At 33.2% G+C, this 57671-nt stretch carries 58 protein-coding genes and 1 pseudogene (2 of these 59 cut by a window edge); 6 read left to right on the top strand and 53 right to left on the bottom strand.

Annotated elements, in window-relative coordinates:
* On the bottom strand, positions 1 to 100 hold the 5' end (the start) of the coding sequence (locus ACY2U7_RS03000) for a histidine phosphatase family protein (RefSeq protein WP_461815827.1). Its footprint begins 533 nt before the window's first position; 100 of the gene's 633 nt are visible here — the first part of the coding sequence; its start codon is at positions 98 to 100; its stop codon lies off the left edge, out of view.
* A gap of 122 nt (positions 101 to 222) precedes the next feature.
* Here ACY2U7_RS03000 and ACY2U7_RS02995 point away from each other — a divergent pair, with 122 nt between their 5' ends.
* Positions 223 to 702 carry an S-ribosylhomocysteine lyase gene (locus ACY2U7_RS02995; RefSeq protein WP_461812082.1) on the top strand — a complete coding sequence of 160 codons (480 nt, stop codon included), beginning with the start codon at positions 223 to 225 and terminating at the stop codon, positions 700 to 702.
* Positions 703 to 756: 54 nt separating this feature from the next.
* Here the strand turns inward: ACY2U7_RS02995 and ACY2U7_RS02990 are convergent, their stop codons facing one another.
* The 4 genes from ACY2U7_RS02990 to ACY2U7_RS02975 are packed head-to-tail and all read right to left on the bottom strand — an operon-like array spanning position 757 to position 4659.
* On the bottom strand, positions 757 to 1299 hold the full coding sequence (locus tag ACY2U7_RS02990) for a DUF5662 family protein (RefSeq protein WP_461812081.1): 543 nt from the start codon (positions 1297 to 1299) through the stop codon (positions 757 to 759).
* A gap of 13 nt (positions 1300 to 1312) precedes the next feature.
* Positions 1313 to 1957: a TraX family protein gene (locus tag ACY2U7_RS02985; RefSeq protein WP_461812080.1), complete on the bottom strand. Its 645-nt coding sequence runs from the start codon at positions 1955 to 1957 to the stop codon at positions 1313 to 1315.
* A gap of 3 nt (positions 1958 to 1960) precedes the next feature.
* Positions 1961 to 3652 (bottom strand): alpha-amylase family glycosyl hydrolase, encoded by a 1692-nt coding sequence (locus ACY2U7_RS02980; RefSeq protein ID WP_461812079.1) that lies wholly within the window; start codon positions 3650 to 3652, stop codon positions 1961 to 1963.
* A gap of 17 nt (positions 3653 to 3669) precedes the next feature.
* Positions 3670 to 4659 carry a sugar ABC transporter substrate-binding protein gene (locus tag ACY2U7_RS02975; protein WP_461812078.1) on the bottom strand — a complete coding sequence of 330 codons (990 nt, stop codon included), beginning with the start codon at positions 4657 to 4659 and terminating at the stop codon, positions 3670 to 3672.
* A 147-nt stretch (positions 4660 to 4806) separates the two neighbouring features.
* Between ACY2U7_RS02975 and ACY2U7_RS02970 the strand changes: the two genes are divergently transcribed.
* Positions 4807 to 5139, top strand: coding sequence for a DUF1292 domain-containing protein (locus ACY2U7_RS02970; RefSeq protein WP_461812077.1), 333 nt, complete (start codon positions 4807 to 4809; stop codon positions 5137 to 5139).
* Positions 5140 to 5243: 104 nt separating this feature from the next.
* Here the strand turns inward: ACY2U7_RS02970 and ACY2U7_RS02965 are convergent, their stop codons facing one another.
* From ACY2U7_RS02965 to ACY2U7_RS02920, 10 genes are all read right to left on the bottom strand, one after another.
* The gene (locus ACY2U7_RS02965) at positions 5244 to 7073 is read right to left on the bottom strand and encodes an ATP-dependent helicase (protein WP_461812076.1); all 1830 of its coding nucleotides are present in this window, start codon (positions 7071 to 7073) and stop codon (positions 5244 to 5246) included.
* A 9-nt stretch (positions 7074 to 7082) separates the two neighbouring features.
* The gene (gltX, locus tag ACY2U7_RS02960; RefSeq protein ID WP_461812075.1) at positions 7083 to 8540 is read right to left on the bottom strand and encodes a glutamate--tRNA ligase; all 1458 of its coding nucleotides are present in this window, start codon (positions 8538 to 8540) and stop codon (positions 7083 to 7085) included.
* Positions 8541 to 8684: 144 nt separating this feature from the next.
* The gene (locus tag ACY2U7_RS02955) at positions 8685 to 9974 is read right to left on the bottom strand and encodes an aspartate aminotransferase type Ic (RefSeq protein WP_461812074.1); all 1290 of its coding nucleotides are present in this window, start codon (positions 9972 to 9974) and stop codon (positions 8685 to 8687) included.
* Between the two features lie 115 nt (positions 9975 to 10089).
* Positions 10090 to 10563, bottom strand: coding sequence for a threonine/serine exporter family protein (locus ACY2U7_RS02950; protein WP_461812073.1), 474 nt, complete (start codon positions 10561 to 10563; stop codon positions 10090 to 10092).
* Positions 10560 to 11348 carry a threonine/serine exporter family protein gene (locus tag ACY2U7_RS02945; protein ID WP_461815826.1) on the bottom strand — a complete coding sequence of 263 codons (789 nt, stop codon included), beginning with the start codon at positions 11346 to 11348 and terminating at the stop codon, positions 10560 to 10562. Before ACY2U7_RS02945 ends, ACY2U7_RS02950 begins: the two co-directional genes overlap by 4 nt.
* Positions 11349 to 11431: 83 nt before the next feature.
* Positions 11432 to 12865, bottom strand: a complete 1434-nt coding sequence (purB, locus tag ACY2U7_RS02940) for an adenylosuccinate lyase (RefSeq protein ID WP_461815825.1) — start codon at positions 12863 to 12865, stop codon at positions 11432 to 11434.
* A gap of 19 nt (positions 12866 to 12884) precedes the next feature.
* The gene (purC, locus tag ACY2U7_RS02935) at positions 12885 to 13592 is read right to left on the bottom strand and encodes a phosphoribosylaminoimidazolesuccinocarboxamide synthase (protein ID WP_461812070.1); all 708 of its coding nucleotides are present in this window, start codon (positions 13590 to 13592) and stop codon (positions 12885 to 12887) included.
* Positions 13593 to 13724: 132 nt separating this feature from the next.
* A complete protein-coding gene (locus tag ACY2U7_RS02930) occupies positions 13725 to 14483 on the bottom strand; it encodes a hypothetical protein (protein WP_461812069.1) in 759 nt (252 codons plus the stop codon).
* Complete coding sequence (locus ACY2U7_RS02925) at positions 14458 to 15699, bottom strand: DUF5716 family protein (protein WP_461815824.1); 1242 nt, start codon at positions 15697 to 15699, stop codon at positions 14458 to 14460. The genes ACY2U7_RS02930 and ACY2U7_RS02925 overlap by 26 nt, the downstream gene beginning before the upstream one ends.
* Before the next feature lie 17 nt (positions 15700 to 15716).
* Positions 15717 to 18980, bottom strand: coding sequence for a DUF5717 family protein (locus ACY2U7_RS02920; RefSeq protein ID WP_461815823.1), 3264 nt, complete (start codon positions 18978 to 18980; stop codon positions 15717 to 15719).
* Between the two features lie 127 nt (positions 18981 to 19107).
* Here ACY2U7_RS02920 and ACY2U7_RS02915 point away from each other — a divergent pair, with 127 nt between their 5' ends.
* On the top strand, positions 19108 to 20202 hold the full coding sequence (locus tag ACY2U7_RS02915) for a pyridoxal phosphate-dependent aminotransferase (RefSeq protein ID WP_461815822.1): 1095 nt from the start codon (positions 19108 to 19110) through the stop codon (positions 20200 to 20202).
* Positions 20203 to 20238: 36 nt separating this feature from the next.
* Here the strand turns inward: ACY2U7_RS02915 and ACY2U7_RS02910 are convergent, their stop codons facing one another.
* The 5 genes and pseudogenes from ACY2U7_RS02910 to ACY2U7_RS02890 form a co-directional block, all read right to left on the bottom strand.
* A complete protein-coding gene (locus tag ACY2U7_RS02910) occupies positions 20239 to 21204 on the bottom strand; it encodes a calcium/sodium antiporter (RefSeq protein ID WP_461812065.1) in 966 nt (321 codons plus the stop codon).
* Between the two features lie 297 nt (positions 21205 to 21501).
* Positions 21502 to 21693 (bottom strand): annotated as a pseudogene (locus tag ACY2U7_RS02905) (alpha/beta-type small acid-soluble spore protein); the annotation flags it as partial.
* A 153-nt stretch (positions 21694 to 21846) separates the two neighbouring features.
* The gene (gene recG / locus ACY2U7_RS02900; protein ID WP_461815821.1) at positions 21847 to 23907 is read right to left on the bottom strand and encodes an ATP-dependent DNA helicase RecG; all 2061 of its coding nucleotides are present in this window, start codon (positions 23905 to 23907) and stop codon (positions 21847 to 21849) included.
* Positions 23908 to 23973: 66 nt separating this feature from the next.
* On the bottom strand, positions 23974 to 25635 hold the full coding sequence (locus ACY2U7_RS02895) for a DAK2 domain-containing protein (protein WP_461812063.1): 1662 nt from the start codon (positions 25633 to 25635) through the stop codon (positions 23974 to 23976).
* Between the two features lie 18 nt (positions 25636 to 25653).
* A complete protein-coding gene (locus ACY2U7_RS02890) occupies positions 25654 to 26013 on the bottom strand; it encodes an Asp23/Gls24 family envelope stress response protein (protein WP_461812062.1) in 360 nt (119 codons plus the stop codon).
* A 194-nt stretch (positions 26014 to 26207) separates the two neighbouring features.
* Here ACY2U7_RS02890 and rpmB point away from each other — a divergent pair, with 194 nt between their 5' ends.
* Positions 26208 to 26393 (top strand): 50S ribosomal protein L28, encoded by a 186-nt coding sequence (gene rpmB, locus ACY2U7_RS02885; RefSeq protein ID WP_009320597.1) that lies wholly within the window; start codon positions 26208 to 26210, stop codon positions 26391 to 26393.
* A gap of 60 nt (positions 26394 to 26453) precedes the next feature.
* Here the strand turns inward: rpmB and ACY2U7_RS02880 are convergent, their stop codons facing one another.
* The 12 genes from ACY2U7_RS02880 to ACY2U7_RS02825 form a co-directional block, all read right to left on the bottom strand.
* A complete protein-coding gene (locus ACY2U7_RS02880) occupies positions 26454 to 26600 on the bottom strand; it encodes a hypothetical protein (RefSeq protein WP_461812061.1) in 147 nt (48 codons plus the stop codon).
* Positions 26601 to 26651: 51 nt separating this feature from the next.
* The gene (locus tag ACY2U7_RS02875) at positions 26652 to 27047 is read right to left on the bottom strand and encodes a GerW family sporulation protein (RefSeq protein ID WP_461812060.1); all 396 of its coding nucleotides are present in this window, start codon (positions 27045 to 27047) and stop codon (positions 26652 to 26654) included.
* 23 nt (positions 27048 to 27070) lie between these two features.
* Positions 27071 to 27961 carry a DUF2953 domain-containing protein gene (locus tag ACY2U7_RS02870; RefSeq protein WP_461812059.1) on the bottom strand — a complete coding sequence of 297 codons (891 nt, stop codon included), beginning with the start codon at positions 27959 to 27961 and terminating at the stop codon, positions 27071 to 27073.
* Between the two features lie 23 nt (positions 27962 to 27984).
* Positions 27985 to 28308 (bottom strand): hypothetical protein, encoded by a 324-nt coding sequence (locus ACY2U7_RS02865; protein ID WP_461815820.1) that lies wholly within the window; start codon positions 28306 to 28308, stop codon positions 27985 to 27987.
* 25 nt (positions 28309 to 28333) lie between these two features.
* A complete protein-coding gene (locus ACY2U7_RS02860) occupies positions 28334 to 29665 on the bottom strand; it encodes a peptidoglycan D,D-transpeptidase FtsI family protein (protein ID WP_461815839.1) in 1332 nt (443 codons plus the stop codon).
* A gap of 94 nt (positions 29666 to 29759) precedes the next feature.
* Positions 29760 to 31220 (bottom strand): FtsW/RodA/SpoVE family cell cycle protein, encoded by a 1461-nt coding sequence (locus ACY2U7_RS02855; RefSeq protein ID WP_461812057.1) that lies wholly within the window; start codon positions 31218 to 31220, stop codon positions 29760 to 29762.
* An 8-nt stretch (positions 31221 to 31228) separates the two neighbouring features.
* Positions 31229 to 33586: a U32 family peptidase gene (locus ACY2U7_RS02850; RefSeq protein WP_461815819.1), complete on the bottom strand. Its 2358-nt coding sequence runs from the start codon at positions 33584 to 33586 to the stop codon at positions 31229 to 31231.
* Between the two features lie 39 nt (positions 33587 to 33625).
* Positions 33626 to 34036 (bottom strand): cell division protein ZapA, encoded by a 411-nt coding sequence (locus tag ACY2U7_RS02845; protein WP_461812055.1) that lies wholly within the window; start codon positions 34034 to 34036, stop codon positions 33626 to 33628.
* Between the two features lie 72 nt (positions 34037 to 34108).
* The gene (gene ruvB, locus ACY2U7_RS02840; RefSeq protein WP_461812054.1) at positions 34109 to 35110 is read right to left on the bottom strand and encodes a Holliday junction branch migration DNA helicase RuvB; all 1002 of its coding nucleotides are present in this window, start codon (positions 35108 to 35110) and stop codon (positions 34109 to 34111) included.
* 16 nt (positions 35111 to 35126) lie between these two features.
* Positions 35127 to 35732 carry a Holliday junction branch migration protein RuvA gene (gene ruvA, locus ACY2U7_RS02835; protein ID WP_461812053.1) on the bottom strand — a complete coding sequence of 202 codons (606 nt, stop codon included), beginning with the start codon at positions 35730 to 35732 and terminating at the stop codon, positions 35127 to 35129.
* A 21-nt stretch (positions 35733 to 35753) separates the two neighbouring features.
* A complete protein-coding gene (locus tag ACY2U7_RS02830; protein ID WP_461812052.1) occupies positions 35754 to 36245 on the bottom strand; it encodes a Gx transporter family protein in 492 nt (163 codons plus the stop codon).
* Positions 36246 to 36254: 9 nt separating this feature from the next.
* On the bottom strand, positions 36255 to 36611 hold the full coding sequence (locus ACY2U7_RS02825) for a NusG domain II-containing protein (protein WP_461812051.1): 357 nt from the start codon (positions 36609 to 36611) through the stop codon (positions 36255 to 36257).
* 122 nt (positions 36612 to 36733) lie between these two features.
* Here ACY2U7_RS02825 and ACY2U7_RS02820 point away from each other — a divergent pair, with 122 nt between their 5' ends.
* A complete protein-coding gene (locus ACY2U7_RS02820; RefSeq protein ID WP_461812050.1) occupies positions 36734 to 37726 on the top strand; it encodes an FAD:protein FMN transferase in 993 nt (330 codons plus the stop codon).
* Between the two features lie 23 nt (positions 37727 to 37749).
* Here ACY2U7_RS02820 and ACY2U7_RS02815 read toward each other — a convergent pair whose 3' ends face one another.
* The 18 genes from ACY2U7_RS02815 to ACY2U7_RS02730 form a co-directional block, all read right to left on the bottom strand.
* On the bottom strand, positions 37750 to 38118 hold the full coding sequence (locus ACY2U7_RS02815) for a hypothetical protein (protein WP_461812049.1): 369 nt from the start codon (positions 38116 to 38118) through the stop codon (positions 37750 to 37752).
* 36 nt (positions 38119 to 38154) lie between these two features.
* Positions 38155 to 38571 (bottom strand): DUF2752 domain-containing protein, encoded by a 417-nt coding sequence (locus ACY2U7_RS02810; RefSeq protein ID WP_461815818.1) that lies wholly within the window; start codon positions 38569 to 38571, stop codon positions 38155 to 38157.
* A 28-nt stretch (positions 38572 to 38599) separates the two neighbouring features.
* Positions 38600 to 39391 carry an RnfABCDGE type electron transport complex subunit B gene (locus ACY2U7_RS02805; RefSeq protein ID WP_461812047.1) on the bottom strand — a complete coding sequence of 264 codons (792 nt, stop codon included), beginning with the start codon at positions 39389 to 39391 and terminating at the stop codon, positions 38600 to 38602.
* 11 nt (positions 39392 to 39402) lie between these two features.
* Positions 39403 to 39978, bottom strand: coding sequence for an electron transport complex subunit RsxA (rsxA, locus tag ACY2U7_RS02800; protein WP_461812046.1), 576 nt, complete (start codon positions 39976 to 39978; stop codon positions 39403 to 39405).
* An 11-nt stretch (positions 39979 to 39989) separates the two neighbouring features.
* Positions 39990 to 40688 carry an electron transport complex subunit RsxE gene (gene rsxE, locus ACY2U7_RS02795; protein ID WP_461815817.1) on the bottom strand — a complete coding sequence of 233 codons (699 nt, stop codon included), beginning with the start codon at positions 40686 to 40688 and terminating at the stop codon, positions 39990 to 39992.
* Entirely contained in the window at positions 40681 to 41289 is a 609-nt protein-coding gene (locus ACY2U7_RS02790) for an RnfABCDGE type electron transport complex subunit G (protein ID WP_461815816.1), read from the bottom strand. The genes rsxE and ACY2U7_RS02790 overlap by 8 nt, the downstream gene beginning before the upstream one ends.
* On the bottom strand, positions 41289 to 42221 hold the full coding sequence (locus ACY2U7_RS02785; protein WP_461815815.1) for an RnfABCDGE type electron transport complex subunit D: 933 nt from the start codon (positions 42219 to 42221) through the stop codon (positions 41289 to 41291). The genes ACY2U7_RS02790 and ACY2U7_RS02785 overlap by 1 nt, the downstream gene beginning before the upstream one ends.
* Before the next feature lie 18 nt (positions 42222 to 42239).
* Positions 42240 to 43556 carry an electron transport complex subunit RsxC gene (gene rsxC / locus ACY2U7_RS02780; RefSeq protein WP_461812042.1) on the bottom strand — a complete coding sequence of 439 codons (1317 nt, stop codon included), beginning with the start codon at positions 43554 to 43556 and terminating at the stop codon, positions 42240 to 42242.
* 191 nt (positions 43557 to 43747) lie between these two features.
* A complete protein-coding gene (gene rpsA / locus ACY2U7_RS02775; RefSeq protein ID WP_461812041.1) occupies positions 43748 to 44839 on the bottom strand; it encodes a 30S ribosomal protein S1 in 1092 nt (363 codons plus the stop codon).
* Positions 44820 to 45674 (bottom strand): 4-hydroxy-3-methylbut-2-enyl diphosphate reductase, encoded by an 855-nt coding sequence (gene ispH, locus ACY2U7_RS02770; protein ID WP_461812040.1) that lies wholly within the window; start codon positions 45672 to 45674, stop codon positions 44820 to 44822. The genes rpsA and ispH overlap by 20 nt, the downstream gene beginning before the upstream one ends.
* A gap of 10 nt (positions 45675 to 45684) precedes the next feature.
* Entirely contained in the window at positions 45685 to 46341 is a 657-nt protein-coding gene (cmk, locus tag ACY2U7_RS02765; protein WP_461815814.1) for a (d)CMP kinase, read from the bottom strand.
* Between the two features lie 15 nt (positions 46342 to 46356).
* The gene (locus ACY2U7_RS02760) at positions 46357 to 47586 is read right to left on the bottom strand and encodes a BaiN/RdsA family NAD(P)/FAD-dependent oxidoreductase (protein WP_461812038.1); all 1230 of its coding nucleotides are present in this window, start codon (positions 47584 to 47586) and stop codon (positions 46357 to 46359) included.
* The gene (locus ACY2U7_RS02755; RefSeq protein ID WP_461812037.1) at positions 47587 to 48516 is read right to left on the bottom strand and encodes a MurR/RpiR family transcriptional regulator; all 930 of its coding nucleotides are present in this window, start codon (positions 48514 to 48516) and stop codon (positions 47587 to 47589) included.
* 135 nt (positions 48517 to 48651) lie between these two features.
* On the bottom strand, positions 48652 to 50061 hold the full coding sequence (locus tag ACY2U7_RS02750; protein WP_461812036.1) for an oxaloacetate decarboxylase subunit alpha: 1410 nt from the start codon (positions 50059 to 50061) through the stop codon (positions 48652 to 48654).
* A 17-nt stretch (positions 50062 to 50078) separates the two neighbouring features.
* The gene (locus ACY2U7_RS02745; protein WP_459638707.1) at positions 50079 to 51230 is read right to left on the bottom strand and encodes a sodium ion-translocating decarboxylase subunit beta; all 1152 of its coding nucleotides are present in this window, start codon (positions 51228 to 51230) and stop codon (positions 50079 to 50081) included.
* A 62-nt stretch (positions 51231 to 51292) separates the two neighbouring features.
* Positions 51293 to 51652, bottom strand: coding sequence for a biotin/lipoyl-containing protein (locus tag ACY2U7_RS02740; RefSeq protein WP_461815813.1), 360 nt, complete (start codon positions 51650 to 51652; stop codon positions 51293 to 51295).
* 23 nt (positions 51653 to 51675) lie between these two features.
* Complete coding sequence (locus tag ACY2U7_RS02735) at positions 51676 to 52440, bottom strand: OadG family transporter subunit (protein WP_461812034.1); 765 nt, start codon at positions 52438 to 52440, stop codon at positions 51676 to 51678.
* Between the two features lie 14 nt (positions 52441 to 52454).
* Entirely contained in the window at positions 52455 to 53891 is a 1437-nt protein-coding gene (locus ACY2U7_RS02730; protein WP_461812033.1) for an acyl-CoA carboxylase subunit beta, read from the bottom strand.
* A gap of 504 nt (positions 53892 to 54395) precedes the next feature.
* On the opposite strand from ACY2U7_RS02730, the gene ACY2U7_RS02725 reads away from it, so the two are divergent.
* Entirely contained in the window at positions 54396 to 55766 is a 1371-nt protein-coding gene (locus ACY2U7_RS02725) for a peptide MFS transporter (RefSeq protein ID WP_461812032.1), read from the top strand.
* Between the two features lie 65 nt (positions 55767 to 55831).
* Here the strand turns inward: ACY2U7_RS02725 and ACY2U7_RS02720 are convergent, their stop codons facing one another.
* From ACY2U7_RS02720 to ACY2U7_RS02710, 3 genes are all read right to left on the bottom strand, one after another.
* Complete coding sequence (locus ACY2U7_RS02720) at positions 55832 to 57007, bottom strand: D-alanyl-D-alanine carboxypeptidase family protein (RefSeq protein WP_461812031.1); 1176 nt, start codon at positions 57005 to 57007, stop codon at positions 55832 to 55834.
* 62 nt (positions 57008 to 57069) lie between these two features.
* Positions 57070 to 57639, bottom strand: a complete 570-nt coding sequence (scpB, locus tag ACY2U7_RS02715) for an SMC-Scp complex subunit ScpB (RefSeq protein WP_461815812.1) — start codon at positions 57637 to 57639, stop codon at positions 57070 to 57072.
* Between the two features lie 14 nt (positions 57640 to 57653).
* Positions 57654 to 57671, bottom strand: partial view of a segregation and condensation protein A gene (locus ACY2U7_RS02710; protein ID WP_461812029.1) — the end only. 732 nt of this gene lie beyond the right edge of the window; 18 of the gene's 750 nt are visible here — the last part of the coding sequence; its start codon lies off the right edge, out of view; its stop codon occupies positions 57654 to 57656.

Raw genomic sequence — 57671 nt, 5'->3', positions numbered from 1 at the left:
ATTTTCTTCCGAATTCATTCAGGTCAATATCCGATTGTCCCTGCAAACGTTTTTCTTTATTCCAGTCCGTTTCGCCATGCCTCATAATGTACAATTTCATTTTTCTCCCTCCAAACTGTCCATGTGAAAATCGCATTGAATAAATCCATTATATCATATTTTATAGAAAGATTGCATTTTATTTTTTTAATCGCTATAATAAAACTGATTGGAGGAAAAAAAATGGAAAAAATCACAAGTTTTACAATTGATCATTTAAAATTAAAACCTGGAGTTTATGTGTCTCGAAAAGATACTGTAGGCACAGAAATCATTACTACATTCGATTTAAGATTAACAAGCCCAAACGATGAACCTGTAATGAATACTGCAGAAATCCATACAATCGAGCATCTTGCAGCAACATTTTTAAGAAATCATGAAATATTTGGTGAAAAAGTAATTTACTTTGGTCCTATGGGGTGTCGAACAGGATTTTACCTTCTCCTCGCCGGAGATTATCATTCTTCTGACATTCTCCCTCTTCTAAGAGAACTGTTTCAATTTATTGAGAATTTTACTGGAGAAGTACCTGGTGCAAGTGCAAAAGATTGTGGTAACTATTTAGATATGAATCTGCCAATGGCAAATTACTTGGCAAAAAGATACTTAGATAATGTATTGACAAATCCTAAATCCGAACAACTTATTTATCCAAATTAAGTAAAGAAGAGTAAGCAAAATTATCATATGAGGGGTTCCCTCATCATTAATTGTTTACTCTTTTTTATTTAATACTTCTTTTCGAATATAGTCAAATGTAATTTTTTCTCCCTGTTCCGCTAGCATATTCAGAAGAGTTTCGAGTAATTCCTGCGTGTCTTTATGCAACATTTTTCTCACATATTTTGCCCCTTGTTCATAATATTCCAGTGGTTTTCTATCCGTATATTTTTCTCTCATATATGTTTTTGATGCTGCTATTCTATCCATAAACATTTCTACAACATATTTTTTAGGCATAGGCATTCCTACCAATCCTTTTTCTTTTCCAATACCATAGTCAATCCAATATTCGTAATGGTGTTTGTTTCTTCCTTTGTGATGTAACCATGCACTTGAATATCCAATTGCTTCTCGTTCTGCATTATTTGGGCTTCTCGTTCCTTGATAATACTTACAGCCTACCCAAAATTCCGAAAAACTGTATTTGGATAAATCATGCAACAATCCTTGTCTATACAATCCCACTTGAAAACAGTACTTCATAACTAAAACTTTATGGTGTGTAATTGTACAAAAATGTTTCCATGCTTTCATTCCGTCTTCGCTCCTATATTATTATTTTTATCGCCCATATAATCCATAAATGCACTGGATATATAAAATAAAAGAAATATTTATACCCTTTTCCTTTTTTACCATTATATAAGCAAATCGGCAAAAGTGCTAATGCACCAAACATTTGAATATTTCCAAATACAAATACATTAATCACTAAAATACTAACAATTTTTTCTAACAACCGTTCTCTAAAAATAAAAAAGCAAAAAATCATCAAAACGCCCCACGCGCCATAATCTGTTCTAAAGATATCTCCCGCAAGCATAATAAGAAAAACTGTACTAACTTTAGAAAATTTAGAATACTGTTTCTCATAAAAATATAAGAGAATCACTCCTATAAGCAAAGTAAAGAATACATTCTGATGACGTAAATCTAAAACTCTTCCTGTCGTCAACAAATCAAAGGGAATTTCAGAAAAAATTGCAAATACACCTAATCGAAGCATATACTTCAAAATATTACTTGTATGGTAAAAGCCTTCCACAACCAAAAAAGCAAATATAGGAAATGAAATTCTCCCAATAATTCTAAAAATTGTATATTGCGGGAAGAAAAACAATCCCACATGATCAATTATCATGGTAATAACTGCAATTATTTTTAGTTGAAATGAATTTAATCCAATCTTCATCTATTATACCTTCCCTACAAATATCTCTATTGTTCTATCTCCTATCATGACTTTTCTTTGATCATCTAATAATTCCATGCTTTCCAACACTCCCATATCTGTCGAAACAGCCCGATACCACTTTTTCCCATTTTTCAGTGCTGGTAAAGCAAATGAATGTTTCAACCAATGCATATTATAAGCTATGAAACAACTATTTTCACCCATTCCCTCTCCACAATAATAAATTCCTAACTGTCTACTAGAAATTTGAGAAGGAATTTGCCACGCAGCTTCTCCATGATAAGATACATCTGGGATTCCACACGAAACGCTATCTATTCCCTGCAATTCTACTGGTAAATGCAATACTTTGTGTTCTTTTCTAAAACAAATCAATTCTCGCACAAAACACAATAATTCTCGATCCTTTTCTGAATTCCCCCAATTTATCCAACCAATCTCATTATCTTGACAATATACGTTATTATTACCATTCTGTGAATTTCGAAATTCATCTCCTGCCAAAATACAAGGCATACCTTGAGAAGTAAGCAATAAAAGAAAAGCATTTCTAATCTGCTTTTTTCTCAATGCGATAACTGTTTTCTTTCTGCTTGGTCCTTCTGCTCCACAATTCCAACTATAATTATAATCTGGTCCATCTTGATTTTTTTCACCATTTTTTTCATTATGTTTTCCATCATAAGAAACTAAATCTGCAAGCGTAAATCCTGTGTGTGTAGTAATATAATTAAAAATGCCTTCTTCTTTAGAGATATGTCTTGTCCACCACATCACACTTTTAATCATCCCCTCATCACCTTTTAAAAATCGACGCATAGTATTTTGAAAATCATCTTGTTTTTTTAATATTTTCGTATTTTTTAATAGTGGATCTTCTTGTAATTCTTTAAAAGGTGCATGAAACGGATTTACGATAAATCCATCTATATGATATTCTATTTTATAATACCGAATACAATCTATCATCATTTGCTTAGGTACGCTTGGGGTAAACGGTAAATCAAGTATCATCTCTATACCATTTTTATGACATGCTTTTACTAAATCTTTCAATTCGCATACAGCATCTTTCGTAGCTGCATACGAAGATTTTGGAGCAAAATAAAATGCCGGACCATAGCCCCAATAATTCGTATATCTACCTTTTTCTTCAAATTCATATATTGGCATACAATGTATCTGATTGATGCCCATTTTTTTTAAATATGAAAGTTTCTCCTTCACGCCCAAAAACGTTCCACCATGTTTAACTTTCGATGATTTATGTTTTGTAAACCCTCTTACATGAAGGCTATATGCAACCACCTCGTTTTCAGGAATAAGGAGAGGCTCATCCCTCTCCCAATCATATGAATCCATTAGAATTTTCCCTTTTACTAAAGTCGAAGTTTCTCCTAACCACTCTTCTTTTCCTGTAATCGCTTTTGCATATATATCCGTCACAATATTTCCATCTATTTTATAATTGTATTCCCACTGAGCCCAATCCATACCTTTTATTATAATGCTTCTAATCTCTCCAAAAGCACGATTTTCCTGCATCTCAATCTCAAATGTAGGAGTAATCTCGCCTTTTTTATACAATAAAAGGAAACATTCCTTTGCATTTTGTACTGTTGTGGAAAAATTAGCACAATCTTCTTTTACAGTAACACCTAAAGGAAACGGGATCCCTTTACATTGTTTCATATACTTTCCTCTCTTTTCTATTGCCAACCATCCGTTCCATACATTTCAATATTTTCTTTCGTAATCAAATATGTATCCAAAAATGTTTCTTCCTCATACTCTTCACCATTCAACATATTTAAAGCAACTTTTACTGCTGTTTTGCCTAAATTAATAGGTGATTGTGCTGCTGTTCCGGCAATGAGTGTGTTTGGCTTTTCTAATTCTTTTTTCAATTCTGGTGAACCATCCACTCCATAAATCTTAATATCTTTTATTCCAAGTTCATTTGCAGCAATATAAGCTCCTATTGCTGAAGGATCATTTCCACACATTATCGCAGTAATATCGTTGTTCTTTTCTAAAATTTTTTTTGTTTCTTCTCTCGCAAGTGTCAAATCACCTTTAACATTTTTTCTTGCTACAACCTCAAAAGGACTCCCTACTATAGCTTCTTCAAATCCAGTAATTCTTTCATTAATCGAATTCATTGTAGGACATTCTAAAATAACAATTTTACCGCCATTCTTGCATTGTTCAACTAAATCTTTTCCACAAACTGTTCCTGCATTCTTATTATCAGATCCAATATAAGCATCCACATAATCTAGTTTTTCCACTTTTGTGTCTATATTAATAATCTTTACATTAGCCTTCTTCAAAGCTTCCAATGCTGGCGTAATCTCTTTCCAATCCACAGGTGCAAGAAAAATAGCATCTATTCCTTGTTGTATCATTTCATTAATCTGTTCTATCTGTTCAGCAGAACTTAAGTGGGTATCCTTATTCATTCCTATTACTGTATGTCCGCCTTCCTGAAGACTTTCCCAGATAGCATTTGCTAATGTAATATAATACGGATTATCTTTGGCCACACACGAAAAACCAAACTTATATGTAACTTGCGTTTCTTCTTTTTCCGACTTAACTGGGTTATCTTCCTCTGCTCCTACATTTTTCTTACATCCTGCAAGCGCAAAAACACACATAACTACCAATAAAATTAACTTAATTTTTTTTATATTCATAACTGTTATCCCTTTCTTTTACAGTTTTCTTCCATTTCTATTATTTTATTTTATCTCTTTTTGATGTGTTGTCAATAGTTTTTATCCTTGCAATTCTTTGCTCATTCTGTTAGAGTGATTATATCAAATTATAAAGGAGATAAAAATATGAGCGAACATAATTGTAACTGTGGACAAAATGATTGTAATTGCCACGATGAAGAAGTAACTGTAACATTAACATTAGACAACGACGAAGAAGTAGAATGTGTCGTATTAACAATTTACGAGGCAGGCGGAAAGGAATACATTGCTCTTCTTCCTATTGATGAAGATGGAGAAAATGAAGAAGGCGACGTATATCTTTACCGTTATGCAGAAGTAGATGGAGAACCTACATTAGATAACATCGAGGATGATGATGAATATGAAATCGCTGCCGATGCATTTGATGAATGGTTAGATGCTCAAGAATTCGAAGAATTGTCTGACGAAGAGTAATTGTTTTTAGAGGTTTTAAAAAGCCAGGGAGAAGTGATTAATTTTTAACACTTCTCCCTATCTTTTTAGCAAAAAACAAACTTAATTTTCAAAACTTAATAAAATCACTCAAAGAGTAAATCATTCACAAAACGTGATGGCAACATTGCTTTCCCGTTCCGTTCCCTAACATATGAAATATATAATTTTTTCTTTGCTCGCGTCATAGCAACATAAAACATACGTCTCTCCTCTTCCATATCTTCCACAATTTCAGCCTTTTTATAAGGACATATATCTTCATTGGCTTCAATAATAAACACCGTATGAAACTCAAGCCCTTTTGCACTATGCATAGTTAAAAATGTAACTGCATCCTTATTTTTTTCTGTTTGTTTTGATCTGTTTTTTAGTTCTTCTGTATATTTTTCAATATGAGCAAACCAGTCTTCTATTGTTTTATATTCTTTTGCTTTTGTTTGAATATCGTTAGCAATTTCATATAAATCTTCTACTTTTATTTTTCTTGTATATGCATAATCTTTCAAAAAATCATCATATCCTATTTTTTTACGAATATATTGAATAGCAGCATATGGTGTCATATTTTTCATTATACGTAAATCTACATCTAATTGATCTATTCTATCTAACATCCATTCTTTATCACAGTAAAATTTTCTCAAACTTTCAAAAGAAACCTCTGCCTTTTCAACACTACTTCGACTGATATATCGAATAGGACGATTCATTACCTCCAAAAAATCTTTTCTCTCTTTTTTACCAACTGCCATTCTTAAATATGCACAAAAATTTTTTCCAATAAAATGTTCATATAGATTCGGAAGATGTTCTTTCATTTGAAAGGGGAGATTATATTCCATAAATGTTTCTGCCAACATACGCGGTTCCATATTGGTACGAAATAGTACTGCTATTTCTGTAGCTGGAACTCCTCTCTTCATTTCTTCGCGAATTTCATTTAACACATATTGACTTTCTTCTAAAAGATTCCTCACTTCTTGTATATGAATATCTGCTCCTTGTTCATTTGAAGTAATAAGATTCTTCACATACCTATTTCTATTCTTTTGAATAATTTTTTTTGCACCATTTACAATTGCTTTTGTGCAACGATAATTTACATCTAATAACACTTTTTTTGCATTGGGGTAATCTTTTTCAAAACCGAGCATAATTTCTGGTCTTGCCCCTCTAAATTTATAAATCGATTGATCGTCATCTCCAACAATAAATAAATTGTTTTGCGGAAGAGATAGCATACGAATCACATCATATTGCACTTTATTTATATCTTGAAATTCATCAATCAATATATAGCTATATTTCTCTTGCCACTTTTTTAATATATCTGGCCTTTTTACAAATAAGTCATAACACAAAACAAGCATATCGTCAAAATCTAATTTTTTTCTTCGATTTCGCTCTCTTTCATATGTATAATAAATTTCTCTAAATATATTTGGTCTACAGTATGCTGATTGAAATCGAGATATATCTAATTGATTATTCTTGATACAACTTATTTCTCCTTTAATTCCTTCCAAAAAATCATTTTCATCATCTATTTCCACCTCTACATGTTCTAATATTTCTTTTAAAAGACGAGTTTTCTCTTCTTCCGAGAAAATATTATCTGCTGACAGTTTATATGCCCACTTTAATATACCATAATAAATACCATGAAAAGTTCCAAAAGTAACAGGAAAATATCTTCCTTGCATTAATTTTTTAAATCTTTCACGCATTTCATTTGTTGCTGCCTTAGTAAAAGTAATGACCAGAATTTCTTCTGGTCTTACTTTTCGTTTCTGAATTAAATATTCTATTCTTTTCGTAATAACAAGTGTTTTTCCTGATCCAGGACCAGCCAAAACTAACATGGGACCATTATGATGTGTAATCGCGTCTATTTGTGCTTTATTAAATCCCATACTTTCTCCTTACTTACTTAGCAACTCAATACCTTTTCGAATACGTCTTAATGATTCTTCTTTTCCTAAAATTTCCATGATTTCTGTCGCACCACCTGGAGTGTTTTGCTTTCCTGATACAGCTGTTCTTACAGGCCACATCGCATATCCATTTTTGCAACCTTTTTCTTCTACATACTTCTTTAAAACCGCATATAAGGCATCATTACTATAATCTTCCTGTGCTTCAAACAATGGAAGAATTTCTTTCAATACTTCCAAAGAAGTTTCCTCATTCGTTTTCATCTTTTTATGCGTATACATTGCTATATCATATTCTGGTAATTCTTCAAAGAAATCAATATGTTCTTTAATATCTGGGAAAATTTCAATTCTTGTCTTCACAAGAGTTGCAATTTTCTTTAAATCATAATCTTTCGTCACCGTCTCTTGAATATATGGTTTTGCCAATTCAAAGAATTTTTCAAAATCCATTGCTTTCAAATACTCTCCATTCATCCATTTTAATTTTACAGTATCAAATACTGCTGGAGATTTACTCATATGATGGTAATCAAATGCTTTTACCAATTCTTCTAATGAAAAAATTTCTCGATTATCTGTAGGACTCCATCCTAATAACGCAACATAATTTACAATGGCCTCTGTTAAATATCCTTGTTCCACTAAATCTTCATACGAAGAATGTCCACAGCGTTTACTTAATTTTTTATGGCTTTCGTCTGTAATAAGTGGACAGTGTACATATGTTGGTACTTCCCACCCGAACGCTTCATATAAACGATTATATTTAGGTGCTGAAGATAAATATTCATTTCCACGTACAACATGTGTAATTCCTTGCAAATGATCATCTACCACATTTGCAAAATTATATGTTGGAAATCCATCGGATTTAATTAAAATCATATCATCTAATTCTTCATTCGGAACTGTAATATCCCCATAAATATCATCATGAAATGTTGTTGTTCCTTCCGTTGGCATATTGATACGGATAACATAAGGTTTTCCATCTGCAAGATTCTTTTCTACTTCTTCTTTACTCAAATGCAAGCAATGTTTGTCATAAACAACAATTTCCGTCCCACTTTCTGCGACTGTACTCTTTAATGATTCCAATCTTTCTTTATCACAAAAACAATAATATGCATCTCCTTGCTCTACTAACTGTTTTGCATATTTCAAATACAATCCTGATGCATTACGTTCGCTTTGTACATATGGTCCATATCCGCCGTCTTTATCTGGACCTTCATCATGAATAAGTCCTGTTTTTTCCAATGTTCTATATATAATATCAATTGCACCCTCTACATAACGTTCTTGATCTGTATCCTCTATACGAAGAAGAAAATCTCCATCTTCATGTTTTGCAATTAAATACGCATACAATGCTGTTCTCAAATTTCCAACATGCATCCTTCCTGTAGGACTTGGTGCAAATCTCGTTCTTACTTTACTCATTTTCAACTCTCCTATTCTATGTACTCTGTTTTCTATTATATATAGGAAGCAGAGAATTGACAAGGTTATTTAACAATCTTCTTTTTCAACTATAAAAAGATAGCTATAAGTATCCATCTTATTGCTATCTTTTTATATACATATTTATTTCTTTTCTTTTAACAATTTATCAATACTTACAAGTTTTACACTTAAAACAAATATTTCCGCTGCTATTTTCAATTCATCTGGAGTCGGATAAGATGGGGCAATACGAATATTGCTGTCTTTTGGATCTTTCCCATATGGAAAGGTAGCTCCTGCTGGAGTCATAATCACTCCCGCTTCTTTTGCTTTACTCACAATTGCTTTTGCACACCCTTCCATAGCATCAAAAGAAATAAAATATCCTCCTCTAGGTGCGAGCCATGATCCAATTTCAAGGCCCCCTAATTCTTTTTCAAGAACACTTAAAACTGTTTCAAATTTAGGTCTTAAAATATCTGCATGTAATTTCATATGTTCAACCATACCATGAATATCTTTATAAAATCTTGCATGACGCAATTGATTTAATTTATCATGTCCAATTGTTTGAATAGTCATCTGCTTACGAATTGCAACAAGATTAGCATCCGATGCTGCAATCGCTGATACACCCGACCCTGGAAAACTCACTTTTGATGTAGAACAAAATTTATATACCATATCTGGATTACCTTCTTTTTTGCACTCCATTAAAATTTCAATTAAATAATCCTGCTTGTCTTCATATAAATGATGAATTCCATATGCATTATCCCAATAAATTCGAAAATCTTTTGCTGCTGGTTTTAATTTTGCAAAACGATGCACTGTCTCATCAGAATAAGTAATTCCTTGTGGATTAGAGTATTTCGGAACACACCAAATCCCTTTAATTGCCTCATCTTCACTGACAAGTTTTTCAACCAAATCCATATCTGGTCCATTTTCAGTCATTGGAATATTAATCATTTCAATTCCAAAATGCTCTGTAATTGCAAAATGTCTATCATACCCTGGAACAGGACATAAAAATTTCACTTTGTCTAACTTACACCAAGGTGTACTTCCCATCACTCCATGTGTCATAGATCGTGCAATTGTATCATACATCACATTCAAACTAGAGTTGCCAAAAATGACAATATTATCTTTTGGTACTTCCATCATATCAGCAAGTAACTGTTTTGCTTCCTGAATACCGTCTAAAACCCCATAATTTCTACAATCTACACCTTCCTGGCATTTTAAGTCAGACTTACTATTTAATACATCCATCATTCCCATTGCCAAGTCAAGTTGTGCAGCTGAAGGTTTCCCACGAGACATATCTAATTTTAGACCCTTTGCCTTCACTTCAGAAAATTGTTCCTCTAATTGAATTTTCAAATTCAAAAGTTCTTCTTTACTTAATTCGCTATACGATACCATCACAGACCTCCTATTTTGTTATTACTAGTATTTTATATTCTTTTTGACTTTTAGTCAATCATTTCTTTCATTTTTCTTTTGTTTTTTGTTCTGTATAGGTATTTTATGCAATTTTTTATTTTCTTTTATTCATTTTTCTTTTTGTATAGGACAACGAATTTTGCTTAATTCCATTTTTCATAAAAAATTTAAAAATAGTATCCATAATAAAAATCGCCAGTGCAATGACTCCCGCAATTTTTAAGGTTTCCGTAAAATAATGTGAATACATCTCACTATTTCCCATAATCATATAGTATGCTATGCGATACATTCCCGCCCCTGGTACAGTAGGAATGATTCCTGCAATTAAAAAAATGGTAACAGGAGTTTTCATCATTCTGGCAAACAAATGCGAAATCAACGTAACTGTTAATGCTGAAAAGAAAGACGCGAACACTATTCCTGTTCCCATTTTATCGCTAAACAAATATATTGACCATCCGATTGCTGCAACGATTCCTGCGAGTACTAAATATTTTTTTGGAATTTCAAGTAAAATGGAAAATCCAAAAATAGCAATAAATGCTCCTATAATTTGCAATATCATAAAACTGTCCTCCCAATAAATTTACTGCCAAATAGCATCATTCCAATCCCTACTCCTAACGCTATTGATGCTGCCTTAATGAATGCTTCTAGCATCCTTGATCCTCCGGTAATATAGTCACCTTGCAAAGTATCTCTTACCGCATTTGTTATTGCCACTCCAGGAACAAGTGGCATAATAGCACTAATAATAATTGTATCCATATTTATGGGAACAGGAAGATATGCTTTAAGAAGCACAGAAAACACGGTGATCACCATTGATGATATAGCATCCATTACAAAATCATGCACTTCTAACTTTCTACCAACTTCCATTGAAATTCCAAGTATAGCACCAACTATAGCTGAAGCCCAAATATCATTCACCTTTCCTCCAAACATCATCGTAAATCCGATTACCGCTATAACTGTAGCAAAAAAATGATATAAAGGCGACGTAAACTCTTTATATCTCCCTGATGCAATATGCTTTAATTCTTTATATGCTTCTTCAGCTGTGACCTCTCCACTACAGAGTTTTCTAGAAACTTCATTCACTCGCATAACTCTATTTAGATTTGTTCCCCTATCTGTCACTCTCTTTATAAGCGTAGATGGTTTTTGTCCTTCCTTTTTTAAAGATGCCATAATCCCTGTCATCATCACTAGCACTTCTTTCTGTTCTGCATCAGCGTTCTTTAAAATATGGCTCATCGTATCTTCCACCCGATACGTTTCCGCTCCACTACATAACATAATTTCGCCTGCTAGCATTGCTGTTTCCATTAGTTGTTCATCTTTCATCTTCTGTCTACTCCTTATTCATGAAAACTTTTTATGTATTTAAAAATAGAATGTGCATAGCACATTCTATTTTTACTTTACTATTATACATTAATCTCAGCTTTCATGCCAAGTATATTTTTATTTTCTTCTAACATAGGATTTACTACATTTTTTAAGAAAGCCTCTACCTGTTCTTTTGAACGTCCTACATATTTAGAAGGATCCATCGTTTTTTGTAAATCTTCTAAAGTTAAATTAAATGCTGCATCTGCTGCAATTAATTCCAACAAATTATTATCTAATCCTTTTTCTTTTACATTTCTTCCAGCTTCCATTGAAAGCTCACGAATTCTTTCATGAAGTTCTTGTCTATCTCCACCCGCTTTTACAGCATCCATCATAATATTTTCTGTGGCCATAAATGGAAGTTCTGACATTAAACGTTTTTCAATAACTTTCGGATACACAACAAGACCATCTACAACATTTAAGCAAAGATCTAAAATTCCATCTATTGCCAAAAATCCTTCTGGTACACTTAAGCGTTTATTAGCAGAATCATCTAAAGTTCTTTCAAACCACTGCGTTGCCGATGTAATGGCCGGATTCATTGCATCTACCATAACATAACGTGCCAATGAAGCAATACGCTCACTTCTCATTGGATTTCTCTTATATGCCATTGCCGATGAGCCAATTTGTGTTTTCTCAAAAGGCTCTTCTACTTCTTTCAAATGTTGTAAAAGTCGAATATCATTTGACATTTTATGAGCACTCGCTGCAATTCCAGCAAGAATATTGACAACTCTTGTATCAACTTTTCTTGAATATGTCTGTCCGGAAACTGCATAGCATTGTTCAAATCCCATTTTTTTTGCAATCATCGGATCAATCTTATCAATAATTTCTTGATCACCATCAAATAGTTCAAGGAAACTTGCTTGAGTTCCTGTAGTTCCTTTCGAACCTAACAATTTAAGATTAGCTAGTACATAATCTAAATCTTCCAAATCAAGCATAAATTCTTGCAACCAAAGTGTTGCCCTTTTCCCAACTGTTGTAGGTTGTGCTGGTTGAAAATGCGTAAAAGCCAATGTAGGAAGTTCTTTATATTGTTCTGCAAACTTAGCAAGTTCCGCAATAACATTAACTAATTTTTTCTTCACTAATTTCAATGCTTCTGCCATGATAATAATATCCGTATTATCACCTACATAACACGAAGTTGCACCAAGATGTATAATACCTTTAGCTTTTGGACACTGTTGTCCATAAGCATATACATGTGACATTACATCATGTCGAACAAGTTTTTCTCTTTCTTTTGCAACATCATAGTTAATGTTATCCACATTTGCTTTTAATTCTTCGATCTGTTCTTCAGTAATATTTAATCCAAGTTCACGTTCTGTTTCGGCGAGTGCAATCCACAATTTTCTCCATGTTTTAAATTTCATATCTGGAGAAAAAATATATTGCATTTCTTTACTCGCATAACGTTCTGATAATGGGCTCTGATATCTATGTGTACTCATTCTGTAATCTCCTTCAAAATTAGATTCCTAAACGTTTAAATACTTCATTATATGCTTCTTCTACATTTCCCATATCACGACGGAAACGATCTTTATCTAATTTTTCATTTGTATGTACATCCCATAATCTACAAGTATCTGGTGAGATTTCATCTGCAAGAATAATTGTACCATCTTTCAAACGACCAAATTCAATCTTAAAATCGATTAATTTCATATCTGCTTGAAGGAAATATGCTTTCAATACTTCATTTACTTTTCTTGTATATGTTTTAATAGTATCAATCTCTTCTTGTGTTGCAAGTCCAAGTGCCAAAGCATAATCATCATTAATAAATGGATCACCTAAATCATCATTTTTATAACTAAATTCAAGGATTGGACAAAGAAGTTCTTTTCCTTCTTCTACACCCATTCTCTTAGAAAAACTTCCTGCTGCTACATTACGAACAATAACTTCAAGCGGAACAATATCTACTTTCTTAACTGCCGTTTCACGATCACTTAATTCTTCAACTAAATGTGTAGGAACCCCTTCTTTTTCCATTAACTTAAACACATGGTTTGTCATACGGTTATTTACAACACCTTTTCCCACAATAGTTCCCTTTTTCTCTCCGTTAAAAGCAGTTGCATCATCCTTGTAGTCTACAATAACAACATCTGGATCATCTGTCATAAATACTTTCTTCGCTTTTCCTTCATATAACTGCTCTAATTTCTTCATACGTTTACACCAATCCTTTTCTTGATTTTTAACTTGTTTACACGAAAAGTATAATACAAGGCAAATAGAAATGCAACCTTTCCACCTGCCTTATATGCCCTGACTATCATTATTTATTATAAATCAAATTCATTAGTTAAACTTATATACCTGTTTATATGAATCAAGTATATTCTTTGGATTTTCAATACAAATTTGCGCTTTTTTCGCCTCTTCTTTCTCTACGAGAAATCTATCTGCATCTTTAAACATCTTATTATCCGCTAAAAGTTTTTCATATTCTTCATTATCCATATAGCAATGACAACAATATAAATATGCATATAACATAGATTTTTCTTCGCATATTTGAAATGCTGACAAAAATCTATCACTTGCTTCTTGGTATAAAAAAATTCTTCCATAGGCAGTTCCGAGACATCCGTATACTTTCCCGTAAAACTGAGAAGATACCGATTCATCATTTTCTTGCAAAAGAGAAAGATAAATTCTAATTGCCTCTTCTATTTCTCCAATTTTCAAAAGACTATCCGCTTTGTATTTTTTCTTTTCGATTTCTTTCTGATTTTTAAATCGATTCAATCTTCCCTCAATAGTACTAATTTCTTTTGCTGTATATATATTACTATCTCGTAAAATATATAATACAAATTGTTCCATAGAACTATTTGACTTCAAACAATCATTCAATTGTTTCGCAAGATTTTCTTTCTCCAATTCTTCCTCAATCCATTTACACAAGTTTTTATTAATCAATGTCTCATCTACTAAATATAGAAAATTACAAATATAGTAACAAAGTTCCTCTAATGTATAGATCTTTTTATGTACTCGCGTAATTTCATATGGTTGTTTTGCTTTTTTTCTATGACAAAGAATTAAACTTCCCATTTCGTCCTCCTAACTTTATCACTGTTTGCGTATGAAATCCTGATGAAGCAAAAAAATTACCAAATCCAATATCTTTCCATGTAATCACACATGTTTGTTCATCTCGGAAAATAATATTTACTTGCAAACGAAATGTATATTTTTCTCTGTTTGAAAGATTTCCAAGCGGTACATTCACAAATCTAATTGAATTTTCTAGTAAAGATTCAATGCGAAGTTCTATATCATCTGTGTTTTCCAAAAGTATTTCAAATTGTCTATCATTTTCATACCATTTTGTTCCCCATTGTACAATTGGATACCACATGTCTCTTCCATTTATTCTAAATTTCAAACAAATCTGTTCCATTAATTTTGTTTGATCTAAATAAATAAGGTTACTTCTTTTCCCGTTCGTCTTATATTGTACACTATAATACGCACCCTTACTATATAAATTGTCCCCTTGAAATACTCTTCTTCCATTACAAAGCGTTCTTAAAGAATTCGGATACCATTTTTTTTCAAATTCATCCCCTATTAGAAAGACAGAAGAAATTAATCTTCTATGAAAAATATTTTTAATAAAACGGTTAAAATATTCATCTGCTTTCTTTTGTTCCTCTTCATTGTTCGGTGGATATATTATAGAAAGTTCTTCCCAATCTACATTTGCAACCTCATCTACAACTATAAATGTATCTTGTTTATTTTCACACTTCATATGTAACTTCTTTAACATATACGTTTGCACACCATTTCCATCACACTGAAAAAGCGCTGATTCATATTGCCATAATTCTTTCTGTTGATAAAACATATAATAGCAAAAACTTTCTTTATTATCTTGTACATACACGTTTTCTTTAGACACACCTAATTTCTGTCCAACACTTTTTAAAAGATGTACAATGTCCTCATCTATATACGGAAGAGTAAATGCGATGGCATCTATATTTTGAAATCGTTTCAAAACAAGTTGAATATATAAAGATAGTAACCAAACCCCCTCATATGTCTTTTCCGCTACCTGAATTAATTCATGTTTCATCGCAAGAGACAACAAGTCATAAATTCCCTCTTCCTCTTCTTCTCCAAATATCCATTCTTGTTCCTTTTTTCTAATAACAAGCGGAATTCGCTCTATTGTCTTCGGTTCTTGTTGTTCTGCATCACCATAACTTATTTGGCAAGTATGATGATTTAACTCCACTCCAATCACATATCCCCTTTGCATCTTTCTCCCTCTTTCTTCTAATATATTTCGAATAATTCTTCTGCCATCTTTTCTTCCAAACAGTATTGAAAAAGTTCTTTTTCCAGCTTCTCCCTCTCCATTTTATTCATAGCATTTAAACGTCCGTATTTTCCAATCGGTTCCACTTTTTTTCGCTGTCTGCATTCTCCCTTTTCTTCGTAGATTATAGTTTCTCCCTTTTCTTCTTGAAAACTATATGATAAACTTTCTCCTTCAAAAAGAACAAATTCTTTTACATAAATATTCGCATAGGTAGGTTGAAGTTCTTCTACAATAGTATCTCTTCCTATTTTATATAATAATTTCACTTTTCCAGCTTTTTTCGCTTTATATTGAATCATAATTTTATCGTGAAGCAGAACTTCCTGTAACCATTTTTCTTTATACTCCAAATAAAACGGAAAAATAAGTTGTTGTTCACAAAGTTCCTGTAAAAATAGTTTTAATCTATCTTCCCATTCTTTTGGATAAGAATGTCTTGCATAAAATTTTATTACCGCAATTTTACATACTATTGGAAGTTCATTTCCTTTTTCATATTCATTTAAAATCACTTCTATAATTTCTTTTTTAATTTCTCTTGATTTTACAATATATTCATTCGAAATATACGATAAATATGCTTGTTTTAAATGAGAACATTTGCTTTCCTTACAATAATCCATGAAAAATTTTTCTTCATTAAACATCGTTTCCGTATATAACATCTGTGTAATAATTCTTTCTGCAAGTGTATCACTTTTAACTCCATATTCTTTTGCAATATTCCAAACTTTTTTCATGTCTTTTGTCGCACCACAATAATATTTTGCCAAATAAAGAAGTGTCATATTGTCGTATACTCCTCTATTTAAAAGAGAAAAACAGAGATAAGTAAGGTAATCATTTTCCTTGTTTTCTTCCCGAATACATTTACTACATAAACGGAAAACTTTTTCTTCCCCAAAATAATCAACACCGTATTTTTTTACATTTTCAAACGTCAATTTTTCTTTACTTTCTTCCACGCCTGTTTCAAGTAAATCTTCTTTATCCTTATACATTTCTACAAACTGTGTCTCAAAACAAAGCCTTGTAAGTTCATATTGAATAGAATCTGCATAAAATTTTCCATCATCTGCTTCCCATACAATTCGTGACGTTTTATGATATAATAAAATTTTCGCTCCTTCTTTTCCATAAGCAACACGCTGACTGATTGTGCCATTTTTCTCAAGAACGAGCACATATTTCATATGGGATGCATTTGTCTTCACTAGATATATATGAGAAATATCATAAATAGCTTTCATTCTCTCCATATTTAAATTTGGTTCATTACAGAAATACTTATATAATAATCTGAGATTTTCGTTAATTCTTCTTTTTTCAAGTTGCTTCCACGAAAACCTTTCCATTTGTTCAAAATAGTTTAAAAATAATCTGCTTTTCTTATCCTCATATGTTAATATATTCGCATATAAAAATGCTGTATTTTTATAATCCAAAGAACTTCCATGCACAAAATATAGCCATACAGTTCTTGGGAATGCTTTGTTCATCCTATCTTTATCAGCAGACATTACATAATATTCATACAATTTTGCAATTCTAAGACCTGCTGTCACCGCTCTATCATACCAAACAAAATACTTATTTTCTTTCTTATCTCCTTTGATAAGTAATGTACAGATCGCATTTAAAATCATTTTTTCAGGATACAAACAATAAGAACGGGATAATATCTGATATAAATTTTCTTTATAAGTTTTTTCCTGGCTGGCAAGATTCGCTGTATACAGCGCCAATTCTTTTGTAATCATGCGGTATTTTGTGGCAAAATCTAATACTTTCATCTCGAATTGCCCTATTTTTTTCAACAAACTACTTTTTTCTTGAAAACAAAGATACGCCTCAATGTATAAAGGAATTTGATTCGCCCCTTCTGAAAACTGCTTTTGTAATACACGAATTTTCTCACTATAATTACGATACTTCAAATCTACATTCAACAACATGCATAACAATTGCCAAGATGTAGGATGTTTTTCATAAGCTTTATTTAATTCTTCTGTAACCTTTTTAATATAACTCTCATCTTTTGCTAGAAGTCCTGTTAGAAACAAATAATACGAACCCAGTTCTGTCTTTTTTCCAATAGCAAAACGATTGTAATTATAATTTTCTAAAAGCCATTTCCCTTCTTCTTTACATCCACCTCTTAAATATACATGTGCCATAAGCAATTCATAAAATTCGTTATCCGGTGCTATTTCCTGTAATTTTTTTACAAGTTCTACTGCTTGTTTTGTCCACTGTTTTATTTCCAAGTTACCCGAAACACACGCCATGTAACTTTTTAAAAGACAGCCAAACATTAACTTTTCTTCTCCATGTTTTTCAGTATGAATTGATTGTTGGCGTACTGTTACTGGATATTCCATTGTTTCAAAAGGAGTTTCTACTATAATTTTCCCATAATTATATCCTGCATGCAATTTTTCTACATTAACTATATACTCCAAATAATAATCATTACCAATAAAATCTTCTGTTGTAATCTGATTTTTTTCAACACTTAAAAACTCTCCAACCACAAAAATTTTCACTGGCAAATATCCCCAAGTGTTTTTTGTCAAAACGATTGTTTCCTTAGTTGTTTCTGAATAATAAGAGAGTATCGCCTCTTCTTCCTGAAAAAGCAAATAAATCCTTTCTTTTTGTTTACTTGAAACTAAAAATTCTTCTAAAGCCTGTTTATCTAGAGACCATTTTCTCATATTACTATAAAGGGCTACTATTCTTTCTTCTTCATATTTCAATAATTCAGAAAATTTTTTTGAACGAAATAAATTCCAAGCTTCAACATAATCTATTTCAGCAAGTTCTTTAAATTCTCTAAGTGTTTGCACCTTTCCATATTCCGTTATGACAAATGGTTTTTCTACCACTGCAGTGTATGCTATATCATACTCTCCTCCATCGCAAACCACGGTGAATTTTCCTTTTTCCACATCTCCAGGTTTCATTCCACTTCCATCAAAGGTATAATTCACTTCCACTGGATTCCCTTGAAATCCTTGATTTTTTAATTGTATACGAAAAGAAGACGGATAAATTAATCCTCGAATCTCCTCGTCTTTTCTATTTTTCAACGTAAAACTTCCTTGATAAATTTCCCCTTCACTAATTTGCATTATAATGTGGGTTTCCGAAAATTGTACGTCTGGCTGTATTACTTCAAAATCTCCTTTTGAAATTCTCTTAATTTTATTCTTCATGCTATCCACCTGCTACTCATTTGTTTCTTGCATTGCATTTCATCAATTTCACGCTATAATAAATTATTATAGCATTATTATTTCATTTATGGCAAGTTTTTATATGAATCAGAAAGGTGGTCTTTATATGAATAAAATACCTCAATTCCATGGAAGTGATTTAGAGGCGGTCGCTGAATATTTTCATCTTCCACAAGAAGAAATTATTTGTTTTGGAGCAAATGTAAATCCTCTTGGCTTATCTTCCAATGTCAAAAATAAATTGGCTCAGAATCTTGATATTATTTCTTCTTATCCTGATAGAGATTATGCTTCCTTGAAAAAGAAAATTGCTTCCTACTGTCATGTTTCTTCACAAGACATTGTTGTCGGAAATGGGTGTACAGAATTAATTTCTCTTTTTATCCAAGTTTTAAACCCCAAAAAAGTCTTACTTCCTATTCCTAGTTATTCTGAATACGAAAAAGAAATTTCACTTATTGGAGGTAAAATAGAATATTTTCCTCTTCCTGCGGAAAATAATTTTTCTTTTTCTTTATCTAATTTATATACATCATTGGAGAAAGATATTGATTTATTTATTTTGTGCAACCCAAACAATCCAACTTCTACTACTTTGTATGTGGAACAACTAAAGAATATTTTGTCCTTTTGTAAAAAAAGAAATATTTTTGTTATTATTGACGAAACATATATAGAATTTGTAGACAATATTACGGAAACCACTGCCACGCCATTAATAAGTCTTTTCGACAATCTAATTGTACTCCGTGGTGTTTCTAAATTTTTTGCAGCACCGGGTTTACGGTTTGGGTATGGAATTACTGGAAATTCCACTCTTCTTGAAAAATTAAATAAAATTAAAAACCCTTGGAGTTTAAATAGTATAGGCGCTTATGCGGGAGAACTTCTTCTTTCCGATACTGATTACATACAAAAAACGCATTCTCTGATTTCTTCTGAAAGAAAACGTATTTGTAAAAGGCTCCACACTTTTCCTTTTATACGTGTGTATGAACCTACAGCAAACTTTATTTTGCTAAAACTCTGTAAAAATAATCTTACTTCAAATGATGTATTTGTCCATGCAATTAAAAATGGACTAATGATTCGTGACTGTTCTACATTTACCGGATTAGATGGGGAATTTATTCGCTTTTGCATTATGAATCCAGCGGACAATGACCGACTCCTCAACTGTCTAGAAGAAATATGTAATTGAACACAAAAAACCAGCCACTAATGTGACTGGTTTCCTTTATCTAACAAACAAATATACCATATACGCCATATAAGTTGCTACCATTGTTCCTCCCATCGCTCTAGACACCTTTTGTTTTTTGCAAATTGGAATGAAAAATATAATTGAAACTACAATTAAAATGGCAATATCATATAGATATGTATTTGCAACAGCCATTGGAAGAATCGTTCCTGAAACACCTAAAATAAAAAAGATATTAAAAATATTCGAACCTATAACATTTCCAAGCGAAATATCGCTTTCTCCTTTTCTTGCAGCCACAATAGACGTAACAAGTTCAGGAAGAGATGTTCCGAAAGCAACTATTGTTAAACCAATGAAAGCTTCACTTAATCCAAATGCTCTAGCAATTTCTTTTGCTCCATCTACAACCATATTCCCACCAATAATAATTCCTGCCAAACCAATAATGCATATGAAAATACTTTTTCCGAGAGTATATTGAACTTCTATTTTTTCTTCGTTCTCTTTATGTTCAGCTCTTCCTTTCAATCCCTCTCGTATAGCAAGATACATAAAAATAGTAAAACCAATCAATAGAATAACTCCATCTGCTCTACTAAGTTCCATACTTGTCTTTCCAAACAATGTATCCATAGCAAGAACTCCAAGCAATACTGCTCCAATAAGTGCAATTGGGTAATCTTTCTTAATCATGCTCTTCTTTACATGCAATGGATAAATAAATGCACTCACCCCTACCACAATCAACAAATTAAAAAGATTTGAACCAACAACATTTCCAACAGCAATATCGTTACTTCCTTTCATAGCTGCTGATATACTAACCGCAAGTTCCGGAGCACTTGTTCCAAAAGCAACAATCGTAAGTCCAATAACTATAGCTGGTATATGTAACTGTTTTGCGATGGCTGAGGCTCCATCAACAAAAAAATCTGCCCCTTTTACTAATAAAACGAATCCAACTATTAAGCAGATCAACGCAACAAACATATTCATTTTTTCTTCTCCTTTTCTTCATAAAAAGTTGCCTAAAAAATATAATATCACTCTCACTATTTTTTTACAACAAGAAAAAGTACATAAAACAATATGCACCTCCCTCAAAAAGTTATACTAAAAATCTAACGATTGAGAGGTCGGTATTTTTATGGAAAAATATATTCAAAAGAACGGGGTACAGAATATATGTATACTTCTTTTGGTAACGCATATAGCCTAAATTCAAAATGTTATCCTATAATCATATTCAATTATCCTTGCGTGATTTGCAACTGATCTTAAATTTCGTTTGAACTCTTTGTGTCCTTCAGCGACTATTACATTAACCATATACCCACCAACAGAACCATTCTGTCTTGATGTGAGATCTCCATTGTAACCATCAGTCAATGGAACTCCAAGTTCACTCGCTACCTCATATTTAAATTTGTCTAATGCTGTTTTTGCTTCAGGTACAGCAGCCTTGTTTGATGAACGACTTGTCATGATAATTTCCTCCTTTAAATAATATAATATATTTTGTAACATCTTGTTGTTTGTTACAAAGATAGTATGTGGAATATTATTTAAATTACACTAGAAATTATTTCTTATTTTGATAAAATTTGTTATGAGTATTTTCTATATATAATCGTTTATTTAAAGCGTTGTTTCCAACAATATATTTTGCATATATTTCTGTAAATATTGTCTTAAATTTTCATTTTCTTTCGCCTCTAAATCGGGATCATTTTCAAGCAATTGCGTTGCCGCTTCATTTGCCTTTTGTAATGTTTTTGTGTCTTGAAATACATCTGCAAGTTTAAAATCCAAAATCCCACTTTGCCTTATACCAAACAAATCTCCTGGTCCTCTCAATTTCAAATCTTCTCCTGCTATATAAAATCCATCATTAGATTTATTTAAAATTTCTAATCGTTTTTTTGTTTCTTTCGATTTTGTTGCCGTCATAAAAATGCAATATGATTGGTAATCCCCTCTACCAACACGTCCTCTTAACTGATGCAATTGAGCCAATCCAAATCTTTCTGCATTTTCAATCATCATTATAGTCGCATTTGGTACATTAATTCCCACTTCAATCACTGTTGTAGAAACTAATACTTGTATTTCATTTCTTGCAAATTTTTCCATGATCTCATCTTTTTGTCTTTGCTTCATCTTTCCATGTAAATATTGTACATGTATTTGATTTCCCAACTCTTCTTGAAGTGTTTTTGCATAATCTGTCACATTTTCTACTTCTAGCGTTTCGCTCTCTTCCACCATGGGGCAAATTACATAACATTGTCTTCCCTGTCCTATTTGTTTTTTCATAAAATTATAAGCCGTTTTTCTATACGATGTATCTACTACGCAATTTTTTATCGGCAATCGGTTCGCCGGAAGTTCATCAATAACAGAAATATCAAGATCACCATACAAAATAATCGCCAAAGTTCTTGGAATAGGAGTTGCACTCATAACAAGAATATGTGGAGTTTCCCCTTTTTCTGCTAATTTTTCTCTCTGCTTCACCCCAAATCTATGTTGCTCATCAGTAATCACAAGTGCAAGTTTCTTATATTTTACTTTTTCTTGAATTAAAGCATGCGTTCCTATAATCAGATTTACTTCCCCTTGCTCAATTTTTTCATATACCAATCTCTTTTCCTTTAAAGTCATTGAGCCTGTCAATAATTCTGTTTGTAACGGAATTTCATACTTATCAAACATTTCACATATAGATTGATAATGTTGTTTTGCTAATACTTCTGTCGGAGCCATCAACGCTCCTTGATATCCATTCAAACCTACAAACATTAATCCAAGTAAAGCAATTATTGTTTTTCCAGAACCCACGTCCCCTTGCACAAGTCTTGCCATCGCAGTTTTCCCAACGAGATCTCCTTTAATTTCTTCCCACACTTTCTTCTGTGCAGTTGTTAATTCATATGGAAGCTGATTCAAAAATTTTTCAATTTCTTTTGGAGTTGTAAAAGAAAAAACATTTTCTGTTCTTTCCTTATTTTCTTTCAGTCGTCTTAGTGATAAAAGAAATAGCAAAAACTCTTCAAAAACAAGTCTTTCCCTTGCATGATAATATTCCTCTTTATTTGAAGGAAAATGTATTCCTCTTACAGCATAATTGTATTCTGCCAACTGATACTTCATCCTCATATAGTCAGGCAAAATTTCCTGTTTTAAATCTAGATTTTCTAAAATCTGTCGCACCAACTTTGTAATAGTATTGTTCGTTATACCTGCTGTCAAAGGATATACTGGCTGAAGCGTATTTTCTTTCTCTTGATATTTTATGCTTGGATAAAATATTTCCGGTTGTTCCATTGTCAGTATTCCTTTTCTATTGGACACTTTTCCTCTCAAAGTAATAACGCTTCCTGAGCGAAGCGTATTTTTTAAAAAAGGCATTCGAAACCATACTACTTTTAACTGTCCTGTACAATCCTTCAAAGTCAAAGTAGTAATCTGCAATGTACGTGTTCCCGAAAATTGAACCGGTCCCCAAATTGTTCCTGTAACTGTAATAATTTTTCCTTCTTCTATCTCAGATATTTCTTTTGATTTTTCGTATACGTCATATGTCCTTGGAAAATACCGAATCAAATCTCCAACAGTAAAAACACCCAATTTATAAAATAATTTTTCTGTTTTCTCACCAACACCTTTTAACTCTGAAATATTTGCTAACTCATTCATACTCTTTTCCTGTTCCTTTAATAGAAAAAGCGACTCCAAAGAATCGCTTTTCTAATGTCATATTTTTTATTCTACTGCTAGTACATAATAATAAATCGGTTGACCACCAAAATGTGTATCTACATCTGTATCCGGATATAATTCTTCAATCTCTGCTGAAAGTTTCTCTGCTTCTTCTTCTGAGATTTCTTGACCAAAATATAAACTAATCAATTCAGACTCTTCATCCACCAATTGTGATAGCATATCTTTTGTAGTTTCTTCTATAGAAGTTCCAACAGAAAGAATACCTGAATCTCCAATTCCCATAATATCTCCTTCATGGATTTCTTTATCATCAATATGGGTGTCTCTAACTGCATAAGTTACTTGACCTGTTTTTACTTTTTTAATTTCTTCAAGCATTGTTTCTTCATTAGTTTTTGCATCCATTTCAGGCATATAATTGATAATAGCTGTAATTCCTTGTGGAACTGTCTTTGTAGGAATCACAATAATATCTTTGTCTTCTGTTAAAGACTGTGCTTGATTTGCTGCCATAACAATATTTTTATTATTTGGCAAAATAAAGATATGTTCAGCATTCACGGCATCAATTGCCGCAAGCATATCTTCCGTACTTGGATTCATTGTCTGACCACCTTCAATAATATAATCAGCACCTAATTCTCTAAAAATTTCATTTAAGCCTTCCCCTATAGAAACAGCAATAAATCCCATTTCTTTTCTAGGTTCTTCTTCCTTTTGTTTAGCTTGTTCTTGAGCGAGTTTTTCTGCATCGCGAATTAATTTTTCTTGGTGTTCTTCACGCATATTATCAATTTTCATTCTAGACAATTGGCCAAAGGTCAATGCTTTCTGAATAGCAAGCCCTGGATCATTTGTATGCACATGAATTTTTACAATTTCATCATCAGCAACACATACTATCGAATCTCCTATCGATTCCAAATACGCTTTAAATTCTTTTTCGTCTTTTTCTGTAAATTCTTTTTCAGTCATGATAATGAATTCTGTACAATAACCAAACTTAATATCTGCTGGTACATCATTACTCAATTTCAAGTTACCCTTACTTGTATTTGGAGTAATCTTACTATAATCAATTTCTTTTCCTAAAAAAGCATCATATGCACCTTTTAATACTTCCAACAATCCTTGTCCACCTGAATCTACAACACCTGCTTCTTTCAAAACCGGAAGCATATCTGGTGTTTGAGAAAGGACATTCTCTGCATGCTCAATTACTTGTGGAATAAAGATTTCTAGATCATCTGTAGTTTCTGCTAATTCAATTGCTTTTTCAGCAATTCCTCTTGCTACAGTTAAAATTGTACCTTCTTTTGGCTTCATAACAGCCTTATAAGCAGTTTCCTTAGCTTTCATACAAGCTTTCGCTAAAATCACAGTATCTATTTCTTTATGTTCTTTAATTTCTTTTGTAAATCCTCTAAACAACTGCGAAAGAATAACTCCTGAATTTCCTCTTGCTCCACGAAGAGAACCAGACGAAATTGCTTTTGCTAGCGATACCATATCAAATTCTGCAATTCCTGCCACTTCTTTTGCCGCCGCCATAATAGTCAAAGACATATTGGTTCCAGTATCACCATCCGGAACCGGAAATACGTTCAATTCATTGATAAATTCTTTTTTGGCCTCTATATTACCTGCACCAGACAAAAACATCTTGGCAAGCATTTCTGCATTTATTGTTTTTGTTGCCACAACAAAATCCTCCTTAAACTAATCGATTACTCTTACGCCCTCGATGTAGATGTTTATTTTATCTACTGACATACCTGTAAACTCTTCTACTTTATATTTTACATTACTAATTAAATTTTCTGTAACAGCGGAAATACTAACACCATAAGAAACGATTACATGAAAATCTAAAGTAATTTTATTATCTTCTGAAATATATACCTGAATTCCATGTGTTAGACTTTCTTTCTTTAATAATCTCACAAGACCATCTTTCATATTTACTGCTGCCATTCCAACTATTCCAAAGCATTCTACAGCAACAGAACCTGCATATTTTGCAATAACTTCTGGATCAATTGTAATAATTCCCAAGTCTGTACTCATACTACCTTTCATATCTATACCTCCAATTCTTTCTGGATTTAAACATACTTAACATTTGTATTATACTCTGTTTCAACATTTTTTACAACATTTTCCGAAAAGTTAAATAAGAGGAAAATAAACCCTTGCATATTTTATATTTTTCTGCTAAAATACTTATTGTTGTGAGTCTATTATGGCTATTAATATCGTTAGGAGGTGCAATCATGGCTAAATGTGCTATTTGTGAAAAGGGTGCTCATTTCGGAAACAACGTAAGTCACTCTCATAGAAAAACACCAAAAATGTGGAAATCTAATGTAAAATCAGTAAGAGTTAAAACTGAAGGTGGTTCTAAAAAAATGTACGTATGTACTTCTTGCTTAAAATCAGGAAGAGTTGAACGTGCTTAATTTTACACAATGATAAAACGAGATGATTTAAAATCACCTCGTTTTTTTGTGCCATATTTTTTATTTTCCACCACAACAAAACAATATATATCCCAACAAAAAGCAAATAATAATAATCGCTATCTCTAAAAATATACTAGAAAGACACATGGAAATTAGCAAACCAATTCCTATCCAAAATAGCGAAAATCCAATTAACCTCTTCATTTTACACTTCTAACTACACTTTTATTTTATTGTATGAACACACTTATCTTTCTATGAATCAATTTTTTCATCTAAAATTTCTGCCAAATCTTCTTCTGTCATTTTCTTCTCTTCTTTTTGACTACTAAAGCGCTCCACTACATCAGGAACCATATCTAAAATTTTTGTAATGGTATCTTGATTTCTTATATTCACAAGTCTTGTCTTTCCATCTTGGATAACAAGAACTGCACTAGGCGTCATTTTCCCTCCTAGTCCGCCAGCTCCTCTATTCTTCTTTTCTTGTTCAAAAGCTCCTGCCCCAACTGCAAAAGACACATCGACTAAAGGCAAAATAATTGTTTCTCCAATATGAATTGCTTCTCCCACCACTGTCTTTGATGAAATAACACTATTCATCCCTTTAAAAAGAGAATCTACCGTATTTCTAAAATTGTTTTCTGCCATTCTGATTCCTCCATTCATTATAATTATAGTTTAAATAACTGCATATTTTTATAAGTTTGCCTTATTTCTTTACTACGAAAAATATTAAAAACAACAACCAAAAAACATATCCCTCTTACATGACCTTTTATATTAACTTCTCCTTCCAAAACATCGTTCTCAAAATCAGGTTCAACATAAATCTCATTTCCATAAAATGGATAACACATACTAATTATCGCTAATACTTTTCCCGTAAGATATGGATCCGAAAAACCAAACCGTATTTTCCCCTTTATCTTCTTTGGTCTCAAATGTTTCAGGGTTCTTATAATCTCCTTTTTCAGAATTTTCCACGCTTTCTGATGTGTTTCATTCTTCAAAAACTCTACCACTTTATCTTTTTTCTCTCGAAGTAATTTTATCTTATCAAAAAAATCACTTATTATACATTTTATTTTTTGAAATAATTTTTTAAATTTATTTGCAAATGAATCCTTTTCCTTTTTACTCCGCTGTTTTTCTTCTTTGTCTACTGCAGGTTTGGATTGTTGTATTTTTGTCTCTTCGATTATCTTCTCTTGTTTCTTTTCTTTTTTTTGATTTTGAAATTCTTCAGATTCTTTTAAATTCTGAGGTTGTATTTCCACTTTCGATATTTTCTCTACTTCAGGTACATTCCATTTTTTCCATACCGTTCTCACTTGCCACTCAATCTTTTTCTCCCTATAACACACATATCCTGATAACAAATGTAACAGCCATGAAAATCTCATTTTCATTTCCAAAGACTGTACTGTACCCTTACCTTTTGCCTCTATGTGATAGCGAACTGGTACAAACAATATAATCCCTGTCAAAAGAAAAAACAATCCAAGGAGAACTAAAATCAATATTCCTATTATTTTTAGTAGTATACATAAAATATGTAGCATGCAAACACCTATACTTTACTTTCCTAAAATTCCTGTTGCGTTTCTAAAATATATTTTCGTAAATTTGCTTCACCATATCGAAGATAAGTATCTTCGGCAATCCTCTTTATGAGTTCTAATGCCTCTACATAACTAGATGCTATGCCAACAACAAGTAACGGTTCTGGCATCCACTTTTTCTGTAAAAGCAAAATAGAATCATAACATTCCAATTGCTCGACCGGGTTATCGCAAAGTACAATCAAATAACAGCTAAACTGCACTTCACCATTCTTTAATTTGTCTATAACCTTTTCTTTCCTTGTTTTTAAACTATCTCCAACATATATATTTTTATAAAATTTCATCTAATTCCTTCTTTATAACTTTTAACTAATAATAACTGTTAAAAACTTTTTTTGCAACATTTACCGCTTTTGTTCCTGTGGAATCTGATCCTTCTACCACAACACTAATAACTAACTCTGGATTATCTATATTCGTAAAACCTACAAACCAAGAATGTACTTTTTCCTTGTCCACACTATACTCTGCCGTTCCTGTTTTTCCTGCAACAGAATATCCTTGTTCCTTTAAAGTTTTTGCAGTTCCTTCTTCAACTACAGCTTTCATATACTCTGTTAATTGCGCCGCTTCTTCTCTCGTCATTAATGTCCCATATTCCTCTGGCATATTCTTTGTTACTGTTGTTCCAGAATAATTTACAACTTTATCAACCAAGTATGGTTTCATTAATTTCCCACCATTCGCAATAGCCGAAGTAATTAGTGCCATGTGATATGGACTTACCTGTGTTTTTCCTTGTCCCATGGCAGTCATCATCACCTCCGAGGTAGGATCATTTGGAGATAGCATAAATTTGCTTTCACTATACATAAGTGGAGACGGTAAATCTCTATTAAAAAGTAATTGTTTTGCAGTTTTTTTATATTTAGAAATATCTAATTGTAAGCCAATATTAGAAAAAGAACTATTACAAGAATTTGCAAACGAACTTCTCAAATCTTGCATTCCATGTACCTTTTTGTTGTTACAATGAATAACCGTTCCTTTATGCTCAATTTTTCCTGTACATTTATACTGATAAGAATTGTAATCTTTATTTTCTCTCATATATTCTAAAGCAGTTACAATTTTAAATGTAGATCCCGGTGCATATTTCCCTTGCATTGCACGGTTTAGCATAACACTATCCTTATCTTGATTCAATTCCAGCCAATTTTCAGCTACATAATTAGGATCAAAAGTAGGTTTTGAAACAAGAGATAAAATCTTTCCTGTATCTGCCTCCATAACAACAACTGCTCCTTTATTATTTCCAAGTGCATCATATGCTGCTTGTTGCAAATTTGTATCAAGAGTTGTTACTACGTTATCTCCTATATTTTTTTCCCCTTTAAACTCTTTCATGATTTTTTCCAAAATGAAGGCATTAGATGTAAGAAGATTGAAATTTTCTTTTGATTCCAGTCCCGCTTTACCTTTTGAAGCATATCCTACAACATGCGCATATAAATCTCCATAAGGATATTCTCTTTGTTCTTTTCCCGCTTCATCTACTGTCGTTTTTGCCAGTACTTCTCCATTTTTATCTAAAATTTTTCCACGTATGATTCTGTTTGCCAAAAGATCTTGCCTTACATTATATGGGCTATTAATAATAGTTTTCGCCTTAAATGCATTAAAATATACAATATATCCCATCAAAATAAGAAACAAACTAACAAACAAGTATGTAATTCTTGCAAATTCTTTATTTGTTACTTTTTTTCGTCTTTTCTTTTTCTGTACTTGTTTTTTAGTGGATGGTCTTTTTGGCGCCTGTTCTACGTCTCGACTGTTCGGAAGACGTTCTAGCCGTGCGTCCAGATCGTTTTCCCTCAAAATCATAATATCGTCGTCTGTCAGACGGTTGTTTCTTTGTTTTTTGTCTTTCTTTTTTTCTCTCAATGATCTCTTCCTCGTCTTCTCTAAATACATATAATCCCTGAATAATTGCAAACATCATAATGGTACTTAGCACCGAACTCCCACCATAACTTACCAACGGAAGCGTAACACCCGTCAACGGAATAAATTTAGTTACTCCTCCAATTGTTAAAAAGATTTGGAAAATATAACATGTTCCAAGGCCAAGTGCAACCAATTTATAAAAAGTATTTCTCAATTGCATTGCAATATTAAGAAACATTACATAACAACTTACACAAATCAGCATTAAACAAAGTGCAAAAATTAATCCTAATTCTTCTGCAATCGCTGCAAAAACAAAATCTTCTGTTGCAACCGGTATTTTATTTGCTGCCCCTTGCATAAGTCCCATACCGAACCAACTTCCCGTTCCAATAGCAAATAATGACTGTGCAATCTGATGTCCACCTGCCGCTTCAGGACTAATAGGTCCTTTCCAAACAGCAACACGAGTACGCACATGTCCAAACAAAAAATATCCTGCTACGGCAGCAATTCCTCCTCCTGACATTCCAGCCAGCAAATATAACGGCTGTCGAGTTGCAACATAGAGCATCATCAAATATACAACAAATAAAATTAATGCAGCCCCCAAATCTGTACTTAAAACAAGAATAATAACATGTGCTGCTGCTATAATTGTTGTAATGACCACATCTTTAAATTCTGATGAACGTTGTAACCTGCTTGCTACGAAAAAAACAAAAGAAATTTTCACAAATTCAGATGGCTGAATACCGATTCCTGCAACAGTAAATCCAAGTTTCGCTCCCCCCGATGTACTTGCCAAAACAAGCACTAAAAGAAGCGCTCCTATTCCTAAAATAGCATACAGATATGTGTATTGTTCTAACTTTTTCATCTTCCTTATGATAACTGGTATCACCAAACTAAGCAAAAATGAACCAGCTACAATCACACATTGCTTTATTGCCCTTTGAAAAGATAACCTTGTCAAAATAATAAATCCAACCGTTAAAAGCATACACATATTATTTACAACTAATCTTGAGATTTTAGGATATATCTTCGTATAAAGTATAATTATTCCGCCAAGCAATAGAACCTGTACAAAATAGAAAACAATTACTTTCACCTCATCCATTTTTAAGTATAACACTAAATACGCCATAAAATGGATTGAAAACATCAATCTATTCTGTCTTCTTAATAATTTTCTCTTCTTATATTCATCTTCATAACCAAAAACTGCAAAACAAAGATATGTATAAATCGCTATACAAATAATCATTAAATATTTGGATAATTCAACTATAATATTTACCAAATTTTCACCTACTTTACTCCACGTTTAAAATGCCCTCTCGTGAATGACTTTTCAAACTCCTCTACTTCTTTATTCTTAACAAAAACTTCTTCGAACTGCTTTAATATTTTTTCAGTTTCTCTTCCATTTTCTATCGTAAAATGTAGTCGTAATTTTCTTGGATCTAACTGTAAAATATCATCTTTTTGTTCAAGTAAACTTAATGGTTCCGCATTATAAATTATATTATAACAATAATCACAACAATTCTTTGCTGTAAACTGTTTGTTATATCTATCCGTTATTTGAGTATACCCACTCTGATGTGTACATTTTCCAATTGTTTTATGAATACACTGTGCAGAAACCATCATTTGCAAATATCCATATACAATCAATTCACTTTGTTCACACCCCAAGTTTCCCAATTCTCTGCAATTCAATTCCAATGGTGCAGTAAAATCTTGCACTTTTTGTTCTTCCCAAAATATTTTCGCTTCGCGATTAAACTGATACATATTAGCATCTAAAACAATACTCATTTGCGGGAATTGTTCTCTTATATAATAAAAACTTTCATAGTTCCTTATTAACACTCCATCGAATATAGATGCGTCAAACATTTCTTTATATTTCTTTTTCGTATCTTCTCTAAAAATATACGGCATTGCAAAATATATTTCTTTTCTATTCACCTTAGCTATAGAAACAATTTCTTCTAACATCTTATTTTCCCATGCATGTTCTATCATTGTACAGTCAATATAGATTCTCTCAACAGACTCGTTACAAACCACTTTTGAAAATTGTTCTTTTTTCTCCACGTAAGCATACAGTGTATTTCTCTTCCGTATTTCCTTTCTCACCTGTTCCGCTTGTTTTTCTAATTTTTTTTCATCGCTACGTCTATATTTTATACAAATTTCTTTTTCTAATTGTTCTAATCCACTTCTTCTTAACTCATTCAGTTTTTGCATAGGGATAAAAAGGCTATCTTCTAAAAGAATCTCAAGCGACTCAAATACGAACGGAGTATTTCCTGTCTTTCTCATTTGCTGTGCAATTCTCTCTTCACTCATTGGATGATTAAGTGCTTGCTCTGCCCTCGAGCCATACACAGTCACTTCGCTATTATCCATGCTTAATGTAATAATAGCATTTTTTTCTGTGGAAAGTATTAATTTCCCATTAATTTTTTCCTGTACCTTTTTTTCAACAAAGTCTTTTTTTAACTTTTGAAGCAATTCTTCATTTCTGGTGCGGTTTACTATTTCTCCTCTTACAATTCGCTCTCCTTTGCGTAACCTAACCGAAAATTTTTCTCCCACCTTTACACTCTTGCCTAACGTGTAATTTTCTTTATTGGGAAATTCCAAAACATCACCTTTATGCAATTCTGTCATCGCCTGCATATATACTTCTTTGCCTTGCTGACTGGATACTTTTACAGCTTTTGTACCTGCATGATTTGGTCTATTTAAAGATAACATTTCTTTCCCATTTCTCGTTTGATAATATCCCGTATGAAAACCGCCTCTATTATATAAGTCCATTAAAATTTCTTTATCTTTTTGTGAAACAGAATATCCATTTCTTCCTCTTTCCATATACAGATCTACATATTTTCTATAAATTGATGTAACAGCAGCCACATACTCTGGTTTCTTCATTCTTCCTTCAATTTTAAAAGAATAGATACCTGCTTCAACTAAATCCGGAATAAATTCTACAGTACACAAATCTTTTAAACTCATCACATAAGAAGTCTTTTTATCCACCTTATATGGAAGTCTACATGGTTGCGCACACTGTCCTCTATTTCCACTTCGTCCCCCTAAAAGACTACTATACAAACATTGACCTGAATAGCAATAGCACAATGCACCATGAACAAAACTTTCTATTTCTACAGAAGTTTCTTCTGAAATTTTCTTAATTTCTTTCAAGCTCAACTCTCTTGCTGTTACAACTCTTTCTACCCCTTGTTCTTCCATAAACTTCGCACCATCTACTCCAGTAATTGTCATTTGGGTACTTGCATGAATCGGAAGACTCGGAAAATATTTTCTCACAAAATGTAAAACACCTATATCTTGTACAATGATCGCATCCAAGCCTTGTTTGTAATAAGGTAAGAGATATTCATATAATTCTTCTTCTAATTCTTTCTCTTTCAACAGTGTATTCACTGTTAAATAAATTTTCTTTTTGTGTAAATGTACATAATCTATAGCATCCAATAACTCCTCTTGCGAAAAATTATCAGCATATGCCCTAGCTCCAAACCGATTTCCACCTACATAAACCGCATCTGCTCCCGCTGCAATTGCCGCTCTCAAACTCTCATACGATCCTGCTGGTGCTAAAATTTCTATTTTTCTTTTCATACCTGTTTCCTTTAAAAAAGACTGTCTACTGACAGCCTTTTATTGTCCACGATTTTTTAACTCTGTTTCTAATTTTACAATTTGTTTTTGTAATTCTGTATTTTCTTCTTTCAATCTATCTATTTCCTTTTCAGCATTTTCACAATCTAACTGTACAGAAATTAGTTCATGTTTTAAGTCATACATTTCTTTATCTTTTAGTTCAATATCTGATTCTGATGTTATCGCTATCTTTTGCGCTTTAAAATAGTCATCTGCAATATTAAGTGCAAGAAGAACGCTCTTTGTATCTGCACTTTGCTTTTTATAGCCTTCTACGCTGCTACATTCTTCCATTTTTCGATTCAAATAGGCAGAAACTTTCTGCAAGTACTCTTCACTTTCAACTCCACTCAGTGTAAATACCTTTCCTCCTATTAAAACTTCTGTATGATTCTTTGACGATGTCATAGGACACCTCCTTATTACTTTCTAATTGTATTCTACTTATTATAAACCATTCAGATTAAAAATCCAACTATTTTAACAGTTTTCCTCTGAAATCCCTAAATGATGATATGCCAATGATGTAACCATTCTTCCACGAGGCGTACGATGAAGAAATCCATTTTTGATGAGATAAGGTTCGTATACATCCTCAATTGTCCCTGAATCTTCCCCTATAGAAGCTGCTAAAGTATCTAATCCTACTGGACCTCCTTTAAATTTTTGAATCATTGTCAAAAGAATATTTCGATCTATATGATCTAATCCATATTTATCAACTTCCAATAAATCTAGTGCATAATTTGCAGCCTCTTCCGTAATCACTCCATTGTATTTAATCTGTGCGAAATCTCTAACCCTCTTCAACAAACGGTTTGCAAGTCTTGGAGTCCCTCTAGACCTTCTCGCCATTTCCATCGCACCATTTCCATCCACTTCTACCCCCATCACTCCTGCAGAACGAATGATAATTGTCTGTAATTCTTTCTCTGTATAAAATTCCAAACGCTGCACAACTCCAAATCTATCTCGAAGAGGAGCCGTAAGCATTCCTGCCCTTGTAGTGGCTCCTACTAGAGTAAACTTTGGTAAATCCAATCGGACAGAACGAGCTGTTGCTCCTTTTCCAATCATAATATCAATGGCATAATCTTCCATGGCAGGGTATAAAATTTCTTCCACCTGCCTATTCAAGCGATGAATTTCATCAACAAATAACACATCACCCTCTTGCAAATTATTTAAAATAGCTGCCATTTCTCCTGGTTTTTCAATTGCAGGTCCTGATGTGATTTTTAAATTAACTCCCATTTCGTTCGCTATAATTCCAGCTAATGTTGTTTTTCCAAGACCTGGTGGACCATAAAAAAGAACGTGATCAAGCGCTTCATTTCGTTCCTTTGCCGCTTGAATATAAATGCGGAGCATTTCTTTTGCTTTTTTCTGTCCAATATAGTCTTCTAGCAATTGAGGTCGAAGATGATTTTCTATTTTCAAATCTTCTTCTAGACTTTCTGTCGTAATAATTCTTTTACCCATCTTACTCTACCGCCTTTTATAACATAAATCTTAATGCCTGTTTTAATATGGTTTCCACAGTGCTTTCTTCTGTCATTTCTACTTGACGCACTGCACGAAGTGCTTCTGTATTTCCATATCCTAACGCAACAAGTGCTTGTATCACTTCGGTTTGTAAACCATTATTTTGCATATTCGATGTCATATTCTCTTTTACTTCTATATGTTCAAGAACATCATCCATGCTCATTTTATCTTTCAACTCTATAATCAATTTTTCTGCAGTTTTTTTACCAATGCCTTGTGCAGTTGAAATTGCTTTGACGTCATTTGATAATACTGCCAAACGCAAGTCATCTGCACTTAAATTTGAAAGAATATTAAGTGCCCCTTTTGGCCCTATGCCACTCACTCCAATAACAAGTTTAAATACTTTTAAATCATCTCTCGTCAAAAAACCATATAACTGCATAGCATCTTCTTTTATATGTAAATATGTGTGTAACTTTATTTCATTATTTATTGGAGGTAATTTTCCCATAGATTGTTCTGGCATAAAAATACCGTACCCAACTCCACCTACATCCACAATTGCTTTTTCCTTTTCTATTGCTACTAATTCGCCTTTTATGTAAGAAATCATATATTTCTCCCTTTCTTTAAACTATAAACAAATTTTTTGAATCCGTTTTATTACCTCACTAGAAACTATTCCTATGATCATTCCTGTAATCACTCCTGAAATCATTAGCACCGATGCATAATAGATTAAGTTCAAACTTTGTAAAACAATAATAGCGACAAGTAACTGTCCTATATTATGAAATACTCCTCCTGCCATGCTAATCCCTAAAATACTAAATTTTCCATTTTTTTTAAACATATACATAACAAGTAAACTAAGTAACGAACCCGCAAGGCTATAAATAATACTGAATAAATTACCGAATATGAATCCTGCTAAAATCACTCTTGTTATAGCCAATAAATATACCTGTTTTTTTTCCATCTTATACATAGATATAACAATAATAAGATTAGCTAAGCCAAGTTTCACTCCAGGTATCCCTATATGAAACGGAATAAGTGACTCTACATAACTAAAAATCAATGCCAATGCCGTAAACATTCCGAAATACACCTTGCTATTTTTCATGCTATCCTCCTATTTCACCACTGCATCCAACTCATTTTCTTTGCCTTCCACAACAGTAATAATAACCTTATTTGGAAGACATACAATACTTTCTCCACTTTTCGAAATAGGTTTTTGTTTTACACATATTTTATCTGGGCACTTTGCATCTATAACATCCGCTTTTCCGTTCTTAATAACAAGACGATTTGTCCCATTAATATCTATTTCTCTATCTTCTGAAAGAACATATTCTCCACGCAAAACACCATTCACTTCAACCTGAATTATATTCGCTTTTCCATCTTCTTTCAAACTTCTTCCAAGCAACAAAAGAACCGCTATACCGAGAATAGTTCCCAACAATTTATAATCATTTTTTTTCATCGTTTTTCTCTCCTTGCCTATTTTATCATATTCATTAAGACTATGCAATCATACGTTCGATTGCATTTTTTATACCAACTAGTATATACTGTTTTATAATAATTACAGAAACGAGGATATTTATGAAACGTTGTTATATAAGTATTATACTATCTTTTTGCTTACTTTTCCTAAGTGGTTGCACCTCTGCTTCCACAAATGAATCCATCAGTAAAAACGGCATCTTTTTTGACACTCTTATTTCAATCAGAATATGGGAAACAAATGATTCCTCTCTTTTAGATGATTGTTTTGAATTATGCTCTAAATATGAAAATAAATTTAGTCGCACCCTACCTAATAGTGAAATTTCTAAAATTAATCAAAGTGCAGGAATCCCAGTAGAAGTTTCTGATGAAACAATCAAATTGATCCAAAAAGGTCTAAATTATAGCAAATTATCCAATGGAGCTTTTGATATTACAATCGCACCACTCAGTAATCTTTGGGATTTTAAACATAACAAAGGAATCATTCCTCCAAAAAACTCTATTGATGAAGCAAAAAAACATATAAATTATAAAAATATAGTCATCAATGGAAACACCGTCAAACTTCTTGACCCACATTCAGCTTTAGATCTAGGTGGAATTGCAAAAGGGTATATTGCCGATCGCTTAAAAGATTTTCTTATGCGTAAACAAGTAAAGCACGCTATGATTAATCTTGGTGGAAATGTGCTGACAATTGGCTCAAAAACCGATGGAACTCCCTTTCACATTGGTATACAAAAACCTTTTGCCGACCAAAACGAAACTATTGCTTCTATTCCTGTAATTGACAAGTCCGTTGTTTCTTCTGGAATATATGAACGATATTTCAAGAAAAACAATAAAGTTTACCACCATCTCCTAGATCCTTTTACTGGTTATCCTAAACAAAACAATTTATTAAGTGTAACAATTATATCTGATTCTTCTACAGATGGAGATGCTCTTAGCACCGTCTGCTACACTTTGGGCTTAGAAAAAGGAATGCAGTTAATTAATCAATTGGATAATGTAGAAGCTGTATTTATCACAAACGACTATCAATTGCATTGTTCAGAAAAAATAAATGATACCATCTTAAAATAAGAGGGTATCATTTATTTTTGTCCTTAGTAGTAATAATATTGTGAAGATGACGGAATAACAATTGCAAATACAACAATCAAAATGATAATTGTTAAAACCATCTGAATCAACCAATAAATCAACCATGCTTTACAATAATTTCTACGATTCGCATTCCCATTTTTTCCGAATGCCCAAACCAAATACAAAACAAGTCCGACACAAGGAATAATTGTAGCCAAAATTGTTAAAAGCCACTCACCTACTGACATAACATCATTATCATTTCCTTGTGGATTGTAATTCTGAGGCTGACTATAGTTATAATCTGTATTATTATAACTATAGTTGTATTGCTCGTTCTCTTCTACAGTATTCATACTGTTCTGTTCATTGTTATAATTTTCTTCCATAACTCCAACTCCTTTAATATTCTGCTTTTTATGTTATCACATTTTTAACTTTTTCACAATATATGCTATCAAATTATCGTGATAATACGACATCGGTGGATTCCCTGGGAATTTTGTAATAAAACGATAAATATATAAAACTACCATTCCTACAATAAGTACAATAACATATTTCTCAAATCCTTTTAGGGAACTCTTACGGAAATACCTTTGCACAACAAAAGCTATACTTAAAAAGATAATAGGGAAAATAGCCGGATGCATATTCCAAGCTTGTATCCACTCTCCTTTAATGAAGTAAACAAACGCTCTTGTCAATCCACATGCTGCACACGGAAATCCAGTTAACGCTACAAACGGACATCCACTATGTAAAATTAATTTCATAAAAGCAAAATAAAAGCAAATTAGAATAAGAGCGCTTTTAATGTTTTTAACATCTCGCCATAACAATTTGATTGCTTGACTCCATTTTTCTTTTTTACATAATAATCTTTTTCGGACATTTTTCTGCGCACGCTCCGCAATTTGTACATTTTTCCGGATCGATATGCGCGATATTATTTTCCACAGTAACCGCATCATACTCACATACTCTCTGGCACATCTTACATCCTATGCAACCCGCTTTGCATACAGACATAACATCTTTCCCTTTATCTTTTGAATTACACTGCACTAAATGCTTTTGCTCATAAGGAACAAACTCAATTAAATTTTGCGGACAAACCGCTATACATTTTCCACATGCTTTACACGCTTCTTTGTCCACTACAGCTACACCATTTTCAATATGAATAGCATCAAATGGACAGGCCTTTACACAAGTCCCAAACCCATGACATCCATAATTACATGATTTTGGTCCTCCGTTCTGCATAGTTTTCATCATGGTACAATCTTCAATGCCAGTATATACATAATCTCTTGTTGCTTTTTCACACGTACCAGCACATTTTACAAACGCAACCATTCTTTTCTGCTCTTTTGCCTCGACTCCCATGATTTTTCCTATTTTCTCTGCAACAGTTGCTCCGCCCACCGGACAACCATTAATCTCTGCCTCTCCTTTTACAATTGCAGCAGCTAAACCTGAGCACCCCGCATATCCACAACCTCCACAGTTATTTCCTGGAAGTGCATTCACAATTGCTTCTTCTCTTTCATCTATTTCTACTGCAAATTTTTTACCTGCTACTCCTAAAAAAGCACCAATAAACAAGCCAGTACCACCGACAATTACAGCAGCAATTATTATTCCCGTTATACTCATTTTTCTGCCTCCTAAATCAACCCCGAAAATCCAAAGAATGCTATTGCCATTAAACTTGCTGTCACAAGTACAATTGGTGTTCCTTGAAATGAAGGTGATATGTCATTATACTCTGTTTTTTCACGAATCCCAGCCATAATTACAATAGCAATTGTAAATCCTAAAGCTGTTGCAAATCCATTTATTACACTTTCTAAAATCCCATATTCTTTTTTCACATTTGTCAATGCTACACCAAGTACCGCACAGTTTGTTGTAATTAATGGAAGATACACTCCTAAAGCTTTATATAATGGTGGCATCATCTTCTTTAAAAACATTTCAACAAACTGTACTAATGCAGCAATAACAAGAATAAATACTATTGTCTGCAAATATTCAAAATGTAATGGTGACAGAATAAATTTATAAAGTAAACTTGTACAGAAAGACGAAATAGTAATGACAAACACAACTGCTCCTCCCATACCTGCCGCTGTCTCAACTTTTTTAGACACACCTAAAAATGGACAAATTCCTAAAAACTGACTTAAAATAACGTTATTTACAAGTGCAGACCCAACTGCAATAATCAATAACTCTTTCATTTCGTCCCCTCCTATTTATCACTTTCTACAGGAAATATTTTTCCTTGACAACTATGATTTGAACAAGACGCACAACCATCACCGCAATTTGATTCAGTAACTTCTTTTCCTTTCTTCTTCGCATTAGACTTTATCTTATTCTGCAAAGCAACAAGACCTGCAAGAACTAGAAACGCTCCTGGTGCCAAGATAAAAATAGTTATTGGTTCATAAGATACTGGCATAACACGAAATCCAAAAATTTTTCCCGCACCAATAACTTCACGAACAATACCAATACTTGTCAAACCAATTGTAAACCCAAGTCCCATACCTATACCATCAAAAACAGAAGGTAGCACCGGATTCTTTGATGCATAGCTCTCTGCTCTTCCTAAAATAATACAATTTACTACAATAAGAGGAATATATAATCCTAACGCATCATATAAAACAGGAACAAAACCCTCTAACAAAAATTGTACAATCGTTACAAAAGATGCAACAATTACAATAAACGCAGGCATTCTCACAGAATCTGGAATAATTTTCCTTAACATAGAAATTAACATATTGGACATAACTAATACAACTGTTGTAGTAAGTCCCATCCCAAGACCATTTACAGCTGACGTTGTAACTGCTAATGTCGGACACATACCAAGCATTAATACAAAGGTAGGATTTTCTTTAATTATACCATTATATAATCGTTCTATACATTTATTCATTCACACTACCTCCCAACACATCTTGAAAATATGAAATTCCTGCATTCACTGCATTTGTGACCGCTCTTGTTGTAATAGTTGCTCCACTCAAGGCATCTACATTCCCTTTCGGATCATCTTTTTTAACTATAAATTTATCCGTTTTCACATTTTTAAATTGCTTTTTAAATGTCGGTTCTGTTGCTTGCATTCCAAGCCCTGCCGTTTCATTGATAGATAAAATTTCCATACCTGTTACTCTTCCATCTGTGGATATTCCAACAGAAATTTGAATTTCTCCACCATACCCTTCTTTCGAAGTAGACGTAATAGCATATCCTATCACTTTTCCCGCTTTGTCTTTTCCGATTGCAACTTCGCTTAAATAACAACCTGTGATTTTATTATCTTTTAAAATTTTTTCAGTCTTTTTCGTATCAAATGTTTTGTCTTCTTCAAATTTTTGAGCAGTAGGTAAAACCGATTTATACGCTTCTTGTTTTGCCTTTTCTTTCGATGCATATATAGGTTCCTTTGTTATCTCATACACACCACCCAACAACAATCCAGATACAAGTGTAATCATTGTCAAAATAAGAGCATTTTTTACAATTTTATTCATTATCTTGCCCCTCCTTTTCCAAAAGGTTTAGGAATCGTAATTTTTTCAATTAATGGAACTAACAGATTACTAATAATAATTGCATACGAAACACCTTCTGCTGAGCCAGAAAATAAACGAATTATTCCTGTAAGAATACCTAGACAGACACCATATAAAATTTGTCCATTTGGAGTAATAGGTGCCGTGACATAATCTGTTGCCATAAACCATGCTCCAAGCATCAATCCACCTCCGCAAAGATGTGCCACGATATAGTTCACATCAAATCCATGTCCACTAAATAGAATAAGAAAGATAACAAAAGTTATGATATATGTAAGAGGGATACGAATTTGGATAACACCAACAATAAGAAGAAAGATTGCTCCAACCAAAATAGCAATAACTGAAGTTTCCCCTATTGTTCCTGCAATATTACCAATAAACATATTCTTAATATTTACAGTTCCACCTGCTTTTAGTTCTGCTAACGGTGTCGGACTTGTCACCGCATCATTATAAATAAATGTTGTCATTCTTCCTGTGAAAGAAATCAAAAGAAAACATCTAGCTGCCAGTGCCGGGTTCATGAAATTCTGTCCCAATCCTCCAAAAAGTTGTTTTACTATTAAGATGGCAAAAACACTACCAAGGACACACATCCACCACGGTGCTGTAGGTGGAAGATTTAATGCTAATAGTAAACCTGTTACAACCGCACTAAAATCACAAACTGTTACTTGCTTATGCATAAATTTTTGATAAAGATATTCTGTTAAAACTGCTGATCCCACCGTAATTAATATAATTACCAATGCCTGTATTCCAAAATTATATATCCCGAACGCCGCAGTAGGTAATAACGCCAATACTACACACAACATAAGATTTGCTGTTGTTGTTTTTGATCGTATATGTGGTGAAGATGATACATTAAATTGTTCACTCACTTCCTGTCACCTCTCTATTTATTTTTTTCGATTTGCCAATGCAATTTTTCTCATAGTTCCAATAGACTGTTTTAATTGCCTTTTTGCTGGACATACATAACTACATGAACCACATTCTATACATTCGAGTCCCTCTAATTTTTTAAACCCTTCTTCATCATGTCGTTCCGCCAAATCTGCAAGTCTTGATGGAATAATACGGCTTGGACAGACTTCTACACAACGTCCACAATTAATACAAGCTGTTGGTTCATTAGCTCTCACTTCATCTTTTGTGAAAGCAAGAATTGATGAGGACGTCTTCGTAATAGGAGTATCTATTGTAAACATAGCAAATCCCATCATAGGCCCGCCCGAAATAATTTTTTCTGGCAAACTTTTAAATCCTCCACCAGCTTCAATCACTTCTTTGTGATTTGTTCCAAATAGAACTTTAAAATTTCCCGGATTATTCACTGCATTACCACTTAGGGTTACAATTCGTTCTGTTACTGCTTTTCCTTCGACTACTGCTGTATGAATAGCTATCATCGTCTCCACATTATCTACAACACATCCCGCATCAGCTGGAAGCATACTAGAATTAATTGCTCTACCTGTTGTCGCAAATATTAACTGTCTTTCTGCTCCTTGAGGATATTTCGTTTTTAGTGCCTTCACTTCCATTCTCGGCTCATTTGCCGTCAATTTTTCTATTTTTTCAATACAATCTCGCTTATTATCTTCTATTCCAAAAATTCCTTTTGCTTGTGGAAATAAACTTAATATAACTCGCATCCCACTAATTAACTCTTCTGGATTTTCTAACATTCTTCTATAATCTGCTGTAATATAAGGTTCACATTCTGCACAGTTTGCTATAACATACTCTATTTTTTCTGGCTCTTTTGGCGATAATTTAACATGAGTAGGAAAACCAGCTCCACCCATTCCAACAATTCCTGCTTCTTTAATTTTTTCGATAACTTCTTCTTTTGTCATTTCATCAAGTTTTTTCAATGGCGGATAAGAAACTTCTTCATATTGAAAATCATTTTCTACAATAATACAATCTACTTTTCCCCCCGAAGGAGTAAATCTCTTTTGAATTCCTTTCACTTCTCCTGATACAGATGCAAATATCGAAGCGGAAACAAAACCTCCTGCTTCTGCTATCTTTTGACCTTTTAAAATTCTATCACCGACATTTACAATAGGATTTGCCGGCGCACCAATATGCTGAGAAAGCGGATAAACCAATTCTTCTTTTGGAAATATACTTACAATCGGCTTATCTTTTGCTAATTGTTTCCCATCATCGGGATGAATACCTCCCTTAAATGTTAAAAGCTTCATTTTACCTCTTCCTTTCATCTATTATCAATTCTTACATATATAATACAAGAATTTTCTATGTAATTCTAGCAACTTGCCACAATTAATTGTATCTTTTGATATACATTTTGATGAATTTTTAACATATTTTTTTACATAAAAAATAGAGACTTTCGTCCCTATTTTTTACTCTTATTAATTACAAACAATTCTTATTCTTCAACAGCTTCTTCTGTTTCTTCTGTTGTTTCTTCTGCTTCAAGCACTTTCATACTTAAACTAATTTTCTTGTCTGCTACGTTCAAATCTACAATTTTCGCTACAATTTCTTGTCCTACACTTAAAACATCTGCTGGTTTTTCTACGTGTGCTTTAGAAATCTGTGAAACATGAAGTAATGCATCTACACCTGGTGCCAATTCAACAAAAGCGCCAAAATCTGTCATTCTTGCTACTTTACCTGTAACTTCTGTTCCTACAGCATATTTTTCTTCTGCATTTGCCCATGGATTTGTTTCTGGGAATTTCAAACTCAAAGCAACTTTTGTATCGTTAATATCTTTTACAAGAACTTTAACTGTTTCTCCAACTTTAAATACTTTCTTTGGATTTTCAACTCTTCCCCATGACATTTCTGAAATATGTAACAATCCATCAACTCCACCTAAATCGATAAATGCACCGAAATCTGTTACGTTTTTAACAGTTCCTTCAATAACATCTCCAACTTTAAGGTTAGCAAATAACTCTTCTTGTAATTTCGCTTTTTCTGCAACTAAAAGTTGTCTTCTATCACCAATTACTCGATTTCTTCTTGGATTAAATTCACTAATAACGAACTCGATTTCTTGTCCTTGATATTTGCTTAAATCTTTTTCATATGTATCAGATACTAAACTTGCTGGAATAAATACTCTTGCTTCATCAACAACAACACTTAATCCTCCACCTAAAATCTGATTTACTGTTGCTTTTAATACTTCTTTGTTCTCAAAAGCTTCTTTTAATCTTTCATTTCCTTTTTCTGCTGCTAATCTCTTATATGTTAACAACACCTGACCTTCTCCGTCATTTACTTTCAATACTTTAACAGACATTGTATCGCCAACTGATACTAAAGTTGTTAAATCAACGTTTGGCTCATTTGTGTATTCGCTTCTTGTAATAATACCATCTGCTTTGTACCCTATATTCAAGATGATTTCATCTGGCTTCACATCGATTACAGTACCATCTACGACCTCTCCATTTCGTATTGTTTTTAAAGACTCTTCTAACATTTGTTCAAAAGTTAATTCTGACATTATTTTGAACCTCCTCAATTATATTATTAGGCGTTGACGCCCCTGCTGTAATACCTACTGTTTTTGCCGACCCTAATTGATTCAAATCCAAATCGTCAAGTGTCTGAATATAGTACGTATTGTTGCATACCTTATCACATATTTCAAATAATTTTTGGGTATTAGAACTATGTTTATCTCCGATAACGATCATAGCATCTACGCCCTCTGCAATGCTCCTAGCCTCAGTCTGACGCTCAGTAGTCGCATTACAAATCGTATTTAAAACACTTATATCATAACGCTTTTTAGAAATAATTTCAACTAATTCTTCAAATTTCTTGTAATTAAATGTCGTTTGTGATACAATGCACACCTTCTTCGATTTATCAAACTTAAAATTGTTCACATCTTCTACTGTTTGGATTACCGCTACTGGGGATGTTGACCATCCCTTTATCCCCTCCACTTCTGGATGAGTGCTATTTCCAATAATAACGATTTGACTTCCAGCTTCACTTTCTTTTTTCACAATATTATGAATTTTTTTCACAAACGGACAAGTCGCATCTACACATGTGATATTTTTTTCTTCTAATTTGTCATAAATTCTTTTTGGCACACCATGAGACCGAATAATAACCACTCCACTTTCTAAAGATTCTAGTTCTTCTTCTGTCTTAATCACTGTCACGCCTTTTTTTTGCATATCTTTCACAACTTCTTCATTGTGAATTATTGGACCATAAGTATAAATTTTCTTTCCTTTTTCTTTCTCCACTTGCTCGTATACTGTTTCAACAGCTCTTTTTACCCCAAAACAAAATCCTGCTGTCTTCGCTAATTTCACTTCCATCTTTTCACCCTTATTTGCAATGTTTTAATATTTCGGCAACCACTTCATCAATAGACATTTCAGAAGAATCAATATAAACTGCATCTTTTGCTTGTTTTAACGGCGCTACTTCTCTATTCATATCACGATAATCTCTATCTTCAATATCTTTTGCAATTTTTTCAAGCACACATGGAATTCCTTTTTCTTGCAATTCTAAAAATCTTCGCTTCGCTCTTGTCTCTACACTAGCCGTTAAATAAATTTTCGTTTCCGCATTCGGTAGTACATTCGTTCCTATATCTCTTCCATCCATTACTACATTTTCTTTTAGTGCTAAATCTCTTTGCAATTCCAACAATTGCATTCTAACTTCTTTTATTGCCGAACTGACAGATGCCATTTTTCCCACTTCTTCTTCACGAAGTTTTCCAGAAATGTTTTCTCCATTTAAATATACTTGTTGAACACCCTCTTCATACCCCAATGTAACTACGGCATCCTTACACATTAATCCTATTTTATCTATTTGTTCTGTTGATACACCATTTTCCAGAAAATAAACGGCCATTCCTCTATACAACGCACCTGTATCTACATAAATATATCCCAATTCTTTTGCCACTTTTTTTGCTATTGTACTTTTTCCTGCTCCTGCCGGACCATCTATTGCTATGTTATATCCCATTTTCTTTCTCCTCTCCTACCAAATACTACTTCCAGCCATGTATGCTGTAGACCATGCTATTTGCAAATTAAATCCTCCAGTCAACGCATCCAAATCAAGAACCTCTCCTACAAAATATAAACGGGAAATCATTTTCGACTCCATTGTTGCTGGATTTATTTCTTTCGTTTTTACCCCTCCTTGCGTAATAATAGCTTCTCTAAAGGATCTCGTTCCTGTAATGGTTAATGTAAAGTGTTTAATCAATCTAACAAACCCTAGTCTTTCTTCTTTTGAAATCTCATTCACTTTCTTTTCGGCATCGATTCCACTCAACATAATTATGATCGGTATCAATTTTGTCGGGAACAATTTTGTTATTGCATTTCTAAACTGCTTATTTTTATTCACTTCAAAATCTTTTAGCACTCTCTGATCTAATTGTTCCTCTGATAAAGCCGGTTTCAAATCTATAATAAGTTTCATCTCTTTATTAATCAACTTTTTAGTAATGTAACTACTAGCCGTTAATATAAGCGGTCCACTTACTCCATAATGGGTAAATAACATTTCTCCGAAATTATTATACACTTCTTTTTTTTCATCATAAATGGCTACTCCCACATTTCTCAACGAAAGTCCCTGTAATTCCCTAACATAATCTTCCTTCACTTCTAACGGAACCAATGCAGGATAAACTTCCGTAACTGTATGTCCAACACTTTTCGCCATATTATATCCATCTCCTGTAGAACCAGTAAGAGGATAAGAACAACCTCCTGTCGCCACAATACAATGATCCGCTTCTATTTTTTCACCATTTGAAAGCACTATTCTTTTGAATTCTTTTCCCTCTTCTTCAATAAACTTCACTTTTGTGTTTAAATGAACCTTTACCTTAAGTTTCTTCAATTCTAATAATAATGCATTAATGACATCTGAAGAATGATCTGATAACGGAAAAACTCGATTTCCTCTCTCTATTTTTGTCTTTACTCCTATTTCTTCAAAAAATGAAACAACATCTTCGTTTGTATATCCATAAAAACTACTATATAAAAATTTTTGATTAGACACTACTGCTTGAAACAAGCTTTCCATATCTCCAGCATTCGTAATATTACATCGTCCTTTACCTGTAATAAAAAGTTTCTTACCCAATTTTTCATTTTTTTCAAACAAATGTACTTCATTTCCATTTCTCGCTGCAAATATAGCAGAAAACATCCCGGCTGCGCCACCACCAATCACAAGCACTTTACTCATCTATTTGTCCTCTTCTCTTTCCACTCTGTTTAATGACATTTTATCATTTACCGGATTCAATTCATCTCCACTGTATACTTGATATTCATCCCATATTTCTTCCAATGTTCCTAATGTAGCAATCACTTCTGTCTGCTTCTTCATACAAAGTGCTACAACAAGAGCATTCACAACACTCAAAGGTGCTACAAGTGAATCCACAATTGACGCCATATCACTTCTTGCAATAAGATTACATGATGAATATAAATTCATCGGTGAATGTATACTGTCCGTAAGTGTAATTACTTTCGCTTTTCGATTGCTCGCAAACTCTAACGCTTTCAAAGTTCGCATAGAATATCGCGGAAAACTGATCCCAATAATAACATCTTCTTCACTTATACGAATTAACTGTTCAAAAATTTCACTTGCACTATTTGTGTTAACTAAAGTTACATTATCAAAAATCAAATTCAAATAAAATCCAAGAAAATTCGCCAACGGAGCACAACTTCTAATTCCCACTATATATATACGCTTTGCTTGCAACATCGTATCTACTGCCAAATCAAAGGCTTCTTGCTCAATTCCTGCCAATGTTAATTTTATCTTTTCTATGTCAGACTGAAGAACTGTTTCCAATATCTCAGACTGCGCAATACGCCCATATGCCACTTCCATACGTTGGATAGAATTAAGTTTATTTCTAACAAGTTCCTCCAACGCCTTTTGAAATCCCGGATACCCATCATATCCTAATTGCGTTGCAAAACGCACAACAGTAGACTCACTTACCCCAACTGTTTTTCCAAGTTTTGCCGCTGTCAAAAATACCGCTTTATCATAATTTTCAGTGATATATCTTGCCAATAATTTTTGACCTTTACTCATTTTTTCATATTTCTCAGTTATATTACTCAACAGTTCATTCGTATTATTGCTGTTCATTCTCAGCCTCCGTATTTCTTCTCGTTTTCTAAAGTTTTATTATACACAACTAAAGAAATAAAGAAAACCCCTTTCTTTTGATTTTTCTCTTATAGATACAAAAAGAGTTAGCAAATGCTAACTCTTTCAACTCTACTATACAGGATAACTTCCATTTTCTGTATCTGCCACTTTTTGATCCACTTTTGTTTGCTGAGCTTCTCTATATTTAAAGAAATCTGTTGCAACTTGTGGAAACAATGCATATGATAATACATCTTCATCCTGCTGTGACCATTGTTTCATTTCATCTTTTAGTGTATCTAATTCATCTGGAATCAAGTCAGCCGGACGGCAAGTAATCACTTCTGCATCACCAATACATTTTTTCTGTACTTCTTTATTAAATGGTTTTACTGTAGCTCCATATTTTCCGCTTAAAACATCTTTTGTTTCTTTAGTAGCCATTTTATAGCGTTCACCCATCAATACATTAAACACAGCCTGTGTACCAACAATCTGTGAAGATGGCGTTACAAGTGGTGGTTCCCCTAAATCTTTACGAACCCTTGGCACTTCTTCAAGCACTTCATAGAATTTATCTTCTGCTCCCTGCTCTTTTAACTGGGAAGTTAAGTTAGAAAGCATACCACCTGGAACCTGATATAATAATGTTTTTATATTTACACCTAAGTTTTTCGGATTTAATAAACCTGATTCTAACGCTTCATCACGAATTGGACGGAAATAATCTGCAATTTCAGCAAGAAGATTCTGATCTAAACCTGTGTCATAAGGAGTTCCTTTGAAGGTTTCTACCATAACTTCTGTCGCTGGTTGCGACGTTCCCATAGCAAATGGTGACATCGCTGTATCAATTACATCTACACCTGCTTCAACTGCTTTTAAATAAGTCATAGATGCAACACCTGATGTATAGTGTGTATGTAACTGAATCGGAAGATTTGTTGCTTCCTTCATTGCTGTAATTAATTCTGTTGCTTTATATGGAACCAACAACCCTGCCATATCTTTAATACAAATAGAAGTTGCCCCCATATCTTCAATTTTCTTTGCAATATCCATCCAATATTCCAATGTATAAGCATCACCCAAAGTATAAGACAACGCAACCTGTGCATCTGCTTTCTCTTTAACAGCTGCTTTAACAGCCGTTTTTAAGTTACGAATATCATTTAAACAGTCAAAGATACGAATAATATCAATTCCATTTGCAACTGATTTTTGAACAAAGTATTCTACAACATCATCTGCATACGGACGATATCCTAAAATATTTTGGCCACGGAATAACATTTGTAATTTTGTATTTTTAAATCCATCACGAAATTTACGAAGTCTTTCCCATGGATCCTCTTTCAAAAAACGAAGAGACGCATCAAAAGTTGCACCACCCCAGCATTCTACGGAATGATAACCAACTTTATCCATTTTATCAACGATTGGAAGCATCTGTTCTGTAGTCATTCTCGTTGCAATCAAAGACTGATGCGCATCTCTCAAAATTGTCTCTGTAATTTTAATTGGTTTTTTTTCGATTTCCATTCTATTGTCCTCCATCTTTATTTAACACCAAAAATTGCCATAAATGTTCCAGCCGCAACAGCAGTACCAATAACTCCCGCAACGTTTGGTCCCATCGCATGCATTAATAAGAAGTTTGTCGGATCTGCCTCTGCACCAACTTTCTGAGAAACTCTCGCTGCCATAGGCACTGCCGATACACCTGCTGAGCCAATCAAAGGGTTTACCTTTCCACCGGTTATCTTACACATCAACTTACCAAATAACACACCAGCCGCTGTACCAAAAGAAAACGCCACTAACCCTAATGCTACGATTTTAAGCGTATCCATATTCAAAAATGCTTCCGCACTTGTTGTCGCACCTACCGATGTTCCAAGCAAAATAACAACAATATACATCAATGCATTTGATGCTGTTTCTGTTAATTGTCTTACCACACCACATTCTTTAAATAAATTACCTAACATAAGCATACCTACAAGTGGCGCAGTTGTAGGAAGAATCAAAGACACAACAATTGTAATGATAATTGGGAACAGAATTTTTTCTAATTGTGAAACTGGTCTTAATTGTTCCATTTTAATTTTACGCTCTTCTTCTGTTGTTAACAATTTCATAATAGGTGGCTGAATAATCGGAACCAGTGACATATATGAATATGCCGCAACCGCAATCGGACCTAAAATGGCAGTCTGTTGTAATTTTCCAGCAAGGAAAATAGATGTTGGTCCATCAGCTCCACCAATAATAGAAATCGCAGCTGCCGCTTTGTCAGAAAATCCCATCGCCATTGCTCCTAAATACGCTGCAAAAATACCAAATTGGGCCGCTGCTCCTAGTAAAAAGCTTTTAGGATTAGCAATCAATGGACCAAAGTCTGTCATTGCACCTACACCCATAAAAATTAATGATGGAAGAATTGCCCATTCATCTAACAAATAAAAATAATGTAACAATCCTCCGACTCCATTTGAAGACTCTTCAATCGACAACATAATATCCGGATAAATATTTACTAATAGCATACCAAAAGCAATCGGAACTAACAAAAGTGGTTCAAATCCTTTTTTTATTGCTAAATATAGGAACCCGCAGGCAACAGCAATCATAACATAGTTTCCCCATGTCAAATTAAAAAACGCCGTTTGGTCCATGAGGTTTCCTAATGTACTTGTAATATATTCCATTTTTTAACCTCCCACTTTACGTTAAATTTGGGAATTTACAATTATTTTCATATTTGTAATTCCTAATTTAATGTAGCCATTACTGCTCCTGCTTCTACTGCATCTCCTACTGCGACATCAATACTAGCAACTGTTCCATCCTCAGGTGCTACTACTGGAATTTCCATTTTCATCGCTTCAACAACAATAACTGTATCTCCCTTTGATACTTTTTGTCCGACGCTTGCTTCTACTTTGAAAACTTTACCAGCTGCTCCAGCTTTTACTTCAATACTTCCTGCTGCTGATACTTGTTTTTGTACTGGTGCTACCACTGGTGTTGTTGGTGCAGATCCTCTTTGTGCTGGTATCGCTCCTCCAACTTTTTCTTCTACTGTTACATCATATACATTTCCGTTTACTGTGATTGTATAATTTTTCATTATGTTTTCCTCCTAAATTCATTCTAATTCCAATTATTAGATGTTCTACGTTTTATCGAACGCACAACAAATCCATCAGATGATGTTCCTGTTTCCGCTGCAATCGCAGCTGTAATAACCGCTACTAATTCCAAATCATCTACAGAAGACGTTTTCGTTTCTTCTACTATTGTCGATTTAGTCTCAACTACTTTCTCACATTCTTCTTTCTTTCCAAATTTTCCTGTAATAGCCGGAATGTATTTTAATAAAGAAATGATAAACGCCAAGAAAATCAACACAATAAACACTGTTCCCATTCCTAACACAGTATTCATTCCTGCTTTTTTAAGAATTTCTCCTGTTGAGTATTTCGCTGAAACATCCATAGATTCCATGTTTAATTTATCATCAAATTTAAACTCTATAGTCGCTTTTCTTTCTTCATATGTCGCCTCTGTACTTAGAATAATTTCTTTTGCTTTCGCTTCAACTTTATATTCTCCGTGTTTTTTGTATTCTCCACACTCATCAATTGATGCTTGCCATGAATGAATCATAGAAACAAATTCTTCCTTTTCAATTGGAAGCCCCGATTGAAGCAACATCATATTTACCTGTAATTCTGATCCGTCCTCATACTGTTCAAAAGTTTTGTCGTCCATTTCTGAGAAGCTTCGAATAATGATTTCTGCACTTTGCTCTAGCATCTTTTTATCATATTCCATTGCTTTTTTCTCACTTCCACATCCAACAAAACTAAATGTAAGTACGAAAGCACATAGTAATAAACTAATTCTTTTTTTCACTTCGCTTCACCTCACTAAACTGTTCCGTGTTTCTTAGATGGACGATCTTCCCTCTTTGTAAATAACATTTCAAACGCTCCAATCACATATTTTCTTGTATCTGCCGGATTGATAATGGTATCTACATATCCTCTTCTCGCTGCCGAAAGTGGGCTTGATTGTAATTCTTTATATTTTTTTGCCTCTTCTTTAATAACATCTGCAGTTGCATCTGCATACATGATTTTTGCAGCCAATTCTGCATCCATCATACCTATTTCCGCTGTTGGCCAAGCATATACCATATCTGCTCCGATTGATTTGCTATTCATCGCCACATATGCACTTCCATAAGCTTTTCCAACAATTACATTAACTTTTGGAACTGTTGCATCTGCAAAAGCATATGTAAGTTTCGCAACTTCTCTTGCAATATTTTTTTCTGAACATTTTGATGCTTCAAACCCTGTCACATTAGTTAAAGTAAGAACAGGAATATTAAATGCATCACAAAAATCAACAAATTCTTTTGCTTTTCTACATCCGTTTGCAGTTAAGTCTGTTGCATATTCTTCTTGTAAATTTCCTTCTTCATCATAACGTTTCGAACAATTTGCAACTGCACCAACAGTCATTCCGTTTAAACGAATAAATCCTGTTACCATTTCTTTTGCATATTCTTTTTTAGTTTCAAAAAATTCGTAATTATCTGAAATCATCGCTAAAGTTATTCTTGCATCGCCACAAGCATTTTCGATACCTTCACAGACTCTATTTAAATCATCCATACATTCATCATAAGATTGATCATCTTCATTATTCGCTGGAAGAATTGTTATAAGAGAGCGAATTTGACTTAGAATATCTTCTTCCGTTCCAATACCATCTACAAGTCCTGTTTCCTCACTTTGGAATTTTGCTGATGATGTATCACATTTTTCTACTGAATTTCCTAATATTGCATTTGGTGAATTTACAAATAATTTTCCCTGTTTTTCTTCCATGAAAGTGAAATCAGTAAGAGCAGGAACCATAGCTAGTCCACCACCGCAAGTACCAAATATAGCTGTAATCTGTGGAATTACTCCTGACGCCATTGTCTGTTTTAAGTATAAACTTCCAAAAGCATGTAACGCATCTGTTGCTTCTTGAAGTCTTAATCCCGCACAATCAATCAAGGCGATAACCGGTGCTCCCATTTTCATTGCCATATCATAAATATTGGCAATTTTTTTTGCATGCATTTCTCCAATTGCCCCATTTAATACAGTAGCATCCTGACTATACACATATACAAGATTACCATCAATAACTCCATATCCAGTAATAACACCGTCTGCGCGAGTATCTTTTGTCTGCATATTGAAATCAGTTGTTCTCGCCATGACAGCTCCGCCGATTTCAACAAAACTTCCCGAATCAAGTAAAGTGGCAATTCTCATACTTGCTGGGTTTGATGTTGTGTTGCTCATATTTAAGCCCTCCGTTTTCTTTAAATTTTACAAGTTTTTTTAAAATTCAACCAAATTCTCTGCCGATTATATTATATAATACGCGTTTCTAAATAGCAATGATTTTCAAAAAAGATTTGATATTTTTTTCACATACTTTTTTGTTAGTTGTATACATATCATTATAGTTTGTACATTAAATTTTTCTTAAGTTTTTCTAAAAAAAGGAAATAATTGTATTTGCACACGATTATATTTTATGATATAATCAGTTTCATGGGATAAATCATTACATCAGTAAATTCTTGACGCTCTGTTTCTATCCCGTAGTAGACAGTTATGTCTTCTCAGGCAAGGCGTTAGAAAATCGCACTTTGAAAATAGCATATAACTTTACGTTATGTAAGTCTGGAGCCTTACATGGCATAAATGGAATTTGTTTATTCATTTGTACGACAATTCTGATGAGAAACTCTTTTTCACAAAAGAGAAAACAAATTTTATTTTTTTTGGAGGTTTAAACTTATGGGCGCAACAGCTAAAAAATCGAAATTTCCTATTGGATATTGGATTTGTTGTATTACTTACACTTTTGAACGTTTCGCTTTCTATGGTACAAAACCACTTTTAGCTCTTTTCCTTGCAACTTCAATTGCAGAAGGTGGTATTGGACTTAGCGAAGTTGATGCAGCTCCTATCGCAGCAGCATTAACATCATTTACTTACATCACACCAATCATCGGTGGATGGATTTGCGACCGTTTCTTAGGTGCTAGATACGCAGTAACACTTGGTTGTATTTTAATGGGTGCTGGTTATTTAATTGGATGGCAAGCACACAGTGTTGGAATGATTTGGGCAATGATTATCGTTGTAGCAATTGGTACAGCATTTTTCAAAGGTAATCTTGCTGCTATTATCGGACGTTTATTTGATGATGAAAAACTTCTTGATACAGCTTTTTCTATTCAGTATTCTTTCGTTAATATTGGTGCTTTCTTTGGATCAATGGTTTGTGCAGCATTATACATGTCTACATTTAAAAAAGGTGATGTTTTAGGATTTAGAGAAGTATTCCTTCTTTGTGCAATCCTTATTTTCATTGGTGGTGTTATCTTTACTGCTTGTTATGGATTATTACAAGGACAAGGAAAATTACCATTTAAATACCTTACAGATACTCAAGGAAACGTTATTGGTGAAGAAAAACAAGAAAAGAAAGAAAAATCAACTGCTCCACTTACAAGTTTACAGAAGAAAAATGTATTAGCTATCTTATTAGTTACATTATTCTCTGTTGTATTCTGGTTAGCATACTATCAACAGGATATTTTCCTTACATTCTATATTCGTGATAAAGTAATGCGTACAGTTGGCGGATTTGAGCTTTCACCTGCTCACTTAACAACAACATGGAATGGTTTATTATGTATTTTCATGAGTTTGGCTGCAGCTAAACTTTGGGAAAAACTTTCAAATAGACCTCAAGGTGATATGTCTATGTTCCAAAAAGTTACTTTATCTTTCGTATTCTTAGGATTATCTTATGGTGCATTAGCTCTTATGGATATGACAAGAGGTGCTGGAAAAGCTAACTTTACATGGATTCTTTTATTTGGTGTATTAATCACTTGTGGTGAAATTTGCTTCTCTCCACTCGGAAACTCATTTGTAAGTAAATTTGCTCCTAAAAAATACTTATCATTATTAATGGGTATTTGGACAATGGCTTCTTTCATCGCTTCAACAATCAATGGTGAAATTATGAAACTTGTTGAAAAAATGGGTGACTTCAATATCATGTTAGCATTCATGATTATTTCATTCGTTTGTGCAATCATCATGTTCTTCTTAATTAAACCATTAAATTCTTTAACTTCAGAAGGTGAAGAATAAGAATTTTATTTAATTAAAGCTCCATAAAAAAACAGTCTGTACGCAGGCTGTTTTTTTATTGCAAATTAGAATTCTAAATATTTCTTTATCATTTGTTCGATGCACCATTCCCATGTTAGTTTTTCTACTTTATTTGCGGTAATCAATTCATATTCACAAATCTGGTCATCATTTAAATAGTAACTAATTTTTCCTGCTTTTTCCCCTTTTTTTATTGGGGCCACCCATTCTTTTTTCAACCTTGTTTTTACTAATATCTCTTCCTCTTCACTCATTAAAATTCTCTCACTATTTTTTCTTTTCCCTTTCACAATAACCCTCACACGCTGTCCAGGAATACTGTTTTTTACACGCATAGTTTCAAAATGAACTTCTGGTTCTATTTCTTTGTATTTAAAAGTATCAATTCCATATTTCATTAATTGTTTTGTATCTGCCCATTTATACGTTTTATTATTCGGCCAACCACATCCAAGAAGAGATACAACAAAAATTCTATCATTTTTTCGTAACGCTCCCACATAACAATATCCGGCTTCACCTGTAAATCCCGTTTTACCAGACAATGCCCCTTCCATCATTTCCAAAAAAGCATTATGGTTATGACATATATATGTTTTTGTTTTATTCACATTAGTAAATTGATAACTTTTCTTGCCTGTGATCTCCAAAAATTCTTCTTTTTTAGGCGATTTTGTAATACAATAACTCATTATTTTTGCCAAGTCCGCAGCCGTTGTGGAGTGCTTTCCTTTATCATCTTTCGCATCCAACCCATTTGGTGTAATAAAATATGTATTTGTACAACCGATTTCTTTTGCTTTTTTGTTCATTAACTTAGCAAAATTCTTCACGTTCCCACTAATTTTTTCCGCTATTATTACCGCACTATCATTATGCGATTCCAACATAAGCGAATACAACAAATCTCTAAGTCTGAAAGTTTCCCCTTTCTCAACTCCCAAATGAACTTTCGGTTGTTTTGACGCATTTTCTGAAACTTCCACTTCACTTTCTAAATCCCCTAATTCTAATGCCAGAATACATGTCATAATTTTTGTAGTACTCGCCATAGCTCGTTTCTCATTTCCATTTTTCTCAAATAAAATACGCCCACTGTCCGCATCCATTAAAACTGCTGACTGGGCGTATAATTCTTTAGGCTTTTCAACCGCCTTTACTGTTATATTACAAAAGATAACACCAATTAACACTATGCCAATTATCTTTTTCAAAATCATACACACCTTTTGTCAATTCATCTGTTTTACTATATGTATGATTTTTTCTTATTATTCTTAAATTAAATATCCATTTTTAAATGTACTTCATTTTCTGCTTCCAACTTAAAATCTTCCATTTTTTCCGTATCAAAAACTGGAAGTTCATCTATTGACTTCACATTGAAACGTCTCAAAAATTCCTCAGTCGTTCCAAAAAGGAGAGGCTTCCCTGGAGCATCCATTCTTCCTAATTCCTTCACCAAATTATATTCAACCAACTTACTTACTGCATGATCTGATTTAACTCCTCTTATTTTTTCAATTTCCAAACGAGTTATTGGCTGTTTATAAGCGATAATGGAAAGAGTTTCCAACAATACATCTGTAAGTGTATGATGTTTCGGCTGCTTTACTATTCGAATTAAATACTCATACATTTCCTGCTTTGTACATAATTGATAGGCATTTTCTAATTCAATAATTCGTATTCCTCTGTCTTCTTCCTCATAACGCATCATCATATTTCGTATAATTGTTTTTGTTGTCTTTTCATCATAATCTATCGCTTCTGCAATTCGATTTAAATCTACAGATTCTCCCATCGTAAACAAAATAGCTTCGATAATTGCTTCTGCCTGTTTTATTTCCATATGTTTTCCTTCCTTTATCTGAATATAGTTGA

Origin of the sequence: Faecalimonas sp., from assembly GCA_029264305.1 — a bacterium.
In the GTDB taxonomy this organism is placed as follows: domain Bacteria; phylum Bacillota; class Clostridia; order Lachnospirales; family Lachnospiraceae; genus Faecalimonas.
Note: the sequence above shows the minus strand (reverse complement) of the source record. Positions and strands in the feature narration are given on the sequence as shown.

Coding starts and splice junctions, on each gene's coding strand:
- ACY2U7_RS02995 (WP_461812082.1), top strand. CDS start 223: ATGGAAAAAATCACAAGTTTTACAATTGATCATTTAAAATTAAAACCT.
- ACY2U7_RS02990 (WP_461812081.1), bottom strand. CDS start 1,299: ATGAAAGCATGGAAACATTTTTGTACAATTACACACCATAAAGTTTTA.
- ACY2U7_RS02985 (WP_461812080.1), bottom strand. CDS start 1,957: ATGAAGATTGGATTAAATTCATTTCAACTAAAAATAATTGCAGTTATT.
- ACY2U7_RS02980 (WP_461812079.1), bottom strand. CDS start 3,652: ATGAAACAATGTAAAGGGATCCCGTTTCCTTTAGGTGTTACTGTAAAA.
- ACY2U7_RS02975 (WP_461812078.1), bottom strand. CDS start 4,659: ATGAATATAAAAAAAATTAAGTTAATTTTATTGGTAGTTATGTGTGTT.
- ACY2U7_RS02970 (WP_461812077.1), top strand. CDS start 4,807: ATGAGCGAACATAATTGTAACTGTGGACAAAATGATTGTAATTGCCAC.
- ACY2U7_RS02965 (WP_461812076.1), bottom strand. CDS start 7,073: ATGGGATTTAATAAAGCACAAATAGACGCGATTACACATCATAATGGT.
- gltX (WP_461812075.1), bottom strand. CDS start 8,540: ATGAGTAAAGTAAGAACGAGATTTGCACCAAGTCCTACAGGAAGGATG.
- ACY2U7_RS02955 (WP_461812074.1), bottom strand. CDS start 9,974: ATGGTATCGTATAGCGAATTAAGTAAAGAAGAACTTTTGAATTTGAAA.
- ACY2U7_RS02950 (WP_461812073.1), bottom strand. CDS start 10,563: ATGATATTGCAAATTATAGGAGCATTTATTGCTATTTTTGGATTTTCC.
- ACY2U7_RS02945 (WP_461815826.1), bottom strand. CDS start 11,348: ATGAAAGATGAACAACTAATGGAAACAGCAATGCTAGCAGGCGAAATT.
- purB (WP_461815825.1), bottom strand. CDS start 12,865: ATGAGTACACATAGATATCAGAGCCCATTATCAGAACGTTATGCGAGT.
- purC (WP_461812070.1), bottom strand. CDS start 13,592: ATGAAGAAATTAGAGCAGTTATATGAAGGAAAAGCGAAGAAAGTATTT.
- ACY2U7_RS02930 (WP_461812069.1), bottom strand. CDS start 14,483: ATGGGAAGTTTAATTCTTTGTCATAGAAAAAAAGCAAAACAACCATAT.
- ACY2U7_RS02925 (WP_461815824.1), bottom strand. CDS start 15,699: ATGCAAAGGGGATATGTGATTGGAGTGGAGTTAAATCATCATACTTGC.
- ACY2U7_RS02920 (WP_461815823.1), bottom strand. CDS start 18,980: ATGAAGAATAAAATTAAGAGAATTTCAAAAGGAGATTTTGAAGTAATA.
- ACY2U7_RS02915 (WP_461815822.1), top strand. CDS start 19,108: ATGAATAAAATACCTCAATTCCATGGAAGTGATTTAGAGGCGGTCGCT.
- ACY2U7_RS02910 (WP_461812065.1), bottom strand. CDS start 21,204: ATGAATATGTTTGTTGCGTTGATCTGCTTAATAGTTGGATTCGTTTTA.
- recG (WP_461815821.1), bottom strand. CDS start 23,907: ATGAATGAGTTAGCAAATATTTCAGAGTTAAAAGGTGTTGGTGAGAAA.
- ACY2U7_RS02890 (WP_461812062.1), bottom strand. CDS start 26,013: ATGAAAGGTAGTATGAGTACAGACTTGGGAATTATTACAATTGATCCA.
- rpmB (WP_009320597.1), top strand. CDS start 26,208: ATGGCTAAATGTGCTATTTGTGAAAAGGGTGCTCATTTCGGAAACAAC.
- ACY2U7_RS02880 (WP_461812061.1), bottom strand. CDS start 26,600: ATGAAGAGGTTAATTGGATTTTCGCTATTTTGGATAGGAATTGGTTTG.
- ACY2U7_RS02875 (WP_461812060.1), bottom strand. CDS start 27,047: ATGGCAGAAAACAATTTTAGAAATACGGTAGATTCTCTTTTTAAAGGG.
- ACY2U7_RS02870 (WP_461812059.1), bottom strand. CDS start 27,961: ATGCTACATATTTTATGTATACTACTAAAAATAATAGGAATATTGATT.
- ACY2U7_RS02865 (WP_461815820.1), bottom strand. CDS start 28,308: ATGAAATTTTATAAAAATATATATGTTGGAGATAGTTTAAAAACAAGG.
- ACY2U7_RS02860 (WP_461815839.1), bottom strand. CDS start 29,665: ATGGGATATATTGTATATTTTAATGCATTTAAGGCGAAAACTATTATT.
- ACY2U7_RS02850 (WP_461815819.1), bottom strand. CDS start 33,586: ATGAAAAGAAAAATAGAAATTTTAGCACCAGCAGGATCGTATGAGAGT.
- ACY2U7_RS02845 (WP_461812055.1), bottom strand. CDS start 34,036: ATGACATCGTCAAAGAATCATACAGAAGTTTTAATAGGAGGAAAGGTA.
- ruvB (WP_461812054.1), bottom strand. CDS start 35,110: ATGGGTAAAAGAATTATTACGACAGAAAGTCTAGAAGAAGATTTGAAA.
- ruvA (WP_461812053.1), bottom strand. CDS start 35,732: ATGATTTCTTACATAAAAGGCGAATTAGTAGCAATAGAAAAGGAAAAA.
- ACY2U7_RS02830 (WP_461812052.1), bottom strand. CDS start 36,245: ATGAAAAATAGCAAGGTGTATTTCGGAATGTTTACGGCATTGGCATTG.
- ACY2U7_RS02825 (WP_461812051.1), bottom strand. CDS start 36,611: ATGAAAAAAAATGATTATAAATTGTTGGGAACTATTCTCGGTATAGCG.
- ACY2U7_RS02820 (WP_461812050.1), top strand. CDS start 36,734: ATGAAACGTTGTTATATAAGTATTATACTATCTTTTTGCTTACTTTTC.
- ACY2U7_RS02815 (WP_461812049.1), bottom strand. CDS start 38,118: ATGGAAGAAAATTATAACAATGAACAGAACAGTATGAATACTGTAGAA.
- ACY2U7_RS02805 (WP_461812047.1), bottom strand. CDS start 39,391: ATGAGTATAACGGGAATAATAATTGCTGCTGTAATTGTCGGTGGTACT.
- rsxA (WP_461812046.1), bottom strand. CDS start 39,978: ATGAAAGAGTTATTGATTATTGCAGTTGGGTCTGCACTTGTAAATAAC.
- rsxE (WP_461815817.1), bottom strand. CDS start 40,688: ATGAATAAATGTATAGAACGATTATATAATGGTATAATTAAAGAAAAT.
- ACY2U7_RS02790 (WP_461815816.1), bottom strand. CDS start 41,289: ATGAATAAAATTGTAAAAAATGCTCTTATTTTGACAATGATTACACTT.
- rsxC (WP_461812042.1), bottom strand. CDS start 43,556: ATGAAGCTTTTAACATTTAAGGGAGGTATTCATCCCGATGATGGGAAA.
- rpsA (WP_461812041.1), bottom strand. CDS start 44,839: ATGTCAGAATTAACTTTTGAACAAATGTTAGAAGAGTCTTTAAAAACA.
- ispH (WP_461812040.1), bottom strand. CDS start 45,674: ATGGAAGTGAAATTAGCGAAGACAGCAGGATTTTGTTTTGGGGTAAAA.
- cmk (WP_461815814.1), bottom strand. CDS start 46,341: ATGGGATATAACATAGCAATAGATGGTCCGGCAGGAGCAGGAAAAAGT.
- ACY2U7_RS02760 (WP_461812038.1), bottom strand. CDS start 47,586: ATGAGTAAAGTGCTTGTGATTGGTGGTGGCGCAGCCGGGATGTTTTCT.
- ACY2U7_RS02755 (WP_461812037.1), bottom strand. CDS start 48,516: ATGAACAGCAATAATACGAATGAACTGTTGAGTAATATAACTGAGAAA.
- ACY2U7_RS02750 (WP_461812036.1), bottom strand. CDS start 50,061: ATGGAAATCGAAAAAAAACCAATTAAAATTACAGAGACAATTTTGAGA.
- ACY2U7_RS02745 (WP_459638707.1), bottom strand. CDS start 51,230: ATGGAATATATTACAAGTACATTAGGAAACCTCATGGACCAAACGGCG.
- ACY2U7_RS02740 (WP_461815813.1), bottom strand. CDS start 51,652: ATGAAAAATTATACAATCACAGTAAACGGAAATGTATATGATGTAACA.
- ACY2U7_RS02730 (WP_461812033.1), bottom strand. CDS start 53,891: ATGAGCAACACAACATCAAACCCAGCAAGTATGAGAATTGCCACTTTA.
- ACY2U7_RS02725 (WP_461812032.1), top strand. CDS start 54,396: ATGGGCGCAACAGCTAAAAAATCGAAATTTCCTATTGGATATTGGATT.
- ACY2U7_RS02720 (WP_461812031.1), bottom strand. CDS start 57,007: ATGATTTTGAAAAAGATAATTGGCATAGTGTTAATTGGTGTTATCTTT.
- scpB (WP_461815812.1), bottom strand. CDS start 57,639: ATGGAAATAAAACAGGCAGAAGCAATTATCGAAGCTATTTTGTTTACG.